The organism is Pseudomonas sp. NPDC077649 (assembly GCF_044542855.1).
GTDB lineage: Bacteria > Pseudomonadota > Gammaproteobacteria > Pseudomonadales > Pseudomonadaceae > Aquipseudomonas.
In genome coordinates this window covers 53,475-98,518 of the sequence record NZ_JBITVF010000011.1, presented here as the reverse complement: position 1 = coordinate 98,518, position 45,044 = coordinate 53,475, and the positions used below count along the sequence as shown (strand labels likewise).

At 68.0% G+C, this 45,044-nt stretch carries 42 protein-coding genes and 1 pseudogene (1 of these 43 only partly in view); 21 read left to right on the top strand and 22 right to left on the bottom strand.

The genetic code is table 11. The annotated features are described in order from the left end of the window. The first annotated feature begins 168 nt into the window (after positions 1 to 168). The gene (locus ACIGFL_RS23370) at positions 169 to 723 is read left to right on the top strand and encodes an AacA4 family aminoglycoside N(6')-acetyltransferase (RefSeq protein WP_082457930.1); all 555 of its coding nucleotides are present in this window, start codon (positions 169 to 171) and stop codon (positions 721 to 723) included. Between the two features lie 294 nt (positions 724 to 1,017). On the opposite strand, the gene ACIGFL_RS23365 is transcribed toward ACIGFL_RS23370, so the two are convergent. Beyond that, on the bottom strand, positions 1,018 to 2,337 hold the full coding sequence (locus ACIGFL_RS23365) for an OprD family porin (protein ID WP_397498729.1): 1,320 nt from the start codon (positions 2,335 to 2,337) through the stop codon (positions 1,018 to 1,020). Between the two features lie 529 nt (positions 2,338 to 2,866). Here ACIGFL_RS23365 and ACIGFL_RS23360 point away from each other — a divergent pair. From ACIGFL_RS23360 to ACIGFL_RS23345, 4 genes are all read left to right on the top strand, one after another. Further along, positions 2,867 to 3,826: an aliphatic sulfonate ABC transporter substrate-binding protein gene (locus ACIGFL_RS23360; RefSeq protein WP_397498728.1), complete on the top strand. Its 960-nt coding sequence runs from the start codon at positions 2,867 to 2,869 to the stop codon at positions 3,824 to 3,826. Continuing rightward, the gene (locus tag ACIGFL_RS23355; protein ID WP_397498727.1) at positions 3,823 to 5,052 is read left to right on the top strand and encodes an acyl-CoA dehydrogenase family protein; all 1,230 of its coding nucleotides are present in this window, start codon (positions 3,823 to 3,825) and stop codon (positions 5,050 to 5,052) included. Before ACIGFL_RS23360 ends, ACIGFL_RS23355 begins: the two co-directional genes overlap by 4 nt. Positions 5,053 to 5,155: 103 nt before the next feature. Continuing rightward, positions 5,156 to 6,082: a sulfurtransferase gene (locus ACIGFL_RS23350; protein ID WP_397498726.1), complete on the top strand. Its 927-nt coding sequence runs from the start codon at positions 5,156 to 5,158 to the stop codon at positions 6,080 to 6,082. Positions 6,083 to 6,445: 363 nt separating this feature from the next. Next, entirely contained in the window at positions 6,446 to 7,630 is a 1,185-nt protein-coding gene (locus ACIGFL_RS23345; RefSeq protein WP_397498725.1) for a YeeE/YedE thiosulfate transporter family protein, read from the top strand. A 10-nt stretch (positions 7,631 to 7,640) separates the two neighbouring features. Here the strand turns inward: ACIGFL_RS23345 and ACIGFL_RS23340 are convergent, their stop codons facing one another. Then, positions 7,641 to 8,879 carry an MFS transporter gene (locus ACIGFL_RS23340; RefSeq protein WP_397498724.1) on the bottom strand — a complete coding sequence of 413 codons (1,239 nt, stop codon included), beginning with the start codon at positions 8,877 to 8,879 and terminating at the stop codon, positions 7,641 to 7,643. Between the two features lie 273 nt (positions 8,880 to 9,152). Between ACIGFL_RS23340 and ACIGFL_RS23335 the strand changes: the two genes are divergently transcribed. From ACIGFL_RS23335 to modC, 4 genes are all read left to right on the top strand, one after another. After that, positions 9,153 to 9,779, top strand: a complete 627-nt coding sequence (locus ACIGFL_RS23335; RefSeq protein WP_397498723.1) for a class I SAM-dependent DNA methyltransferase — start codon at positions 9,153 to 9,155, stop codon at positions 9,777 to 9,779. Positions 9,780 to 9,915: 136 nt separating this feature from the next. Then, on the top strand, positions 9,916 to 10,665 hold the full coding sequence (gene modA / locus ACIGFL_RS23330) for a molybdate ABC transporter substrate-binding protein (protein WP_397498722.1): 750 nt from the start codon (positions 9,916 to 9,918) through the stop codon (positions 10,663 to 10,665). A 12-nt stretch (positions 10,666 to 10,677) separates the two neighbouring features. Further along, positions 10,678 to 11,358, top strand: a complete 681-nt coding sequence (modB, locus tag ACIGFL_RS23325) for a molybdate ABC transporter permease subunit (RefSeq protein ID WP_021443764.1) — start codon at positions 10,678 to 10,680, stop codon at positions 11,356 to 11,358. Further along, positions 11,358 to 12,482 (top strand): molybdenum ABC transporter ATP-binding protein, encoded by a 1,125-nt coding sequence (modC, locus tag ACIGFL_RS23320; protein ID WP_397498720.1) that lies wholly within the window; start codon positions 11,358 to 11,360, stop codon positions 12,480 to 12,482. Before modB ends, modC begins: the two co-directional genes overlap by 1 nt. A 240-nt stretch (positions 12,483 to 12,722) precedes the next feature. Here the strand turns inward: modC and ACIGFL_RS23315 are convergent, their stop codons facing one another. Further along, complete coding sequence (locus ACIGFL_RS23315; RefSeq protein ID WP_397498719.1) at positions 12,723 to 13,547, bottom strand: sigma 54-interacting transcriptional regulator; 825 nt, start codon at positions 13,545 to 13,547, stop codon at positions 12,723 to 12,725. A 299-nt stretch (positions 13,548 to 13,846) separates the two neighbouring features. Beyond that, positions 13,847 to 14,428, bottom strand: a complete 582-nt coding sequence (locus ACIGFL_RS23310; protein ID WP_397498718.1) for an RBBP9/YdeN family alpha/beta hydrolase — start codon at positions 14,426 to 14,428, stop codon at positions 13,847 to 13,849. A gap of 221 nt (positions 14,429 to 14,649) precedes the next feature. On the opposite strand from ACIGFL_RS23310, the gene oscA reads away from it, so the two are divergent. From oscA to ACIGFL_RS23285, 5 genes are all read left to right on the top strand, one after another. Then, on the top strand, positions 14,650 to 14,832 hold the full coding sequence (gene oscA, locus ACIGFL_RS23305; RefSeq protein WP_021444048.1) for a sulfur starvation response protein OscA: 183 nt from the start codon (positions 14,650 to 14,652) through the stop codon (positions 14,830 to 14,832). A 153-nt stretch (positions 14,833 to 14,985) separates the two neighbouring features. Then, positions 14,986 to 15,984, top strand: coding sequence for a sulfate ABC transporter substrate-binding protein (locus ACIGFL_RS23300; protein WP_397498717.1), 999 nt, complete (start codon positions 14,986 to 14,988; stop codon positions 15,982 to 15,984). An 82-nt stretch (positions 15,985 to 16,066) separates the two neighbouring features. Next, complete coding sequence (cysT, locus tag ACIGFL_RS23295; RefSeq protein WP_122109270.1) at positions 16,067 to 16,885, top strand: sulfate ABC transporter permease subunit CysT; 819 nt, start codon at positions 16,067 to 16,069, stop codon at positions 16,883 to 16,885. Positions 16,886 to 16,895: 10 nt separating this feature from the next. Continuing rightward, positions 16,896 to 17,768: a sulfate ABC transporter permease subunit CysW gene (gene cysW, locus ACIGFL_RS23290; protein ID WP_021444051.1), complete on the top strand. Its 873-nt coding sequence runs from the start codon at positions 16,896 to 16,898 to the stop codon at positions 17,766 to 17,768. A gap of 3 nt (positions 17,769 to 17,771) precedes the next feature. Further along, a complete protein-coding gene (locus ACIGFL_RS23285) occupies positions 17,772 to 18,758 on the top strand; it encodes a sulfate/molybdate ABC transporter ATP-binding protein (RefSeq protein ID WP_122109268.1) in 987 nt (328 codons plus the stop codon). A 49-nt stretch (positions 18,759 to 18,807) separates the two neighbouring features. Here ACIGFL_RS23285 and ACIGFL_RS23280 read toward each other — a convergent pair whose 3' ends face one another. Continuing rightward, positions 18,808 to 19,209 carry a hypothetical protein gene (locus ACIGFL_RS23280; RefSeq protein ID WP_397498716.1) on the bottom strand — a complete coding sequence of 134 codons (402 nt, stop codon included), beginning with the start codon at positions 19,207 to 19,209 and terminating at the stop codon, positions 18,808 to 18,810. 124 nt (positions 19,210 to 19,333) lie between these two features. On the opposite strand from ACIGFL_RS23280, the gene ACIGFL_RS23275 reads away from it, so the two are divergent. Next, positions 19,334 to 20,119: a helix-turn-helix domain-containing protein gene (locus ACIGFL_RS23275; protein WP_397498715.1), complete on the top strand. Its 786-nt coding sequence runs from the start codon at positions 19,334 to 19,336 to the stop codon at positions 20,117 to 20,119. Positions 20,120 to 20,283: 164 nt separating this feature from the next. Continuing rightward, positions 20,284 to 21,030, top strand: coding sequence for a hypothetical protein (locus tag ACIGFL_RS23270; RefSeq protein ID WP_031303142.1), 747 nt, complete (start codon positions 20,284 to 20,286; stop codon positions 21,028 to 21,030). 56 nt (positions 21,031 to 21,086) lie between these two features. Here ACIGFL_RS23270 and ACIGFL_RS23265 read toward each other — a convergent pair whose 3' ends face one another. Beyond that, on the bottom strand, positions 21,087 to 21,611 hold the full coding sequence (locus tag ACIGFL_RS23265) for a DUF962 domain-containing protein (RefSeq protein ID WP_397498714.1): 525 nt from the start codon (positions 21,609 to 21,611) through the stop codon (positions 21,087 to 21,089). Between the two features lie 95 nt (positions 21,612 to 21,706). Here ACIGFL_RS23265 and ACIGFL_RS23260 point away from each other — a divergent pair, with 95 nt between their 5' ends. Both ACIGFL_RS23260 and ACIGFL_RS23255 read left to right on the top strand, forming a co-directional pair. Beyond that, positions 21,707 to 22,390, top strand: coding sequence for a Crp/Fnr family transcriptional regulator (locus ACIGFL_RS23260; RefSeq protein WP_021444129.1), 684 nt, complete (start codon positions 21,707 to 21,709; stop codon positions 22,388 to 22,390). 57 nt (positions 22,391 to 22,447) lie between these two features. Beyond that, positions 22,448 to 24,397, top strand: coding sequence for an alkaline phosphatase family protein (locus ACIGFL_RS23255; protein WP_397498713.1), 1,950 nt, complete (start codon positions 22,448 to 22,450; stop codon positions 24,395 to 24,397). Positions 24,398 to 24,630: 233 nt separating this feature from the next. Here the strand turns inward: ACIGFL_RS23255 and ACIGFL_RS23250 are convergent, their stop codons facing one another. From ACIGFL_RS23250 to ACIGFL_RS23220, 7 genes are all read right to left on the bottom strand, one after another. Further along, positions 24,631 to 25,398 (bottom strand): 3-hydroxybutyrate dehydrogenase, encoded by a 768-nt coding sequence (locus ACIGFL_RS23250; RefSeq protein WP_397498712.1) that lies wholly within the window; start codon positions 25,396 to 25,398, stop codon positions 24,631 to 24,633. 133 nt (positions 25,399 to 25,531) lie between these two features. Continuing rightward, entirely contained in the window at positions 25,532 to 26,797 is a 1,266-nt protein-coding gene (locus tag ACIGFL_RS23245; RefSeq protein WP_397498711.1) for an OprD family porin, read from the bottom strand. Positions 26,798 to 27,029: 232 nt separating this feature from the next. After that, positions 27,030 to 28,502, bottom strand: coding sequence for a sigma-54 interaction domain-containing protein (locus ACIGFL_RS23240; RefSeq protein WP_397498710.1), 1,473 nt, complete (start codon positions 28,500 to 28,502; stop codon positions 27,030 to 27,032). Positions 28,503 to 28,586: 84 nt separating this feature from the next. After that, a complete protein-coding gene (locus ACIGFL_RS23235) occupies positions 28,587 to 29,957 on the bottom strand; it encodes a TRAP transporter large permease subunit (RefSeq protein ID WP_397498709.1) in 1,371 nt (456 codons plus the stop codon). A 16-nt stretch (positions 29,958 to 29,973) separates the two neighbouring features. Next, complete coding sequence (locus ACIGFL_RS23230) at positions 29,974 to 30,570, bottom strand: TRAP transporter small permease subunit (protein ID WP_031302637.1); 597 nt, start codon at positions 30,568 to 30,570, stop codon at positions 29,974 to 29,976. A gap of 72 nt (positions 30,571 to 30,642) precedes the next feature. After that, entirely contained in the window at positions 30,643 to 31,728 is a 1,086-nt protein-coding gene (locus ACIGFL_RS23225; RefSeq protein WP_021442119.1) for a TRAP transporter substrate-binding protein, read from the bottom strand. Between the two features lie 478 nt (positions 31,729 to 32,206). Next, the gene (locus ACIGFL_RS23220; protein WP_397498708.1) at positions 32,207 to 34,858 is read right to left on the bottom strand and encodes an excinuclease ABC subunit A; all 2,652 of its coding nucleotides are present in this window, start codon (positions 34,856 to 34,858) and stop codon (positions 32,207 to 32,209) included. A 320-nt stretch (positions 34,859 to 35,178) separates the two neighbouring features. On the opposite strand from ACIGFL_RS23220, the pseudogene ACIGFL_RS23215 reads away from it, so the two are divergent. Further along, a pseudogene (locus ACIGFL_RS23215) lies at positions 35,179 to 35,391 on the top strand (putative quinol monooxygenase); the annotation flags it as partial. A 295-nt stretch (positions 35,392 to 35,686) separates the two neighbouring features. Here ACIGFL_RS23215 and ACIGFL_RS23210 read toward each other — a convergent pair. The 7 genes from ACIGFL_RS23210 to ACIGFL_RS23180 form a co-directional block, all read right to left on the bottom strand. Beyond that, a complete protein-coding gene (locus tag ACIGFL_RS23210) occupies positions 35,687 to 37,000 on the bottom strand; it encodes an NAD(P)/FAD-dependent oxidoreductase (protein WP_397498707.1) in 1,314 nt (437 codons plus the stop codon). 70 nt (positions 37,001 to 37,070) lie between these two features. Further along, positions 37,071 to 38,438, bottom strand: coding sequence for a glutamine synthetase family protein (locus ACIGFL_RS23205; RefSeq protein ID WP_397498706.1), 1,368 nt, complete (start codon positions 38,436 to 38,438; stop codon positions 37,071 to 37,073). 121 nt (positions 38,439 to 38,559) lie between these two features. Beyond that, positions 38,560 to 38,742: a hypothetical protein gene (locus tag ACIGFL_RS23200; protein WP_397498705.1), complete on the bottom strand. Its 183-nt coding sequence runs from the start codon at positions 38,740 to 38,742 to the stop codon at positions 38,560 to 38,562. Between the two features lie 75 nt (positions 38,743 to 38,817). Further along, the gene (locus tag ACIGFL_RS23195) at positions 38,818 to 39,837 is read right to left on the bottom strand and encodes a hypothetical protein (protein ID WP_397498704.1); all 1,020 of its coding nucleotides are present in this window, start codon (positions 39,835 to 39,837) and stop codon (positions 38,818 to 38,820) included. A 135-nt stretch (positions 39,838 to 39,972) separates the two neighbouring features. Next, on the bottom strand, positions 39,973 to 40,653 hold the full coding sequence (locus ACIGFL_RS23190; RefSeq protein WP_397498703.1) for a cupin domain-containing protein: 681 nt from the start codon (positions 40,651 to 40,653) through the stop codon (positions 39,973 to 39,975). Continuing rightward, positions 40,637 to 41,056 carry a VOC family protein gene (locus ACIGFL_RS23185; protein ID WP_397498702.1) on the bottom strand — a complete coding sequence of 140 codons (420 nt, stop codon included), beginning with the start codon at positions 41,054 to 41,056 and terminating at the stop codon, positions 40,637 to 40,639. Before ACIGFL_RS23185 ends, ACIGFL_RS23190 begins: the two co-directional genes overlap by 17 nt. Positions 41,057 to 41,059: 3 nt before the next feature. Continuing rightward, on the bottom strand, positions 41,060 to 41,902 hold the full coding sequence (locus ACIGFL_RS23180; RefSeq protein ID WP_397498701.1) for a type 1 glutamine amidotransferase domain-containing protein: 843 nt from the start codon (positions 41,900 to 41,902) through the stop codon (positions 41,060 to 41,062). Between the two features lie 110 nt (positions 41,903 to 42,012). Between ACIGFL_RS23180 and ACIGFL_RS23175 the strand changes: the two genes are divergently transcribed. Beyond that, entirely contained in the window at positions 42,013 to 42,936 is a 924-nt protein-coding gene (locus ACIGFL_RS23175) for a LysR family transcriptional regulator (protein WP_397498700.1), read from the top strand. Here the strand turns inward: ACIGFL_RS23175 and ACIGFL_RS23170 are convergent. Further along, on the bottom strand, positions 42,926 to 43,840 hold the full coding sequence (locus ACIGFL_RS23170) for a LysR family transcriptional regulator (protein ID WP_397498699.1): 915 nt from the start codon (positions 43,838 to 43,840) through the stop codon (positions 42,926 to 42,928). The two genes, ACIGFL_RS23175 and ACIGFL_RS23170, sit on opposite strands and share 11 nt — an antisense overlap. A 113-nt stretch (positions 43,841 to 43,953) precedes the next feature. Between ACIGFL_RS23170 and ACIGFL_RS23165 the strand changes: the two genes are divergently transcribed. Continuing rightward, positions 43,954 to 44,553 (top strand): short chain dehydrogenase, encoded by a 600-nt coding sequence (locus tag ACIGFL_RS23165; protein ID WP_397498698.1) that lies wholly within the window; start codon positions 43,954 to 43,956, stop codon positions 44,551 to 44,553. 175 nt (positions 44,554 to 44,728) lie between these two features. Here the strand turns inward: ACIGFL_RS23165 and ACIGFL_RS23160 are convergent, their stop codons facing one another. Continuing rightward, positions 44,729 to 45,044: the final stretch of a methyl-accepting chemotaxis protein gene (locus ACIGFL_RS23160; protein ID WP_397498731.1), read on the bottom strand. It continues 1,187 nt past the right edge of the window; the window shows 316 of its 1,503 coding nt (coding positions 1,188-1,503); the start codon falls outside the window, past its right edge — the gene reads right to left on this strand; the stop codon is at positions 44,729 to 44,731.

Below are 45,044 nucleotides of genomic sequence, written 5' to 3'. Positions count from 1 at the left end.
GCGATTCGCCTCATAACGGCTCTCCCACTCTTCAATCACCGACGCCTTGGTATAGAACCGGGGTGTGGGGAGAGTCCATTACAGCATTCAAGTCGTTCGCTTCGCTCACTGCGGGACCGGCTAAAGCCGGCCCCTTAACCAAACGTTAGGCAGCACAGGACAATCACCGTGCACTCCACCAAGTCTGAAGTTACTCTCCGCCTCATGACCGAGGCGGACTTGGGCATGCTTCACGACTGGCTCAACCGTCCACACATCGTCGAGTGGTGGGGTGGAGAGGAAGCACGCCCCAGCTTGGAGGAGGTCCGGCTGCACTATCTGCCGCGCGTCCTTGCTGAAGAAGCCGTGACACCGTATATCGCAATGCTGGGGAACGAGCCTATCGGGTTTGCGCAGTCTTACATCGCCATGGGCAGTGGTGATGGCTGGTGGGAAGACGAGAGTGACCCAGGCGTTCGAGGAATCGACCAATCTCTTGCAAACCCGACGGACTTGAACAAGGGTCTCGGGACTGCGCTTGTGCGGGCGCTGGTGCGGCAGCTCTTCTCTGATCCTGCCGTGACCAAGATTCAAACGGACCCGGCACCGGAGAACCATCGAGCCATCCGCTGCTATGAGAAGGCTGGCTTTGTGCAGCAAGGCCGCATCACAACGCCGGATGGACCGGCCATCTATATGGTCCAAACCCGGCAAGCGTACGAGGCGGCGCGAGGTGCTGCCTAACCCCTCGCTCAAGCCGACGCGCTACGGCAGCCGCCGCCTGGCCGCTCCAGGCCACAGTGGTCATTTTCCTTCCGCGGCTAGCGCGTAGGTTGGGTTGAGAAGCGTAGCGACGAAGCCCAACGCCTCCCCCCATTCCGGCCCATTCCGGCCCTGTTGGGCTTCGCTGCGCTCAGCCCAACCTACGCGCCTGAAAGACGCCCAAAAAAATCGGGCCATCGGGCCCGAAAAGTACTCCACCTTGAAGAGTTCGTTGCCGGCCCGTTGGCGGGCCGGTCAGGAGATGTCGCAGCTGGGTTACAGCAGGGTCAGGGTGTAGCTCAGGATCAGGCGGTTCTCGTCGGCATCGGTGGTGACGTTGCCGCGCTGGGTTGCGTTGCGCCAGGACACACCGAGGCCTTTCAGCGGGCCGTCCTGCAGGGCGTAGTCGAGACGGAAATCGCGCTCCCATTCCTTCAGGTCGCCCGTGGCGGAATCGACGTTGTCGCCCTTGAGGTAGGCGACGCTGGCCTTGAGGCCCGGGACGCCGAGCTTGGCGAAGTCGTAGCCGTACTCGGCCAGCCAGGTACGCTCGCCGGCGTTCTGGAACTTGCCGATCTGGCGGTCGGTGATCAGGTAGGACGAAGAGCCGCCACCCTGGTTGAGGAAGGGGAAGGCGCTGTCGCCTTCGACCTGCTGGTAACCCAGGCTGGCGAAGTGGCTGCCCAGGCTGTAGGTGAACAGGGCGCTCCAGGTCTGGTTGTCGACCTCGCCGGTGCTGCTGTCGCCGGCACGCCAGAAGCCGGCGCTGCGGTAGCCGTCGGCACGGCCGGAGGCGCTGCCGTTCTTGCCGTCGGAGCCGCTGTCGAAGTAGCGCAGGTCGGTCTTCAGCGCGCCCGGGCCGATCGCCCAGCTGTGCACCAGGCCGAGGAAGTGCTGTTGGTAGAAGTCTTCCAGGTTGCCGTAGTAGTACTGCAGCGTCAGGTCCTTGCTCAGCTTGTAGTCGCCGCCGGCGAAGTAGAACTTGTTGGTGTCGGCGTCACCGGTGGCGCCGGCGATACGCAGGGCGATGTCGTCGGTGGAGCTGCGGGTCTTGGTGCTTTCCAGCTGGCCGGCGGTCAGGGTCAGGCCGTCGATCTCGTTGGAGGTGATCTGCCCGCCCTCGAAGGTCTGCGGCAGCAGGCGGCCGTCGTTGAAGGTCACCACCGGCAGCTTCGGCAGCAGGGTGCCGAGGCGCGCCTCGGTCTTGGACAGGCGCACCTTGGCGGTCACGCCGGCCTTGCTGTACTCGTCCACCGCGCTGCCGTCGCTATCGAGCGGGAACAGCTGGCCGGGAGTGCGGTCGCGCCCGGACTTGGTATTGCGGCCGCCGGAGTCCAGCTTGACGCCCAGCAGGCCTATGGCATCGAGGCCGAAGCCGAGGGTGCCCTCGGTGAAGCCGGAGCTGTAGTTGAAGATAAAGCCCTGGCCCCACTCGCTGGCCTCGCCGTTGTTGTTGGCGGTGTTCTTGGTGTTGAGGTCGTAATAGAAATTGCGCAGGCCGATGCTTGCCTTGCTGTCTTCGATGAAACCGGCGGCAGTCGCTTCGCTGGCCAGTGCGGCCAGGGCGACGGCCAGCGCCAGATTGGACTTGTTCATGCTCGATGCTCCAGGTGCTGTGTGTGCTGTTATGGGTTTGGCACTGCACAGGGGCTCGGCAGGACAGCGTACTTGGCGCAGGCCTCGGCGGATTGGCATTAGAGCCCCTGATTCGGGCCCGATGCGGTGGTCCGCTGTCGGCTGGTGGCTAATCTACGAGACGATTGTTAATCCCTAAAAAGAATTATTTTTTACTTTGTAATTCCAAAAATGCATATAAGTTCGCGAGATGCGGGTAGGGCGTACCGGGTGGCGATACGTTCGCTTAGCAGTACGCCGTGAACGCTTCGCGGCATCGGGGAGAAAGCTGCAGCAAGCAAAAGGCGGACTGCTGGCTGCACTACGAGCGGCCGGCGTCCCGGGCCGGCCTGCGCGCTGCTCCTAAGCTAATTCCTAAAAATTATTTATTGCTGGTTTTTTAGATCGTCTAGCTTCTCCTCACCGGATCACCGGACTTCTTTCCCTAAAACTGAAGTACGCGTGATCCGCCGCTGCACCTGGCCGGCACGTGTTCGTAGCGAGAGCCGCCATGTCCAACACCCATTCCAAACGCAGCACACTGATCGCCGCCTCCCTGGCCATCGGCCTGCTTGCCGCGCCACTGGCCGATGCCGCCGAGCAACTGCGCATCGGCTACCAGAAATCCTCCACGCTGATCAGCCTGCTGAAGAGCCAGGGCACCCTGGAAAAGGCGCTGGCCGATCAGGACATTGCCGTCAGCTGGCACGAGTTCCCCAACGGCCAGCCGCTGCTGGAGGCGCTCAACGTCGGCAATATCGACCTGTCCGCCGATGTCGCCGACACCGTGCCGGTGTTCGCCCAGGCCGCCGGCGCCGACCTCGCCTACTTCGCCCAGGAAGCGCCCTCGCCCCGCGCGCAGGCGATCATCGTGCGCGAGGACTCGCCGATCAAAACCCTGGCCGATCTCAAGGGCAAGAAGGTCGCCGTGACCAAGGCCGCCGGCGTGCATTACCTGCTGATCGCCGCGCTGGCCCAGGCCGGGCTGAAATTCGGCGATATCGAGCCGGCCTACCTGACCCCGGCCGACGGCCGCGCCGCCTTCGAGAACCGCAAGGTGGACGCCTGGGTCACCTGGGAGCCCTTCCTCAGCGGCGCGCAGCAGCAGCTGCCGACGCGCATCCTCGCCGACGGCCAGGGCCTGGCCGACTACCAGCGCTATTACCTGACCAGCGCCACCTTCGCCAAGCGCCACCCGCAGGTGCTGCAGACCGTGTTCGCCGAACTGGTGAAGAGCGGCGACTGGCTGCGCGCCAACCCGCGCCAGGCGGCTGAAATCCTCGGCCCGCTGTGGGGCAACCTCGACCCGGCCATCGTCGAGCAGGCCAACGCCAAGCGCAGCTACCGAGTGCGCCTGGTGCAGCCGGGCAGCCTCGCCGAGCAGCAGAAGATCGCCGATGCCTTCTTCAATGCCAGCCTGCTGCCCAAGTCGGTGGATGCCCGCGACGTGAGCATCTGGAGCCCCAAATGAGCGCCCAGGCCCGCCTGCATCCCAGCCTGCGTGACGAGCCACTGTTCGCCGCGCACCTGTTCCCCGTGGATTTCGGCAGCCGCACGGCCAAGGTCGAGCGCCTGGCCCGGCGTCTGGCCGCCAGCGCGGTGGAGCGGGACCGCGCCGGCGGCAGCGCGCAGGCCGAACGCGAGCTGCTGCGCGACAGCGGCCTGCTGAGCCTGGCCGTGCCGCAGCAATACGGTGGCCAGGGCCTGGTGTGGCCGGAGATCTACCGCATCGTGCGCTACCTGGCGGCGGTGGACAGTTCGCTGGCCCACCTGTTCGCCTTCCAGCACCTGCAGGTGGCGACCATCCTGCTGTTCGGCAACCCCGAGCAGCAGCGCCACTGGCTGACCCGCACGGTGCAGCAGCGCTGGTTCTGGGGCAACGCCACCAACGGCCGCGACAGCGGCCTGACGCTCAGCCGGCGCGAGGAGCATTACGAGCTCAACGGCAGCAAGTCGTTCTGCTCCGGCGCGCTCGGCGCCGATGCCCTGGTGGTCAGCGCGCCACGCGGCAAGAACCCGGAGGATCGGGTGTTCATCGTCCTGCCCAGCCAGCGCGACGGCCTGGCGATCAACGCCGACTGGGACGGCTTCGGCCAGCGCCAGACCGACAGCGGCACGGTGCAGTTCGAGCAGGTGTTCGTCGACGCCAGCGAGCTGCTCGGCCCGGTCGGCGCCAGCCCGCGCACCACCCTGCGCGCCTGCCTGTCGCAGCTGATCCTGACCCAGCTCTACCTGGGCAACGCCCAGGGTGCGCTGGACGCGGCGCTGCGCTACACCCGCGAACACAGCCGCGCCTGGCCGGCCTCGGGGGTGGCGCAGGCCAGCGACGATCCGTTCATCCAGCAGCGCTACGGCGAGCTATGGCTGCTTTACCGCAGCGCCCTGCCCTTGGCCGAGCAGGCCGCCCAACGCCTGCAGAGCGCCTGGGAAAAACCGGCGCTGACCGCCGCCGAGCGCGCCGAGGTGGCGCTGGCCATCAGCGAGGCCAAGGTGCTGGCGGTACGCGCCGCGCTGGAGATCACCAGTCAGATCTTCGAGGCCATGGGCGCCCGCGCCACCAGCTCGCGCTACGGCTTCGACCGCTTCTGGCGCAACGTGCGGGTGCACAGCCTGCACGACCCCGTCGACTACAAGGTGCGCGACCTCGGCCACTGGCTGCTCAGCGGCCAGGGCCCGCGGCCGTCGCTGTACGGCTGAGCAGGAGGTGCGAACCACAGGGAATATGCATAGGAAAAAGCGTTATCTCGCATCGAACAGGGCTAACTAGCCTGAAAACTGCCCCCTCAAGAGGTCATGCACCATGAAGATCAAGTCCCTCCTCGGCGCCGGCCTGCTCGCCGTCGCCGCCCTGCTGCAGGCGCTGCCGACGCAGGCCGCCAGCGAATACCTGGTCAGCACCGACTGGCTGGAGCAGAACCTGAACGATCCCAAGCTGCGCATCGTCGAGGTCAGCGTGGTGCCCGGCGTCTACGAGCGCGGGCATATTCCCGGCGCGGTCAATTTCGCCTGGCACAGCGACCTGGTCGACCCGGTGCGCCGCGACATCGCCAGCCAGGAGGCCTTCCAGGCCCTGCTGCGCAAGGCCGGGGTGAACGACGACAGCACCACCATCCTCTACGGCGACAACAACAACTGGTTCGCCGCCTGGGGCGCCTGGGTGTTCGACGTGTACGGCGTCGATAACGTCAAGCTGCTCGACGGCGGCCGCGCCAAGTGGGAGGCCGAGGGCCGCGCCCTGGACAGCCGCGCCAGCACGCCGAGCGCCGGCAACGTCACGGTGAAGGCCGCCAACAAGGAGCTGCGCGCCTTCCTCCCCGACGTGCTGGCCGCCGCCGAGAAACGCAGCGACGTGCAGCTGGTGGATATCCGCTCGCCGGACGAGTACAGCGGCAAGGTGTTCGCCCCGCAGGGCGTGCAGGAGCTGGCGGTGCGCGCCGGCCACGTGCCCGGCGCGGTGAACGTGCCCTGGGGCCAGGCGGTGGCCGCCGACGGCACCTTCAAGTCGGCCGAGGAGTTGAAGAAGGTCTACGCCGCGGTGGGCATCGACGGCAGCAAGCCGATCATCACCTACTGCCGCATCGGCGAGCGCTCCAGCCACAGCTGGTTCGCCCTGAAGAAGATCCTCGGCTACGAGGTGCGCAACTACGACGGCTCCTGGACCGAGTACGGCAACGCCGTGGGCGTGCCGGTGACCAACCTGGCCGGTACGGTTTGGGGCGGCCAGTAGGAGCGCTGCCGGCTAAGCTGGACCTAGGGTGGATCACGCCGCACCGATCCACCCTAGGGAAGCGCTGAGAAAGCCGTCATTACTCGCTGCGCTCGCCTGTTCGGGCCGCACTGAAGTACGTTCAGCGCAAGCGCTGTCCCGCGCAGGCGGGACAGCAGCTTTATCACTGAACAGCGCTTGCGCTGGGCCGAAGGGGGGGTAATCCAGAACCTGCGGATTTCCTGGGCTCCCGCCTTCGCGGGAGTGACGATAAACGGCTTTTTCAGATTATCCCTAAGGCTCGGGCGGCAACGACCTCGCAAACAGCGGCCCGGCGCTTCAAGCCAGGGCCGCTCCCGTCATTAGGGTCGACAAGGACAACCCATGACCGCCAGCCTTTCCTCCCCTCGCGCAACGCTACCCATCGCCCTGTCAGGCCTGCTCGCCGTCGCCCTGCTCGCCGCCGCCTGGCAACTGGCCGACGGCAGCAACCAGGGCCGCGCCTTCAGCTTCTCGCTGCTCGGCGGTGCGCTGTTCGGCCTGCTGCTGCAGCGTTCGCGCTTCTGCTTCTTCTGCATCAGCCGCGACTTCATCGAACGGCGCATACCGGACGGCCTGCTCGGCCTGCTCGCCGCCCTGGCCGTGGGCACCCTGGGCTATCACGCGGTGTTCGGCGCCTTCCTGCCCGATCCCTTCTCCGGTCGCCTGCCGCCGGACGCCCATATCGGCCCGCTGAGCTGGGTGCTGGCGCTGGCGGCGACGGTGTTCGGCCTCGGCATGGCGATTTCCGGTTCGTGCCTCAGCGCCCACCTGTATCGCCTCGGCGAGGGCAATTTCACCTCGCTGGCGGCGCTGGCCGGCGCGCTGCTCGGCTTCGCCCTGGGTTTTCTCAGCTGGAACCCGCTGTACCTGGCCGCGCTGCAGCAGGCGCCGGTGCTCTGGCTGCCCGGCAAGCTCGGCTACGGCGGCTCGCTGCTGCTGCAACTGGCGCTGCTCGGCGCCCTGGCCGCCTGGCTGCTGCGCTATCGCCAGGCGGGGGCGGCGGGCGAGGTGCGCGGGCTGTGGGCGCTGCTGTTCGGCGCGCGCTGGCCGACCTGGGTCGGCGGCGTGCTGATCGGCAGCCTGGCGGTGCTGGCCTATTTCCGCGTCGGCCCGCTGGGGGTGACGGCCGAGCTGGGCAGCCTGGCGCGCACCGGTGCCGACGGCCTGGGCTGGCTGCCGGCGCGTCTGGAGGGGCTGGACGGTTTCGCCGGCTGCGCCACGGCGGTCAAGGAGACGCTGCTGTCGAACAACGGCCTGTTCGTCGGCGGCCTGGTGCTCGCCGCCTGGGCCAGCGCCCTGGCCGCAGGCGACTTTCGCCCCAGCGGCGGCGCGCCCCGCGACTGGCTGCGCGGCCTGCTCGGCGGCGTGCTGCTGGGCTGGGGCAGCCTGCTGGCGCTGGGCTGCACCGTGGGCACGCTGCTCTCCGGGATCATGGCCGGGGCGGCGTCGGGCTGGCTGTTCGGCCTGTTCTGCCTGCTCGGTATCGTCCTCGGGCTGAAGCTACGACCGCTGTTGCGGTTGGGATAAGGCGCTCGCGCTACGCCGTCTTGCCCGGCGAGGCATCCTCGAAGCGGTCGACCTGGCGCAGGCTCTTGAAGCCGAGCAGCCAGCCGCCGGTGACGGTCAGGGTGCAGGCGCAGCCGATCAGCGCCGCCGGCACCACGCCGAACCAGGCGGCGCTGGTGCCGGCGCGGAACTCGCCGAGCTCGTTGGACGAGCCGATAAACAGCATGTTCACCGCGTTGACCCGGCCGCGCATGGCGTCCGGGGTGGAGAACTGCACCAACGAGGAGCGGATGTACATGCTCACCATGTCCGCACCGCCGGCCACCACCAGCGCGGCGAACGACAGCCAGAACAGGCTGGACAGGGCGAACACCAGGTTGGCCACACCGAACAGCGCCACCGCAGCGAACATGGTCAGGCCGACCCGGCGGTTGAACGGCTTCATGCTCAGGTACAGGCCCACCGTCACCTCGCCGATGGCCATGGCGCTGCGCAGCAGACCGAGGCCGGTGGGCCCGACTTCCAGCACCTCCTGGGCGTAGATCGGCAGCAGCGCCACCACGCCGCCGAGCAGCACGGCGAACAGGTCCAGGGAGATGGTGCCGAGGATGATCGGCCGCGAACGGATAAAGCCGATGCCGGCGGTGAAGCGCGCCCAGGCCGTGGATTCCAGCGTCTGCATCTTCTCCGCATAGCGCACCGGCACCAGCGGCAGCAGCGCGGCGCCGGCGAGGAAGCCGAGCAGGCACACCGAGTAGGTCAGCCCGCCGCCGCCGATGGCGTACAGGCCGCCGCCCAGCACCGGGCCGGAGATGGTCGCGCCGCGCATGATCATGCTGTTGGCGGCAATCGCCGCGGCCAGGCGCTCGCGCGGCACGATCTGCGGCAGCAGGCTGGACAGCGCCGGCCCGGTGAAGGCGCGGGCACTGCCGTAGAGCACCAGCACGGCGTAGTACCCGCTCACCGGCGCCTCGCTCAGCGACAGCCAGAGCAGCGCGGCGGCGCACAGGCCTTCCACCAGCCAGCTGAGCAGGAGGATCAGCTTGCGGTCGAAGCGGTCGATCAGGTCGCCCGCCGGCATCAACAGCAGCAGCATCGGCACGAACTGCGCCAGGCCGACGTAGGCCAGCGACAGCGGGTCGCGGGTGATGTCGTAGACCTGCCAGGCGACCACTATGGCCTGGATCTGCATGGCGAACACCGCCAGCAGGCGCGCGGCGAGAAAGGGCAGGAAACCGGGGAGGCGGTAAACGGAAACGGCAGCGGACACGGTGCGAGCCTCGGGGCATGACCGGCGGGTGCCGGTCGAGGTGAGCCGGGCAATCTAAGACAAAGCGCAGCAGCGGGGCAAACGGGCGAACAGGCTGTTGCGCGGGTTGCGCCATGCAGCGGCGGGGTGGCTTCACGCTGGTCGCGGCTAAAGCCCCTGCCACAAGCGCCTGCCGTGGGAGGGGCTTTCGACCGAGCCGCAGCGGCGAGGCAAGCACTGCTACCCCGGCCGGCCGGGAGCGGGTTTAATGCCTGTATTTGCCGGACCATCACCATGCCCCTGAGCCCCGCCGAACTCGCCCGGATCAGCGCCCTGACCCTGGCCCATTACCAGGACTGCGCCGAGGATTTTCGCGAGGGCACCCGCGATCACGACGTCAGCCAGAACGTCGCCGCGCTGCTCGCGCATATCCAGGCCGAGCCGCCCTACCGGATTCTCGACTTCGGCTGCGGCCCGGGGCGCGACCTGCGCACCTTCGCCGCCCTCGGCCACCAGCCGGTCGGCCTCGACGGCTGTCCGCGCTTCGTCGAGATGGCGCGGGCGGACAGCGGCTGCGAGGTCTGGCTGCAGGACTTTCTCGCCCTCGACCTGCCCAGCGCGCACTTCGACGGCATCTTCGCCAACGCCAGCCTGTTCCACGTGCCGGACCAGCAGTTGCCGCAGGTGCTCGGCCAGTTGCATGCCGCGCTGAAACCCGGCGGCGTGCTGTTCAGCTCCAACCCGCGCGGCGACAACCAGGAAGGCTGGAACGGCCCGCGCTACGGCGCCTACCACGACCTGGCGCACTGGCGCGCACGGCTCGAGGCCGCCGGCTTCGTCGAACTGGAGCACTACTACCGCCCCGCCGGCCTGCCGCGCGAGCAGCAGCCCTGGCTGGCCAGCGTCTGGCGGCGGCGCTGAGCACAGGCTTGACTTGCCGGTCAGCTATTGCCCAAGATGCCGCCTCCCCCTCAGCCAGCGCGCCAGGGCCGACAGCCCTTGGCGGCATCGCAGGCCACGCGCTATATAGAAAACTAAACAACGCCACGGAGGCGCCATGTTCAGCTCCCGCCATCTGCTGTTCGTCCTGCTGCTCGCCGGCGCCGGCCCGGCCCTCGCCGCCGAGGTGCAGGTGGCCGTGGCCGCCAACTTCACCGCGCCGCTGCAGGCCATCGCGCCCAGGTTCGAGCAGGCCACCGGGCACAAGCTGGTCGCCTCCTTCGGAGCCACCGGGCAGTTCTATGCGCAGATCAAGCATGGCGCGCCCTTCGATGTGCTGCTGGCCGCCGACGACAGCACCCCGGCCAGGCTGGAGAGCGAGGGCGATGCCGTGCCCGGCTCGCGTTTCACCTACGCCATCGGCAGCCTGGTGCTGTGGTCGGCCGACGCCGACACCCTCGACGGCAGCCCCGCCGCCCTGCACGCCGGCGCGTTCACCCACCTGGCCATCGCCAACCCGCAAGCCGCGCCCTACGGCCTGGCCGCCATCCAGGTGCTGGAAAAACTGGGCCTGCACGAGACGCTGCGGCCCAAGCTGGTGGAAGGCCAGAGCATCGCCAAAGCCCTGCACTTCGTCGCCACCGGCAACGCCGAGCTGGGCTTCGTCGCCCTGTCCCAGGTGTACCGGAACGGCCAGCTCAGCAGCGGCTCGGCCTGGATGGTGCCGCAGGCGCTGTACGATCCGATCAAGCAGGACGCGGTGCTCCTCAAGCAGGGCGCGAACAACCCGGCCGCCGCCGCACTGCTGGAATACCTCAAGGGCCCGGAAGCGGCCGCGATCATCGAATCCTTCGGCTATAAGCTGTAATCGGAACTCCGCATGCCGCTGTCCAAGCACGACCTCGACGCGATCTGGCTGACCCTGCAGCTGGCCTCGCTGACCACCCTGCTCCTGCTGCTGATCGGCACGCCCATCGCCTGGTGGCTGGCGCGCACCCACTCGCGGCTGAAGCAGCCGATCGGCGCCATAGTCGCCTTGCCGCTGGTGCTGCCGCCGACGGTGATCGGCTTCTACCTGCTGGTGAGCATGGGGCCCAACGGTTTCATCGGTCAGCTGACCCAAAGCCTCGGCCTGGGCACCTTCACCTTCAGCTTCACCGGCCTGGTGATCGCCTCGGTGTTCTACTCGCTGCCCTTCGTCGTGCAGCCGCTGCAGAACGCCTTCGAGGCCATCGGCCGCGCCCCGCTGGAGGCCGCCGCGACCCTGCGCGCGGGGCCCTGGGACGCCTTCTTCAGCGTGGTGCTGCCGCTGGCCCGCCCCGGCCTGATGACCGCCGCGGTGCTCGGCTTCGCCCATACCGTCGGCGAGTTCGGCGTGGTGCTGATGATCGGCGGCAATATCCCCGGCAAGACCCAGGTGGCCTCGGTGCAGATCTACAACCACGTGGAAACCATGAACTACGCCCAGGCCCACTGGCTGGCCGGCGGCATGGTGCTGTTCTCCTTTATCGTGCTGCTCGCGCTCTACTCCGGGCGTGCCGGCAAAGCGAGGCTGTGGTGATGTTCGGTTTCGCCAGACCCGCGGCCCCCGCCGTGACGGACGACGGGCGCATTCGCGCGCGCTTCGTGGTGCAGCACCCGGGCTTTCGCCTGGACGTCGACCTCGACCTGCCGGGCCGCGGCGTCAGCGCCCTGTTCGGCCACTCCGGCTCGGGCAAGACCAGTTGCCTGCGCTGCTTCGCCGGCCTGGATCGCCCGCAGCAGGGCTATCTGCAGGTGGCCGGCGAGCTGTGGCAGGACAGCGCCAGCGGCCATTTCCTGCCGGCGCACCGGCGCGCCATCGGCTACGTGTTCCAGGACGCCAACCTGTTCCCCCACCTCAGCGTGCGGCGCAACCTGGAGTACGGCCAACGCCGCATCCCCGCCGCGCAGCGCCAGGTGGCGCTGGAGCAGGCGCTGGAGCTGCTCGGCATCGGTCATCTGCTCGAGCGTTTGCCGGCCAGCCTGTCCGGCGGCGAACGCCAGCGCGTCGGCATCGCCCGCGCGCTGCTGACCAGCCCGCGCCTGCTGCTGATGGACGAGCCGCTGGCCTCGCTCGATCTCAGGCGCAAGCTGGAGGTGCTGCCGTATCTGGAGCGCCTGCACCAGGAGCTGGAGATTCCGGTGCTCTACGTCAGCCACGCGCCGGACGAGGTGGCGCGCCTGGCCGACCACCTGGTGCTGCTCGACGAAGGCCAGGTGCGCGCCAGCGGCCCGCTCAAGGAAACCCTGCTGCGCGCCGACCTGCCCTTCGCCCTGGAAGACGACGCCGAGGCGGTGATCGACGGCCGGGTCGCGGGCCACGACGCCGCCTACCAGTTGCTGGAGCTGCATCTGCCCGGCAGCGAGGCGCGCCTGCGCCTGCCGCATGCGGCGCTGCCGGTCGGCCATGGGGTGCGGGTGAAGATCAAGGCGCGCGACGTCAGCCTCGGCCTGCAACGCGCCGAGGGCAGCAGCCTGCTCAACCTGCTGCCGGTGACGGTGGACGACTGGCGCGCCCTCGACTCCCAGGTGCTGCTGACCCTGCGCCTGGGCGAGCAGCGCCTGCTGGCGCGGATCACCCGCTACTCCTTCGACCAGCTCGGCATCCAGGCCGGCCAGGCGCTGTGGGCGCAGGTGAAATCGGTGTCGCTGCTCGCGCCTTAGGTTGGGCTGAGGAGCCTGCTACTAAGTCCAACGGCTGCGCTGGAGCGCAAGGCGGAGGGATCGCCGGGCGGAGTGCTGCGGATCGCCGGGCAGGTGCCGCGGATCGCCGGGCGGAGTGCTGCGCACTCCCTGTTGGGCTTCGCTGCGCTCAGCGCCAACCTACGCCCCCGAACCGGCCAGTTCGCGCCGGTATACCTGCGGAAAGCCCGGTGCGCATGGCCTGGGCGGCCCCGCGACACCCTAGGAGATGCCCGGTAGCTGCAGGTGCTGCGGCCCGATCTCGGCGCTGCCGGCCAGCAGCAGGGCGAAGTGGATGACGTTCTCCAGCTCGCGGGTGTTGCCCGGCCAGCTGTGCGCCTCCAGCACGCTCTGCGCTGCGGGGCTGATCGGCGGGATGGCCAGGCCCAGGCGCTGGGCATGGCTGCCGAGGAAGTACTCGGCCAGCGGCAGGATGTCGCCGACCCGCTGGCGCAGCGCCGGCAGCTCGAGCAGGCCGTCGCCCAGGTAGGCGTACAGGCGCTCGTCGAAGGTGCCGGCGGCCACCGCGCGGGCCAGGTCGATGCTGCTGGCCGCCACCAGCCTGACGTCCACCGGCAACGCCTGACCGGCGCCGACGCGGTACAGCTCGCGGGTTTCCAGCGCGGCGAGCAGCTTGCCCTGCAGCGGCCGCGGCAGGTCGGCGATCTCGTCCAGGTAGAGCGTGCCGCCGTTGGCCGAGCCGAACCAGCCGGCGCGGCTGCTGGCGCCGCCGACGTGGGCGCCGGCGACGTGACCGAACAGCTCGGCCTCGCCCCATTGCGGGCTGATGGCGCCGCTGCTCACCGCCACGAACAGCCCGCCGCGCTCGCTGTGGCGGTGGATGTAGCGGGCCAGCAGCTCCTTGCCGGTGCCGGTCTCGCCGCGGATCAGCAGCGCCTGATTGCCCGGCGCCAGGGCCTCGGCGCGCTCGCGCAGCTGGCGCGAGCGCGGGTCGACGAATACCAGCGCCTTGGCACGGATGCTCAGCGGGCTCTTGTCGACCTCGGCGAAGGTCAGGGCTGGCGCAATGTTCGGCGAAAACGGCATGTCCTGGGGCTCCGAAACGGCGGGCGAATAAAACGGTTATGTCTGCGTTAAGGAAACTCTGAAATCACCGTCGTTCCCGCGCAGGCGGGACAGCAGCTTTATCGCTGAACAGCGCTTGCGCTGGCCCGCAGGGGAATAATCCAGAACCTACGTAGTCCTGGGCTCCCGCCTTCGCGGGAGTGACGATAAATGGCTTTTTCAGAACCTCCTTAAGTGTTGGGAGTAGGTACAGCCAATAAAAATGAGGCGGGCGGCTGCCTGACCCGATCCCGCCTCGAAGAGGGTCTAGGGCTGACGAATCAGGCGCGCAACCGCGCCTGCTGCTCGATCCGCCCCTGCAGGCGATACAGATAGCCGAAGCCCTGCTCCCAGTGGCGATGCCCGGACTTGACGTTGATATGCCCGGCACCGCGCAGGATCGCCGCTTCGCTGCCCCACTGCCGGGCCAGCTCGAGGGCCCGCGCGGCGCTGGCCGCGGCGTCGTTGTCGGAGCCGATCAGCAGACTGGGAAATGGCAGCAGATCGCGCGCAATGGGCGCGAAGTTCCGCAGCGGTTCGGGGCAATCGGGCCGCTCGACATCGGCCGGCGCCACCAGCAAGGCGCCACGCACCCGGCGCAGCAGCTCGAGCGGCGCCTGCGCCGCCCAATGCGCCACGGTGACGCAGCCCAGGCTGTGGGCGATGAGGATGGTCGGGCGCGGATCGGCCGCCACGGCCTGGTTCAGCGCCGCCACCCAATCGCCACGTCGGGGGTTGAGCCAGTCGGCCTGCTCCACCCGCGCGCTGTTCGGCAGGCTGCGCTGCCAATGGCTCTGCCAGTGCTCCTCGGGCGAGCCCTGCCAGCCCGGCAGGATCAGATAACGGATTGCTTCGCTGCCCATGACGGCACCTCCTGAAGTCGAATGGCGCCAGTCTAGGCAGCATGGATCAACTCTAAAAAGAATAAGAATTTATTTGCTTATTCCATTAATTCGGAAATCTAAATATTCCAAAAAGATCTATAAATGTTCTTAAACAATATTTTTAAGAATATTTCGGCCTCTCTACTATCCGCTCCACGCCAGCCAGACGCTGCGGCGCCCGACAACCTAGGAACCTGGAAATGACCGCGACGCTGAGAAACCTCGAAGGCCAGGACGAAGCCGTGATCCTCCGCGAGATCCAGACTGCCCTGCAGGGCCTGAAATTCGGCTCGGTGGAAATCACCGTGCACAACGGCCAGGTGGTGCAGATCGAACGCAAGGAAAAGTTTCGCCTGCAGCCGCCCGGCAGCAAGAACGCCTGAACCAAGCAAGCAGCCCGACTGGACCACCGGAGGGCGTGACCATGAAAAGAGCCCAGCCATGAACACGCACCGCCACCGTTGCTGTCGCCCGCGAATGTGCGACTGACCGCCACGAACCAGAACCAAGATAAAAATCCAGTTAGGAGCTGCACCATGTCCATTCGTCGTTTTGCCCTGGCCGCACTGGCCAGTGCCCTGATCGCCGGCCCGGCCGCCGCCGCCCAGACCCTGCTCAACGTGTCCTACGACCCGACGCGCGAGCTCTACAGCGAATTCAACGCCGCCTTCAACCAGCACTGGCAGGCCCAGGGCAACGAGGCGGTGAGCATCCAGCAGTCCCATGGCGGCTCGGGCAAGCAGGCCCGCGCGGTGATCGACGGCCTGCGCGCCGACGTGGTGACCCTGGCCCTGGCCGGCGACATCGACGAGCTGTACAAGCTCGGCAAGCTGATCCCGGAGAACTGGCAGGAGCGCCTGCCGGACGCCAGCACCCCCTACACCTCGACCATCGTGTTCCTGGTGCGCAAGGGCAACCCCGAAGGCATCAAGGACTGGGACGACCTGGTCAAGCCGGGCGTGGAAGTGATCACCCCCAACCCGAAGACCTCCGGCGGCGCGCGCTGGAACTTCCTCGCCGCCTGGGCCTACGCCCAGCAGAAGTACGGCAGCGAAGCCGAGGCCAAGGCCTTCACCGAGAAGCTCTACAAGAACGTGCCGGTGCTGGATACCGGGGCGCGCGGCTCGACCATCACCTTCGTCAACAACGGCATCGGCGACGTGCTGCTGGCCTGGGAGAACGAGGCCTTCCTGGCGCTCAAGGAAGAAGGCGGGGAGAACTTCGAGATCGTCGCGCCGTCGCTATCGATCCTCGCCGAACCGCCGGTGAGCGTGGTCGATGCGAACGTCGACAAGAAGGGCACGCGCCAGGTCGCCGAGGCTTACCTGAACTACCTGTACAGCGAGCAAGGCCAGCGCATCGCCGCCAAGCACTTCTACCGCCCGCGCAACCAGGCGATTGCCGCCGAGTTCGCCCAGCAGTTCCCGCAGCTCAAGCTGGTGACCATCGACGCTGACTTCGGCGGCTGGAAAACCGCGCAGCCGAAGTTCTTCAACGACGGCGGCGTGTTCGACCAGATCTACCAGGCCCAGTGATGCGCAAGGGTGGGTGGGGCTGAAGCCTGCCCACCCCTGGTTTGTTAGAGCGTTCCAACGCCAACCGATTTAAGGACAGGCCATGTCTCGCCGTACTTCCCCCGTCATACCCGGCTTCGGGCTGACGCTGGGTTACACCCTGGTGTACCTCAGCCTGTTGGTGCTGATTCCCCTGGGTGCCATGTTCGTCCACGCTGCCCAGCTCACCTGGGAACAGTTCTGGGCAATCATTTCCTCGCCACGCGTGCTGGCCGCCTTGAAGCTCAGCTTCGGCACCGCCTTGCTCGCCGCCGTGATCAACGGCGTGATCGGCACCCTGCTGGCCTGGGTGCTGGTGCGTTACACCTTCCCCGGCCGCAAGATCATCGAGGCGATGATCGACCTGCCGTTCGCCCTGCCCACCGCGGTGGCCGGTATCGCCCTGACCGCGCTCTATGCGCCCAACGGCTTGATCGGCCAGTTCGCCACGTCCCTGGGTTTCAAGATCGCCTACACCCCGCTGGGCATCACCCTAGCACTGACCTTCGTCACCCTGCCCTTCGTGGTGCGCACCATCCAGCCGGTGCTGGCCGACATCCCGCGCGAGGTCGAGGAAGCCGCCGCCTGCCTGGGCGCCAAGCCGCTGCAGGTGGCTCGCCACGTGCTGCTGCCGGCGCTGCTGCCGGCCTGGCTGACCGGCTTCGCCCTGGCCTTCGCCCGCGGCGTCGGCGAGTACGGATCCGTAATTTTTATAGCCGGCAATATGCCGATGAAGACCGAGATCCTGCCGCTGCTGATCATGGTGCAACTGGACCAGTACAACTACGCCGGCGCCACCGCCATTGGCGTGCTGATGCTGGTGGTGTCGTTCATCCTGCTGCTGCTGATCAACCTGCTGCAGCGCCGCATCAGCCGTTCCTGAGGAGCCGGGCATGACTTCCACGACCCTGACGGCCAGTGCCGTCAACAACGCCGCCCGTCGCGGCAACGCCCTGGGCCGGCGCCTGCTGATCCTGGCGGCCTGGCTGGTGTTCGCCTTCTTCCTGCTGCTGCCGCTGTTGGTGGTGGCGAGCGAGGCGCTCAAGCAGGGCGCAGGCACCTTCGTCGCCGCGATCCTCGAGCCCGATGCGATCAGCGCGCTGAAGCTGACCCTACTCGCCGTCGGCATCGCCGTGCCGCTCAACCTGGTGTTCGGCGTGGCTGCCGCCTGGTGCGTGAGCAAATACGAGTTCCGCGGCAAGAGCATCCTGGTGACCCTGATCGACCTGCCGTTCTCGGTGTCGCCGGTGATCGCCGGGCTGATCTACGTGCTGCTGTTCGGCGCCCAGGGCTTCTTCGGCCCCTGGCTGCGCGAGCACGACATCCAGATCATCTTCGCCCTGCCGGGCATCGTTCTCGCCACCATCTTCGTCACCGTGCCCTTCGTCGCCCGCGAGCTGATCCCGCTGATGCAGGAGCAGGGCACGCAGGAGGAAGAGGCCGCGCGCCTGCTCGGTGCCAACGGCTGGCAGATGTTCTGGCACGTGACCCTGCCCAACATCAAATGGGGCCTGATCTACGGCGTGGTGCTGTGCACCGCGCGGGCCATGGGCGAGTTCGGCGCGGTGTCGGTGGTGTCCGGGCATATCCGCGGCTACACCAACACCTTGCCGCTGCACGTCGAGATTCTCTACAACGAATACAACCACGTCGCCGCCTTCAGCGTGGCCAGCCTGCTGCTGCTGCTGGCGCTGCTGATCCTGCTGCTCAAGCAGTGGAGCGAGTCCCGTATCAACCGCCTGAAAGCCAGCGCCGGCGAGGAATAAGCCATGAGCATCGAAATCCGCAACGTCAGCAAGAACTTCAATGCGTTCAAGGCGCTGAGCGACATCAACCTGAACATCCAGAGCGGCGAGCTGGTCGCCCTGCTCGGCCCCTCCGGCTGCGGCAAGACCACCCTGCTGCGCATCATCGCCGGCCTGGAAACCCCGGACAGCGGCAGCATCCAGTTCCATGGCGAGGACGTGTCGAACCACGACGTGCGCGATCGCAACGTCGGCTTCGTATTCCAGCACTACGCGCTGTTCCGCCATATGACGGTGTTCGACAACGTCGCCTTCGGCCTGCGCATGAAGCCCAAGGGCCAGCGCCCGAGCGAAGAGGTGATCAAGCGCAAGGTGCACGAACTGCTCGACCTGGTGCAGCTCGACTGGCTCGGCGACCGCTACCCCGAGCAACTCTCCGGCGGCCAGCGCCAGCGCATCGCCCTGGCCCGCGCGCTGGCGGTGGAGCCGCGCGTGCTGCTGCTCGACGAGCCGTTCGGCGCCCTCGACGCCAAGGTGCGCAAGGAGCTGCGCCGCTGGCTGGCGCGCCTGCACGAGGACGTGCACCTGACTTCCGTGTTCGTCACCCACGACCAGGAAGAGGCCATGGAAGTGGCCGACCGCATCGTGGTGATGAACAAGGGCGTGATCGAACAGATCGGCTCGCCGGCCGAGGTCTACGAGCACCCGGCCAGCGACTTCGTCTACCACTTCCTCGGCGACGCCAACCGCCTCTATGTCGGCGAGGGCGACCACCATGTGCTGTTCCGCCCGCACGAGATCCACCTCTCGCGCCAGGCCGAGGAGGGCCACCAGGCCGGCGAGGTACGCGATATCCGTCCGCTCGGCGCGATCACCCGGGTGACCCTCAAGGTCGCCGGCCAAGCGGAGCCGATCGAAGCGGAAGTGGCCAAGGACCACCTCAGCCTGGCCGGCCTGAGCCGCGGCGAGACGCTGTACTTCAAGCCCAAGGCCGGGCAGCCGACGGCCTAAGGCCGGGCGGCTACCGCGCAGCCTGGGCTTCGCGGTGGCCGCCGGGCTCTCAGAGCGTCGCCGCCCGCGAATACTTCAGCCCATACCACTGCAGCTCGGCGAGCAGTGCCACCGCCACCGCCTGGGCGACGACGAAGGCGTAGCCGAACAGGTTCGGCGAGACCCAGCCGATCACCAGCAACAGCAAGCTGTCGATCACCCAGACGACATTGACCGCGAGCACTGCCCACACCGCCGGGCGGCTCAGTTCGGCGCGGTTGGCCAGCCATACCAGCATGGCGGCGAACGGCAGCAGCGCGCTGCCGGCGATCAGCAGGAGCATACGCGGCAGTTCGAGAAAGGCGCCCAGCCAGCCGGCGGCCAGGACCAGCAGCAGGCCGGTGACGCCGCTAAGCAGGCCGTCGACCAGCAGGGCATTGCGCAGCAGCGGAGAAGGTTGCAGTGCGTTCATGGCGAATCCTCCAGAAGGCGGCACCGGAGCGGTGCCTGGCGCACAGATTTCGCCGAATCGTGCCGGGCGTCGATTACCTGCCAGGTAATGGCCGGCATGACGCCGCTGGACTATCGTGCTGACCATGAACGATTCCCAGACCGCCGGCGCCCTGCTGCGCCAATGGCGCCAGCGGCGCCGCCTCAGCCAGCTCGACCTCGCCTGCGAGGCGGAGATTTCCACCCGCCACCTGAGCTTCGTCGAAACCGGCCGCGCCCAGCCCAGCCGCGACATGCTGCTGCACCTGGCCGAGCAGCTGGAGATTCCCCTGCGCGAACGCAACCGCCTGCTCGGCGCCGCCGGCTACGCGCCGCTGTACAGCCAGCACGACCTGGCCGACCCGGCGCTGGCACCGGCGCGCCGGGCCATCGAGCAGTTGCTCAAGGCCCACGAACCCTACCCAGCGCTGGCCATCGACCGGCAGTGGAATCTGCTGGCGGCCAATGCCGCCGTGGGCGCCTTCCTCGCCGGCATGCCGGCGTTCCTGCTCGGCCCGCCGCTCAACGTGATGCGCCTGTCGCTGCACCCCGAGGGCCTGGCGCCGCGCATCGCCAACCTGGCGCTGTGGCGCGCGCACCTGCTGATGCGCCTGCAGCGCGATGCCGAAATCAGCGGCGACGACAGCCTGTTTGCCCTGCTCGAAGAGCTGCGCGGCTACCCCGCGCCGGCGGAAGTCGCCGCGCCGCCGAGCGACGCCGTACTGGTGCCCCTGCAGCTGCACAGCGAGCGCGGCGTGCTGAGCCTGATCAGCACCATCACGGTGTTCGGCACGCCCAACGACGTGACCCTGGCCGAGCTGGCGCTGGAAACCTTCTTCCCCGCCGACGCCTTCACCGCGGCCTACCTGCGCGAACTGGCCGGGCGGCCGTAGCGGCCACCGGCGCACGGGCTTCTGCAACGGCCGTTCTGCCGCGCCGCCGGCCTTTTTCCGACGAAATCACACTTTCGGGTCATGCTTCGCGGCCTGCGACGCAGTAGTCTTGACGCTGCGCCTTTGACGCCGCCCGCTCACAACAATAACAAGGAGCACCCCGGATGCGCTGTAAAGCATTGTTGCGCCACGTTTTTCTCTGGACGCTCGGGCTCTTCGCCGGGCTCTCGCCACTGGCCTTCGCCGAAGCGGTCAGCCCCCAGGAACAGATTCAGGTGCATGCCAGCCGTGCTACCAGCAGCCTCATGCTGTTACGCGGCGAAGGCTTCCAGAAGGTTCATCAGCAACGCCTGGAAGCCGACCTGGCCGCTCTGGCCGGGGCCATGCAGAGCCTGCCGCAGGGCAGCGCCGAACTCTCCAACGCCCACCAGACCCTTGTTACCCAACTGCGCGCCGGTGTTTCCTATGGCCCCGGCGAGGAGAACGTGCCCTGGCGTTTCCCGGAAGACCTCAGCCGCGCCCTGCGCGATTTCCTCAGCGCCGCCCGCGCCCTGCCGGGCGGCGAGGGGCAGAGCGAGCTGGCGGCCAAGGTCGAGTACCTCGGCGTGCAGTACCTCAGCCGTGCCTACCTGGGCACCTTCGAGATCGCCCGCGAGCAACCCGATACCTACCTGGGCCAGGACGAACGCCTGCTGCTGCCGGCCATCGATGCCGAGCTGGGGGCCCTGGACAAGAAGGCCAACCCGCAGCTGAGCAAGCTGCAGACCCGCTGGAGTTACCTGCGCGCCGCCCTGGCCGACATGAACAGCCAGAGCAATGCCCTGGAAAGCGTCTCCGGCCGGCCCTTCGCGCCGATCACCGTGGATCGCCACGCACGCTCGCTGACCGCGCAGTGGATGGCGATGTTCTAGAGCCTTAGGCTGCGCCGTGCGCACCGCCTAGAGGGTACGCACGGCGCAGCCTGAGATCAGGCCAGCGACTTCTTCTCGCGGATGCAGGTCGGCCCGGCGATGTCCACCACCGCCCGCTCCACCTCCTTGCGCAGGCCGAGCAGGAAGGCCGCCTCGGCGGCGACGAACAGCGGGCCGATCACCAGCCCCGTGATATCGTCGACGAAGGCCGGCTTGCGCCCCTCGTAGTAATGACCGACGAACTGGATGACCCAGCCGACCACGAACAGGCCGATGCCCGCGCTCAGCCACAGCGCGGTGGAGGCCGCCGCCAGGGCCGCGCCGGCCCACAGGCAGAGCCCCAGCAGCAGGCTCATGAGCAGGCCGAAGCGGGTGTCCAGGCGCAGGTAGAACAGGGCCGAGGCCAGTGCCAGCAGCGTCGCCGGCGCCAGCCACAGGCCGAGCAGCTCGAAGCCGGGGCGCGACAGCAGCACCGCCACCGCCAGCACTATCATGGGAATACCGATGAAATGACTGGCGATATTGCGCCGGTCACGGTGGTAGGCCGCATATTGGGCCAGGTGATCGACTAGGGTTTTCATGTGGTTGCGGTCCTTTTTCACGACAGGCCCTGGCATCATCGCGCCCCGCTCGTCCGCCACTCTGTCAGCTAGGCGACAAAGCCCAAGGAGCCTCGATGCACGACCCCCACCCCTTCCTCGCCCGCCTGCAGCAGGGCCACTGGTTCGCCGGCCTGCCCGGCGAGCTGCAGGGCGCGCTGCTGGACATGGCCCAGGTGCTGCAGCTGCAACCCGGCCAGCGCCTGTTCCGCCGCGGCGACAAGCCCAGCGGGCTGTATGCGGTGGTCGAGGGGGCGATGCGTATCGGCGCGGTCAGCGAGAGCGGCAAGGAGGCGCTGCTGACCCTGGTCGAGCCGCCCTACTGGTTCGGCGAGATCTCCCTGTTCGACGGCCTGCCGCGCACCCACGACGCCTTCGCCGAAAGCGCCAGCAGCCTGCTGCTGCTGCCCCAGGCCGAGCTGCTCGCCCTGCTCGAGGCGCAGCCGCGCTACTGGCGCGACTTCGCCCTGCTGATGAGCCAGAAGCTGCGCCTGGCGTTTATCGCCCTGGAGGAGATGAGCCTGCTGCCGGCCGCGCCGCGCCTGGCCCGGCGCCTGCTGCTGATCGCCGAGAACTACGGCGAGGGCGAGCCGCGGCGGGTGCTGCACCTGGCCCAGGAACAGCTGGCGCTGATGCTGGCGGTGTCCCGGCAGACCACCAACCAGATTCTCAAGGAGCTGGAGGCCCAGGGCATCGTGCGCCTGAGCTACGGCGAGATCGAAGTGCTCGACCTCGAACGCCTGCGCCGGGTCGCCGGCTGAACCGCTGGCGCTGTGCCACTGTCGATAACCTGTCCACTTGACCGAGTCTGCCGTCCGATGCCGTCCACCGCCGCCTCCACCCTCCCCGAGATACTCGCCGGCCCGCTGCTGCGCCGCCTGGAACCCGGCCGCCTGGTGCTGTGGCTGGTGGCCAGCCGACCGCTGAGGCTGCAGCTGTGCCTGCAGCCCGAGGGCGAGGCCGAGCAGCGGCACGCCCTCGACGAGCATTGCCGGCAGCTGCCGCTGGGCCGCCACGCCGTGCTGCACCTGATCGACCTGGCGCTGACGCAGCCCCTGCCGCAGGACGTGCGCATCGCCTACGACCTGCAAATTCTCGGCGACCCGGCGCCGCGCGGCCTGGCCGACTGGGCGCCGCATCTGCTGTACGACGGCCGCAGCCGCGCCGACTTCGTGCTCAAGGCGCGCATCGACCAGCTGCTCCACGGCTCCTGCCGCAAGCCGCACCACAGCGCGGCCGACGGCCTGCTCTGCGCCGACCGCCTGCTGGCCGCGCAGCCCGAGGCGGCGCAGCGCCCGGCGCTGCTGCTGATGAGCGGCGACCAGGTCTACGTCGACGATGTCGCCGGGCCGATGCTGTGCGCCATCCACCAGCTGATCGCCCGCCTCGGCCTGTTCGACGAGCGCCTCGAGGGCGCGGTGGTCACAGGCAGCCAGGCGCTGTACGCCGACCCGGTCGGCTACTACCGGCGCGCCGAGCTGCTGCCGGCGCTGAAGAGCAACCAGACCCTGCGCGACAAGTTCTTCGGCGGCGTGGAGAAGCCGATCTTCACCAGCAGCAACGCCGACAACCACCTGGTGACCTTCGCCGAGATGATCGCCATGTACCTGCTGGTCTGGTCGCCCGTGCCCTGGAGCCTGATCGAGGAAGAGCAGCCGCCGCTGGACGCCGAGCAGCAGCGCCGCTACGCCGAGCAGCGGCCGTGCATCGCGGCCTTCCGCCAGTCGCTCGGCCAGGTGGCACGGGTGCTGGCGCACCTGCCGACGCTGATGATCTTCGACGACCACGACGTCACCGACGACTGGAACCTTTCCGCGCGCTGGGAGCAGACCGCCTACGGCCACCCCTTCTCCAAGCGCATCATCGGCAACGCCCTGCTCGCCTACCTGCTGTGCCAGGGCTGGGGCAACGACCCGGACGCCTTCGCGGAGCCGCTGCACGCCTGCGGCGAGCTGCTGCAGCAGCGCCAGGACGACCAGCTCGACGCCCGGGCGCAGGACGCGCTGATCGACGCCCTGCTGCAGTTCCAGCACTGGCACTACGTGCTGCCGACCACCCCGGCGCTGCTGGTGCTGGACACCCGCACCCGCCGCTGGCGCAGCGAGGGCCGCCTGTCGCGGCCGTCCGGACTGATGGACTGGGAGGCGCTGTGCGAATTCCAGCAGGCGCTGCTCGATCACCCGGCCTGCATCATCGTCTCGCCGGCGCCGATGTTCGGGGTCAAGCTGATCGAGGGCATCCAGAAGCTGTTCACCTACGCCGGCCACCCGCTGCTGGTCGACGCGGAGAACTGGATGGCCCACCGCGGCGCGGCCAGCGTGATGCTCAACATCTTCCGCCACTCGCGCACGCCGGGGGATTTCGTCGTGCTCTCCGGCGACGTGCACTACTCCTTCGTCTACCGCGTGAGCATCCGCCACAAGCGCGCCAGCCCGACCATCTGGCAGATCACCAGCAGCGGCATCAAGAACGAGTTCCCGCCGCGCCTGCTGGACTGGTTCGACCGCCTCAACCGCTGGCTCTACGCGCCCTGGTCGCCGCTGAACTGGCTGACCAAGCGCCGGCGCATGCGCGTCAGCCCGCTGATCCCCGAGCGCAGCCGCGCCGGCGAACGCCTGTGGAACGGCGCCGGCCTCGGCCAGGTGTTCTTCGACGAGCAGGGCCGGCCCGAGCGCATTCTCCAGCTCAATGCCGACGGATCAAAGCCGGTGGCCTTCGTCGCCGAACGCGACGAGCCTCAGCCGCGCGAGATTCCCGCCAACCCGTAAGAGCCTGTTCAAAGTCTCGCGAGCTAGAGCAATGCAATACCGATGGCGGCCCCGCAAAAACAGGCGAGGAACGGTCGGAGTCGCGGGCGACTGTACTTTTGTACATGAGCATTACTCGCTCCGCTCGCCCCTTCGGGGCCGCACTGAAGTGCGTTAGCCGCAAGCGGCTTGCCGAGCCTGTTTTTAACGCAGCAGTGCCGACGCGCAGCAGACTTTGAACAGGCTCTGAGGCCTCACTGCGCCAGCCAGCCGCCGTCGATGTTCCAGGCCGCCCCGCGCACCTGCTGCGCCGCCGGGCTGCAGAGGAACAGCGCCAGCTCGCCCAGCTGCTGCGGGGTGACGAAAGCCTGCGACGGCTGCTTCTCCGCCAGCAGCGCCGTGCGCGCCTGCTCGGGTGACTCGCCGGCGGCGATGCGCGCGTCGATCTGTCGCTGCACCAGCGGGGTGAGTACCCAGCCGGGGCAGATGGCATTGCAGGTGACGCCGCTCAGGGCGGTTTCCAGCGCCACCACCTTGGTCAGGCCGAGCACGCCGTGCTTGGCCGCGACGTAGGCCGCCTTGCCGAGGGAGCCGACGCTGCCGTGCACCGAGGCGATGTTGACGATGCGCCCCCAGTCCTGCGCACGCATGTCGGGCAGGGCCAGGCGCGTGCAATGGAATACCGCGCTGAGGTTGAGCGCGAGGATCGCGTCCCAGCGCTCGGCCGGGAAGTCCTGCAGCGGCGCGACGTGCTGGATGCCGGCGTTGTTGACCAGGATATCGACCCGGCCGAACTCGCGGCGGGCGTAGTCGAACAGCGCCTCGATCTGCGCCGGGTCGGCGAGGTCGGCGGCGTGGTAGCCGATGCGCCCGTCGTGGCGGGCCAGCTGCTCGGCGGCGGCCTGCCAGTCGCCGAAGCCGTTGAGAATGACATTGGCGCCGTTGCGCGCCAGCACCTCGGCGATGCCGAGGCCGATGCCGCTGGTCGAGCCGGTGATCAGGGCGGTCTTTCCACTGAGCATCTTGGGGTTCCTTGTCGTTTGAGATGAAGGTGCAGCGGTTGGGGCGCACCGCTCTCGCTTGCCGGAAAAAGGCCGGGCCACGCTGGCCCGGCAAGGCTTTCACGAGGAGTAAGCGCAATGCGTGGGCGCGGCCTTACCAGAGCGGCAGGCTGTAGCTGACGATGAAGCGGTTCTCGTCCAGATCCGCACCGATGTTGCTGCGGGTGGTGGCGTTGCGCAGGCGCAGGCCGAGGTTCTTCAGCGGGCCGCTCTGCACCACGTAGGCCAGGTCGGTGTTGCGTTCCCAGGTCTTGCCTTCGCTTTGCCCGGCGCCGCGGTCGACGTTGTCGCCGGACAGGTAGCGGGTCATGAAGGTCAGCCCCGGCACGCCGAGCGCGGCGAAGTCGAAGTCGTAGCGCAACTGCCAGGAGCGCTCGTCCTGATTGCCGAAGTCGTTGATCTGCACCAGGTTGATCAGCGCGTTGTCGGCGCCGGCGATGTAGGCGAAACCGGTGTCGCCGGACAGGTGCTGGTAGCCGGCGGTGAAGCTCTGGGCGCCTAGGCGATAGGTGAACAGCGCGCCGAAGGCGTCGTTGTCGACATTGCTGCCGCCGTCGTCGCTGGAGCGGGCGAAGCGGATGTCCGACTTGAAGCTCTGCCCCTCGCCCAGCGGCAGCTGGTGCACCAGGTTGACCAGGTGCTGTGTGTAGATGCCGTCGAGGCCGCCGTAGTAGTAGCTGGTGGCCAATTCCGGGGTCCACTGGTAGCGGCCACCGGCGAAGAGGAACTCGTCGCTGCTCTTGGCGCTGCCCAGCACGATATTGCGCTTGCCGCCGTTGAACACGGTCATCTCCTCGTTATCCGAGGAATCGCGCTGGTTGACCCGGTCGAGACGGCCGAGGTCCAGGCTCAGGCCCTCGATCTCGTTGCTGCTCAGCCAGGCGCCGCGAAAGGTCTGCGGCAGCAGGCGGCTGTCGTTGCGCATCAGCGCCGGCAGCACAGGTTGCAGGGTGCCGAGCCTGAGGGTGCTGTTGGAGGCGCGCAGCTTGGCGGTCAGGCCGGCCTCGCCGTATTCGTCCTGGGCACGCTTGGGCGCCTCGCGGTCGCTCTTGAGGATGCCGGTGCCGACCCGGTCCGGGCTGGAATCGAGCTTGAGGCCGAGCAGGCCGATGGCGTCGATGCCGAAACCGACGGGGCCCTCGGTGTAGCCGGACTCGAAGCGCAGCATGAAGCCCTGGGCCCACTCCTCGGCCTTGGCCTGGGTCGCGCCGCTCTGCCGGAAGTCGCGGTTGAAGTAGAAATTGCGGGCATCGAGCACCGCCTTGCTGTCGTCGACGAAGGCCGCGCTGGCGGGGCCGGCGGCGATCAGTACGGCACCGCCGCAGAGCAGCTGGCAGAGGGAGCTGTGGTGCAGTCGCATGGTATTTCCTCTTGTTGTTATGGGCCGCGTTGCGCGGCGCAGGAGGCAGAGCGAGAAGCGTGCCAGCCCCTGCCGGCACGCGGCCTGTCGGCGCAATACCGCGGGCCAGAGCCTTTCGCCGAGAATGCAGAGGGGTGAGCGCGGGGCTGCAAAGCGTCTGCTGCGCTGGACATGTCGGCTGGCGGCGGCACTCGCTGTCCAGCCGACTGGACGCCGGACGAACCGATGTCACTCAGCGCTGACTCAGGCCGTGCTGCTGCAGCTTGCTGTACAGGCTGGCGCGGGAGATGCCCAGCTGCAGGGCGGCGCGGCGGCGGTTGCCCTGGCAGGCGAGCAGCATGCTCTGCAGGGCGCGGCGTTCGGCCTGGGCGATGGTCTGCGCCAGCGGCTGCACCGGCTCGTCGGCGCCGGGCGAGGCGGGGCTGGCCGGCGGTTCCAGCGCTCCGGCGCTGCCGGGCGCGGCCAGCAGCGGCTGCAACTGGGCCACATCCAGCAGCGGGCCGTCGACATCCAGCTGGGCGCGTTCGAGCAGGTTGCGCAGTTCGCGCACGTTGCCCTTCCAGGGCTGGCGGGCGAGCAGGGCCAGCGCCTTGTGGCTCAGCTCCATGGGCGCCTGGGCGGAGCGGTTGGCGATATCGTCGAGCAGGTACTCCACCAGCGCCGGGATGTCCTCGCGTCGTTCGCGCAGCGGCGGCACCTGCAGGGCCAGGACGTTGAGGCGGTAGTACAGATCGCCGCGAAACTGCCCGGCCGCCACCTTGGCCTCCAGGTCGATATGGGTGGCGGCGATCACCCGCACGTTGAGCGGCTTGACCTGGTTGGAGCCGAGCGGCTCCACCTCCTGCTCCTGCAGCACCCGCAGCAGCTTGGCCTGCAAGGGCAGCGGCAGGTCGCCGATCTCGTCGAGAAACAGCGTGCCGCCGTTGGCCACCTCGAACTTGCCGATCCGCGCCTTGCGCTCGGCGCCGGTGAAGGCCCCCGGCGCGGTGCCGAACAGCTCGGCCTCGACCAGGGTCTCCGGAATCGCCGCGACGTTGACCGCGACGAAGGGGCCGTTGGCCCGCGGCGACAGGTTGTGAATGCCCTGGGCCAGCAGCTCCTTGCCGGTGCCGGTCTCGCCACGCAGCAGCACCGTGGCGTCCAGCTGCGCGGCGCGGCGCGCCTGGCGCTTGACCTCGCTGGCCGCCGCGCTGGCGCCGATGAAGCCGGCGATGGTGTAGCGCGCGCGACGGGCCTTGGCCAGCTCGTGCTGGGTGGCGAGCAGCTGGCTCTGCAGCTGGTTGTACTTGGCCATCAGCGGCTTGAGATGGCGGGCGCGGTCGAACAGCACGAAGCCGAGGGCGCCGACCAGGGTACCGTCCGCGTCGCGCAGGGGGATGCGGGTGACCACGAAGTGCTCGTCGCCGAAGGCCATCAGGTCGAGCATGCTCGGCTGGCCGCTTTCCACCACCTCGCGCAGGCGGCTGGCCGGCAGCACCTCTTCGACCTCCTTGCCCAGCGCGCTGCGCGGGTCGCGGATGCCGACCTTCTGCGCGTACTTGTCGTTGATCCAGACGATGCGCGCCTGGCGGTTGACCGCGATGGTGCCTTCGCACTGGGCATCGAGGTGGTCGAACAGCAGCGGCATGGCCACGGCGCGAAAGCGCTCGGGCGACACGCCGATGATCAGGCCGTGCTGGTCGAGGTCGTCACGGGAAATGGCCATGGCAGTTGCGCCTCCATCGGTTGGTCCGGGAAATGACGCAAGCCCTGCCACCCGGGCAGGGCATCGCGCATGCGGCGATGGCGGTCATGGCCCGCCATACACCTCGTTGGGCAACCAGGTGGCCAGCGCCTCGAAGTGGAACACCAGGGCCAGGCCGAGCAGTTGCAGGAGGATGAAGGGCAGCACGCCGAGGTAGATGTGCCGGGTGGTGATCCCCGGCGGGCACACGCCCTTGATGTAGAACAGGGCGAAGCCCACCGGCGGGGTGAGGAAGGAGGTCTGCAGGCACAGGGCGAAGAGGATGGCGAACCACAGCGGGTCCACGCCCATGGCGAACAGCACCGGCGCCACCAGCGGCAGGACGATCAGGGTGATCTCCACCCAGTCGAGGAAGAAGCCCAGCAGGAAGGTGATCAGCAGCACCGTGAGCAGCACGCCGGTCTGACCGAACGGCAGGCTGGTCAGCGCCGCGCGCACCACGTCGTCGCCACCGAGGCCGCGCAGCACCGCGGCGAACACCGTGGCGCCGATAAAGATGCCGAAGATGAACGCCGTGGTGCGGCTGGTCTGGTACAACGCCTCCTTGATCACACCCAGGTCCAGGCGCCGGCTGAACCAGGCCATCAGCACCGCGCCGGCGGCGCCCACCGCCGAGGCCTCGGTGGTGGTGGCGATGCCGAAGAAGATCGAGCCGAGCACCGCGAGAATCAGCCCCAGCGGCGGCACCACGGCCAGCAGCACGTCGAGCAGCGCGCGGGCGTCCAGTGGCTGGCGGTCCTTGGGCGCCGGGGCGAAGTCCTTGTTCAGCCAGGCGGCGATCAGGATGTACAGCACGTAGAGCACGCCGAGCATCAGCCCGGGAATCAGCGCGCCCATGAACAGCTTGCCGACCGAGGCCGCCGGCGTGCCGAGGCGGTCGGCCATCAGCACCAGCATGATGCTCGGCGGTACCAGGATGCCCAAGGTGCCCACCGAGCAGGCGGTGCCCACGGCCAGGCTCTTGTTGTAGTTGGCCTGCAGCATCGGCCCGAGCGAGAGCAGGCCGAGCAGCACCACCGAGGCGCCGACTATGCCGGTGGAGGCGGCCAGCAGCACGCCGACTATGACCACGGTGATGGCGTAGCCGCCGCGCAGCGGGCCGAGCACGCGCACCAGGCTGTGCATCAGGCGCTCGGCGATGCCGGAGCGGTCGAGCATGATGCCCATGAAGATGAACAGCGGCAGCGCCACCATCAGCTCGTTGGCGACTATGCCGTAGATGCGCGCGTCCAGCACGCCGATGGTGCCGCTCCAGGTGAACCAGAGTTCGGCGTCGAAATGGTTCACCAGCACATGGCCGACGACCGCGAAGATCAGGCCGACGCCGGCCAGCGACCAGGCCACGGGAAAGCCGAGCAGCAGCAAGCCCATGAAGGCGGCGAACATGGCGATAACCAGAATTTGTTCCAGACCCATCATTTCAGCCTCGTGATCAGGGGTGCGGGTGAGCGCCGTTGGATGGCTCGGCGGGCGCGTCGACGGCCCGGGGGAAATGCAGCAGCAGGGTGCTGCAGCGCGAGGCGCGGGCGATCAGGGCGATGGCCACCAGAATCAGCCCCAGCGGCAGCACGCTCTTGAACACGAAGCGATAGGGCAGCCCGCTCGGCGCCTGCGAATGCTCCAGGTAGACGAAGGCGGTGTGGGCGTAGGCGAGCAGGCTGTCGATCATCAGACCGATCACCGGCAGCGCCAGCAGGACGATGCCCAGCAGTTCGATCCAGGCCTGGGCGCGCAGCGGGAACTTCTCGCGCAGCACATCGACGCGCACATGGTCGTCGCGCACCACGGCGTAGCCCAGCGACAGCATCATGGCGGCGCCGAACAGGTGCCAGGACAGCTCCTCCAGGGCGATCGAGCCGCGCGCCAGGATGAAGCGGCTGAACACGTTGCACAGCACCACCAGCAGCACGGCCAGCCACAGCCAGGCGCTGGCCTTGCCGATGGCGGCGACGAGACGGTCCAGAAACCTGGACAGGCGGTTATGGGGTAGCTCGGCGCCAGGCGCCGCAGCGGAAGCAGGTTGCTGCATCGGGAAAACCTCGGACAGGAAGACGCGACGGGCCGCGGCGTGGCCGGGCCCGTGCAGGGTCACTGGGCGCGATCAGTCGTGCTGGTAGTAGTCCCGCGGCAGGTAGCCCATGCCGTGCCAGGTGGCGTGCTGCGCCATGAACGCGCGCTGGCTGCTCAGCACGCGCTTGAACATCGGGTCCTGGGCGGCCATCTCGTCGAGCACCTCGTTGCTCACGCGCTGCAGTTCGCGCAGCACCGGCTCGGGCAGCACCTGCGGCTTGACCCCTTCCTGCTGGTAGGCGGCCAGGGCGGTCGGCTGCGCCCACTCGCTTTCGGCGAAGCCCTTGAGGGTGGCCGACTCGCAGCCCATCTCGATCAGCGCGCGGCTCTGCGGCTCCAGCTTGTCCCACACCTCCTGGTTGACCAGCAGGTGCGAGGTGGTCAGGGTCTGGTGCCAGCCCGGCATGATGTAGTTCTTGATGATCTGGTCGAGGCCGAGCATCTTGTCGATCGCCGGCTGGGAGAACTCGGTGGCGTCGATGGTCTTGCGCTCCAGCGCCTGGTAGATCTCGCCGCCGGGGATCATGGTCACCGAGGCGCCGAGCTTCTCCAGCACCTTGCCGCCGATGCCGGCGAAGCGGATGCGCAGGCCGTCGAAGTCCTGCAGCTGCTCGATCGGCTTGGCGAACCAGCCGGCGCCTTCCGGGCCGATGATGCTGCACAGCATCGGGTGGATCTTGTGCGGCGCGTAGATCTCCTCCAGCAGCTGCTTGCCGTCGCCCTGGTAGTACCAGGCCAGGTAGGCCGGCGGCTCCATGTTGAAGGGCGCGCCGGAGTACAGCGGCAGCGCCGGGATGCTGCCCTGGTCGTAACCGATCCAGGTGTAGCCGGCCGGGTACTTGCCGCTGCTCACCGCGTTCATGATCTCGAACGGCGGCACCAGCTCGCCCGGCTCGTAGTAGCGCAGCTGGATGTCGCCGCCGGAGATGGCCTTGAGCGATTCGGAGAGGTGCTTGACCGGGGTGGTCAGGCCCACCAGGTGGGAGGGGAAGGCCAGGGGCACCTGCCAGCGGATCTTCTCGCTGGCCAGCGCCGGGCCGGCCAGCAGACTGCCGGCGAGCAGCGCGGCGGCAGAGATACCCAAGGTCAGGCGGGAAAACGAATGTGTGACGGACATGCTGGAGTTCCTTCTTGTTGTAATTGTTTTCGAACAACGGCCCGGTCGCTCGCACCAACGCGGAATACTCCGCGCCGCAGCGGCGCCAGCCGTTAGCCCATACGCCAATGCGATCTCTGTGCCATCTTTAAATGGCTATATAAAACAACGAGTTAGAATGCGCTCGCCCACCCAACACAGCGGCCAAGTCTTGAAATCTGGACAGTTGCGCGAGGAGCCCGCCAGACATGTCCAGAAATCCGGACATTGGCGGCTGGAGTGGGGGACATGGGAGGGCAGCGAAGGCCCGCCGGGAGTGTGATGGCTTGGAGAGGTGCAAGGAGCGACTGCATAAGCGCAGTCGCCCCCGGATGCTTCAGTGTGAAGGTGCTCTGTCGGCCATTAAAGCGTTTGGGGAGGCGGCCGGTAACGCCCCCCAAATGCCGGAGTGCACAGAAGGGGCTCGACCGGGGCGTGCAGAATTGACGCCATATAGGCTCTACTCAGCTCGTATGAGTGCTTCGGCAAGAAATGGAGCAGTCCGGCTGCCTGACGCCCGAGCCACCTGTTGAGGAGTACCGTCCGCCACGATGCGGCCGCCGGCATCACCCGCCCCCGGCCCCACGTCGAGCACCCAATCGGCTTGGGCCACAGCGCGCATGTCGTGCTCGATCATCACCACGGTATTGCCGGCATAGACCAGGCGCTGTAGCTGCACCAATAAACGGTCAGCGTCCGATGCATGCAGCCCAGTGGTCGGCTCATCAAGCACGTAAAGGCTGCGGCCCCTTTGGCTGCGCTGCAACTCCGTGGCGAGCTTGATGCGCTGCGCTTCGCCGCCCGACAGCTCGGTAGCAGGCTGCCCCAGGCGCAGGTAGCCCAACCCTATCTCGCGCAGTAATTGGAGTGGTCGCGCCACCGCATCTTCGCCTGCGAAGAAGTCGTGGGCCTCCTCCACCGTCATCTGCAGCACTTCAGCGATGTTTCGCCCGTTCCACTGCACTGTGAGCGTGGCGTCGTTGTAGCGGGCGCCATGGCATGTCGGACAGGGCGCGTAGACACTGGGCATAAACAGCAACTCAACGCTGACGAAGCCTTCACCCTCGCAGGTTTCGCAGCGCCCCTTGGGCACATTGAAAGAGAATCGCCCCGCGTCATAGCGGTGGCGGCGCGCATCGGGCGTGGCGGCGAACAACTTGCGCACGTGGTCGAACAGGCCCGTGTAGGTGGCCAGATTAGAGCGTGGCGTGCGACCAATCGGCTTCTGATCCACCTGAACCAGGCGCTGCACAACATCCACATCGCCCGCCAGATGACCACCGGTAACTTCGATCACCGCCGGCCCTTCGCTGCTAGCGCTGCCTGTCGCATCGTCCTCGGGTTCGTGCCCCAGGTGCAGGAGCAACAACTCCGGCAGGGCCTGGGCAACAAGGCTCGATTTACCCGAACCGGAGATACCGGTAACTGCCGTCAGCACGCCTAGCGGGATGCGTGCATCCACACCATGCAGGTTGTGACGACGGATGCCCCGTAGCTCCAGCCATCCGGCCGGTTCGCGGCCACGGCGCCCCGGAGCGGGGATCTCATCGAACAGGTAACGCGCGGTGCGTGACTCAGCAATCTCGCGCAGGCCTTCCGGCACACCACTGTAGAGCACGCGACCGCCGCGCTCGCCGGCATCCGGCCCCACGTCCACCAGCCATTGCGCGCGGCGCATCAAGTCCAGGTCGTGTTCCACCACGAACACCGAATTGCCAGCATCCCGCAGCTTGTCGAGGGAGTCGTAGAGTGCCTGACTGTCCGCGGGATGCAGGCCCGCCGAGGGTTCGTCGAGCACATAAACCACGCCGAACAGCATGGAACTCAGTTGCGTGGCTAGACGCAAGCGTTGCAGTTCGCCGGCTGATAGCGTGGGCGTAGCACGATCCAGCGTTAGATACCCCAGGCCCAGTCCGCGCAATTGGCGCAGGCGTGCCATCACTCCGCCGGCCAGTCGCTGGGCGGCGATGCGCTTCTCTTCCGAAAACGCGGAGGTGCGGCGCACATCAGGCGATATCGCATGAACCGCGCGGCCCGCTGCAGCACGTTCGGCCCGGTCGCGCCTCGTCGTGTCCCTGTCAGTCTCTGCACCTGCCGTATGGGCGCGGAAATCGCCCGCAGAGATCGGCTCAAGCAAGGCCGCCAACCGGTCGAGGGGCATTTGCATGAACTCACCGATATCCACCCCGGCAAAAGTCACCGACAGCGCTTCGGACTTGAGTCGCTTGCCATGGCAAGACGGGCACGACCGTCCTTCCATGTAGCGCGACACCCGCTTTCTCATCAGCGCACTTTGTGTGTTGGCGAAGGTGTGCAACACATAACGTCGGGCGCCTGTAAAGGTCCCCATGTAACTGGGTTCCATTTTCCGCTTGAGCGCCGCACGGGTTTCAGCAGGCGTGAAGCCAGCGTACACCGGCACCGTCGGCGTTTCGTCGGTGAACAGAATCCACTCTCGGTCCTTCTTCGGCAGATCCTTCCACGGTCGGTCAACGTCATAACCCAGGGTGACCAGGATGTCGCGCAGGTTCTGCCCATGCCAGGCAGGCGGCCAAGCGGCGATCGCGCGCTCACGGATGCTGAGCGACGGGTCCGGCACCATGGTGGCCTCCGTCACCTCGTACACATGGCCCAAGCCATGGCAGGCCGGGCATGCGCCCTGTGGCGTGTTGGGTGAAAAATCCTCGGCATACAGCATCGGCTGATTGGCTGGATAGGCACCGGCACGCGAATACATCATCCGCACAAGGCTGGAGAGCGTGGTCACGCTACCCACGGAAGAGCGCGCATTGCTGGCACCACGCTGCTGCTGCAATGCAACCGCCGGCGGCAGACCATCGATTGCATCGACGTCCGGTACGCCGGCCTGATCGATCAGACGCCGCGCATAGGGCGCAACCGACTCGAAGTAGCGCCGCTGCGCCTCGGCATAGATGGTGCCGAATGCTAGCGAGGATTTGCCGGAGCCAGAGACGCCTGAAAACACCACCAGTGCATTGCGCGGGATGGCGACGTCTACATCCTTGAGGTTGTTCTCGCGCGCCCCGCGCACTTCGACAAGGCCACTGGCTGCAGCGGTACACGAAGATTCACCGCAGGAGGGGTTTGGCATGTGTTCTTGTCCTACGGTTCGTGGATGGCAATGGGCTGCAATTCCGGTTAACGCCGGCACTCCAACGTACTGCGGCAAGCATTGAAGCGGCAATCAGCAGCAGCGATCCGCTCTCCTCAAGCACGCGCTTCCAGTATCGGTTCGTCAGGATGTTTGAATTCGCTGTAGTGAATTAATCCTGCGTTGCTGCCTTAAGGGTGTCGGATGAGCGTGGAACGGGGGCTGGATCACCGCGGAATCAGTGGCCGAATGTTCATGGAATAGCTGGCGGATGGCCGTGGAATCCGCAATCTATGGGGTGAGCAGCAGCCCACGCTTTAAAATCCTCGATGAAAGCCCGTACTGGTTGCCTTCAGTACACCCTGCACCGGTCTGTCGAAGCGCCGAAGGATTTCATGATCTACGAGATCTGGCGGGATCAAGCAGCACTGAATGACCATGTACTGCGGGCGCATTATCTGCAGTTCAGCGCGCTGGCAGGTGAACTACTGGTTGAGCCACCGATTGTCAGCCAGATGATCCAGATTGCCTAGCACGGCGGGAAATGCCGTTCACCGCCCCGGCGCCAACTACCCCCATTGCGGATACCTCGAAGCGGTAGACCTTTGGCGAAGCCGGCCGATCAGGAAGCCGGGTTAGCTTACCCCTTGCATGGACGACCTTAGACCGGACGACCTGGTATGAACGCGACGCGTGAAGCCAGGAGCAGCGTCCTAAAGCAAATTCACCGGCAGATGGATCCGCAACTGGCCGATAGCCGCCCTGCCCCTGGCGCCTATCGGCCCGACATCAGCACGCCGCACCGCATCTTCAGCGCGGTAAATACACTCAGCGCAGCTTCTCCAGCATCTGGTAGTACCACATGCCGGCGGCCAGCATCGGGTTGCCGAGCTGGTCGCCCAGCGGCACCTTGATGTGCCGGCAGGCGGCGAAGGTGTCGTACTGCTCCAGGTCGCCGGTGATGGCCTTGGCCATGATCTCGCCCATGATGTGGGTGGTGGCAATGCCGTGGCCGGAGTAGCCCTGGCAGTACCAGACGTTGCTCGACAGCTTGCCCAGTTGCGGAATGCGGTTCATCACGATGCCCATGGCGCAGCTCCACTGGTAGTCGATCTGCACGCCCTTGAGCTGCGGGAAGGTGCGCTCGATACACGGCCGCAGCTCGCCGGCGATATCCCGCGAATCGCGCCCGGAGTAGTTGCAGCCGCCGCCGAACAGCAGGCGGCCGTCGGCGGTGAGGCGGTAGTAGTCGAGCACGAAGCGGCAGTCGTACACCGCCAGGTCCTGCGGGTTGATCTCGCGGGCCAGCTCGCCCAGTGGCGCGGTGGTGACGATGCCGCCCATGGCCGGGAAGATCAGGCCCTTGAGCTTGCGCCGCTCCAGCTTGTGATAGACGTCGCCGGCCAGCAGCACCTGCTTGGCCTCGATCCGCCCGCCGCGGGTGACCACCGCCGGACGCGCGCCGTGGACGATCTCCAGCACCTCGGAATGTTCGAAGATCAGCGCGCCCAGGCTCTCGGCCGCCTTGGCCTCGCCGATGCACAGGTTGAGCGGATGCAGGTGCATGTTGCGGTTGTTCCTGATCGCCCCGCAGTACAGCTCGCTGCCGAGCTGGGCGCGCACGCCGGCGGCGTCGAGCAGGGTCACCTCCTCGCCCATGCCGCGGCGCACAGCTTCCTCATAGGAAGCCCTGAGCTCGTCCATGTGCACCGGCTTCATCGCCGCGTGCAGATGGCCGTGCTTGAGGTCGCAGTCGATACCGTACTTTTCCACCCGGCTCTTGATGATCTGGTGGCCGCGCCAGCGCAGGTGCCAGATGAAGTCATCCACCTCCTCGCCCAGGCTGTTGCGCATCTGCTTGCGCATGGCCTCGTCGCCGGACAGGCTGCCGGTGACCTGGCCGCCGTTGCGCCCGGTGGCGCCCCAGCCGATCTTGTGGGTCTCGATCACGGCCACCTTGAGGCCGCGTTCGGCCAGCTCCACGGCGGTGGCGACGCCGGTGAAGCCGCCGCCGATGATGGCCACGTCGACGCTCACGCTGCCCTGCAGCGTCGGGTAGTCGGTCTCGCAGTTGAGCGAGGCCGAGTAGTAGGACAGCGCGCGCTCGGCGGCGGGTTTGACGGGTTGGGTGATGGCGTTCATTGCATATCCTTCAGCCGGAGGGTGCGCCGTGCGCACCACGAATGGGTTCGGTGCGCACCGCGCACCCTACTCAGGCGTTGCTCAGGTACCAGCGCCAGTCCTGCTCGCCGACCTCGCCCATGAACTGGCGGTACTCGGCGCGCTTGACCGCGAGAAACACCTTGAGGAACTCGGCGCCGAAGGCGTCGCGCGCCCAGCCGGAGCGCTCCAGCGCCTGGATCGAAGTCAGCCAGTCGGTGGGCAACAATTCCTTGGCCTGGGCATAGCCGTTGCCCTGCACCGGCTCGCCCGGATCCAGCCCCTCGCGGATGCCGCGGTGGATGCCGGCGAGGATCGCCGCGGCGGCCAGATAGGGGTTGGCGTCGGCGCCGCAGATGCGGTGCTCGACATGCCGGGTCGGCGCCGGGCCGCCCGGCACGCGCAGGCTGACGGTGCGGTTGTCCACCCCCCAGGTTGGCGCCAGCGGCGCATAGCTGTTGGCCTGGAAGCGCCGGTAGGAGTTGGCGTTGGGGCAGAACAGCAGCAGCGAATCGAGCAGGCTGGCGAGCATGCCGCCGACCGCCTGGCGCAGCAGCGGCGTGCCGGCCGGGTCCTCGCTGGCGAACAGGTTGGCGCCGTCGCCATCGGCCAGGCTGACGTGCATATGCATGCCGGTGCCGGCGATCTCGGCGAACGGCTTGGCCATGAAGCAGGCCTGCATGCCGTGGGCATGGGCCACGCCCTTGACCAGGCGCTTGTAACGCACCGCCTGGTCCATCGCCACCAGCGCCGGGCCGTGTTCCAGGGTGATCTCCACCTGGCCGGGGGCGTATTCGGAAATCGCCGTGCGCACCGGGATGCCCTGGGCCTTGCAGGCGGCGTACAAATCCTTGAGGAACGGCTCGATCTGCTCCAGCTCGCGCAGGCCGTAGACCTGGGTCTGCCGCGGGCGGCCGCCGTCGGCGTCCAGCGCCGGCTGCGGGCGGCCCTGGGCGTCCGGTTTCTGGTCGAGCAGATAGAACTCCAGCTCGCAGGCCATCACCGGATGGTAGCCGTCGGCTTCGAGCTGCTCGATCACCCGCACCAGCAGTTGGCGCGGATCGGCGACGGTGGCCGGCAGGCCTTCGGTGGGGTGCATCGACACCTGTACCGCGGCGGTGGGGATCTGCCGCCAGGGCAGGCGCACCAGGCTGCCGGGCAGCGGGTAGGCGCGGCAGTCGATGTCGCCGACCTCCCAGACCAGGCCGGAGTCCTCGACGTCCTCGCCCTGCAGGGTCAGGCCGAGCATGGTGCTCGGCAGTGGCCGGCCGCTGCGGTACAGCGCCAGCAGCTCCTCGCGGTGCAGCAGCTTGCCGCGCGGCACGCCGTTGGCGTCGAGGACGAACAGCTCGATCAGTTCGATATCGGGGTTGTGCGCGAGGAAATCCTCGGCTTCCTGCACGGGGGCAAAACTCGTCATGTTGCACTCGCTTGCGCCAATTCGGCGCTCGGGGTCCGCACGGCCGGCTCGATGGTCGAGCGCCTGGCTACGGCAGACAAGGCTGGGTTGGACGGCTGCGGGCATGGCGCAGCCCTTGCTGTCAGCAGGCGGGCGCGGCGTCCGGTGGACGCGCGTGACGGCAGTGCCACAGCGCCCAGAAGGCGAGGATGATGGTCAGCAGGGGGTTGAGCCGGTCGGCGCCGAGGCGGGTCCGTAACGGACTGGCGCTGGGCGGGTGGCGATGACGCTGGGCGACGGGAGTCATGGCCAAGGAGACTCGCATGGCGGCGAATCCCGGTTAAATCGCATTTTTTACACATTCAGTTATTCCCTGGCTAAACAATGCGCGCCGGCGCGTTCAGGGCTCGCGCCATAGCGGCTGCCCATCGGCCAGCACCGGCCGGTAGCGCGGCAGCAGCGCACCGGGTCCGCCGAGGCTGGCCTCGATCTGCCGGGACAGGTGCTCGATGCCGGCCATCACGCCGCGCTCGGGATCGCGCACCAGCGCCAGCCATTGCTCGTCGAAGGCGTCGTTGAGGTGGCGGCGCAGCTGCATCTCGGTGACCGGGCGCTCGCGCTCGTGAACCATGGCGCGGAACACCGAGGCGCCGATGGACACCACCAGGCCGGCCGCGCGCCCGACCATGGAGGAAATCACGCTGGCGGCGCCGCTGGTGGTGAGGTCGTCGACCAGGCGTTCGCTGGTGCTGCGGGTCACCTGTGAGATGCCCGGATGCGCCGACCAGGCCAGCGCGTTGCCCGGCTGCGCACCGATCCGCTCGATCAGCGCGGCGTAGGCCGGCAGGCGCTCCAGCGGCTTGGCGCGGAGCACCTGGTAGAGCGAGGCGCCGGGCGGCACGGCGATGGCCGCAATGGCCTGCAGATGCTGGTCGAACTGCGCCGCGGGGATGCCGTGGCGCTGGGCGATGCCCGGCAGCTGCTGGTCGAGCTGGCGCAGGTAGAACTGGGTGGACTGCTGGAGAATCTGCGGCGGCGCGATATCCCTTGCCACCGGCTCCAGCACCAGGTCCTGGTACTGCTCCTGCAGGTACTGGGCGAGCCGGCTTACGGTCTCATCGCGCTCGCCTTCGCCGTCGAGCTTGTACCAGGCGACCTTGAAACCCAGCCAGCGCTGGGTCCAGTAGCTGGAGAACCAGGGGATATAGGCGGTGTCGGTCTGGCGGTAGACCAGGTCCAGCCAGCGATCCATGGCCGCCAGCGCCTGCTCGCGGGCCTGGCTGGCGGCGCTGCGCGAGGCGGCGGCGATATCGCGGTCGACCTGGCGCCAGGTATATGCCGACACCTGCACCGGGGGCGCCGAGGCGCAGGCCACCAGCGCCAGCAGCGGCACGGCGAGCAGCAGGCGCAAGCCGGGCATCGGGATGCCTCCCGCGCCATGCCGGGGCCAGGGACGGCCGCAGATGGCGCCGCTGCGTCCGCTCTCTCCCAGTATAGGTGCGCGCTGCTCGCCGAGCAGTTGAAGACCGCCCGCCGCACCCGCCAGTACAGGCGTCTAGGGCGCGAGGTGCCCGGTCTTGCACCAGAGCAGGCAGCCCTCGGCGCTGCCCGGGCTATGGCTGAACTGCGCCGGGTAGCGCAGCCAGCTGCCCGCCGGATACACCCCGCGCTCGTCCTGCAGGCTGCCTTCGAGCACGAGAAACTCGGCGCCGCCGGGATAGCCCTGCGGCGCTTGCACGGTGTCGGGCGCCCAGCGCTGCAGGCGCACCTGCTCGCCGGCGAACGCGTGCAGGGCCAGCTCGTGCTGGCCGGGCAACGCCCCCGGCGTCCAGTCGGCACGGCGGCTGTCGATCACTACCTCGGCGCGATCGGCCGCATCGAACTGCATCAGCTTGACGAAAATCGTGCAGCCTTCGCGGCTGAAGGGCGTGTGGCGGCTGCCGATGGGATTGCGCACGTAGGTGCCGGCCGGGTAGTCGCCACGTTCGTCGGAAAACACCCCGTCCAGCACCAGGAACTCCTCACCGCCCGGATGCCCGTGCGCGCTGAAGTGCGAGCCCGGCGCGTAGCGCACGATGGAGGTGGCCCGTGCCAGTTCTTCACCAACGCGGTCGAGCATCTGCCGTTCCACCCCGGCCAGCGGCGAGGCCACCCAGGGCGCATCGCCCGGGCGGATCACCACGGGCAGGGCGAAGTCGGCGTTCAGGCGCACCGCGCGCTCACCAGCTGCCGACATTGGGCATGGACACCCAGGGTTCGGCGGGCGCCAGCGGCTCGCCCTTCTGCAGCAGCTCGATGGAGATCTGGTCCGGCGAGCGCACGAAGGCCATGTGGCCGTCACGCGGCGGGCGGTTGATGGTCACGCCGTGTTCCTGCAGGCGCTGGCAGGCGGCGTAGATATCGTCCACCGCGTAGGCCAGGTGGCCGAAGTTGCGCGCGCTGCCATAGTCCTCGGTGTCCCAGTTGTAGGTCAGCTCGACCTGGGCATCCCGGTCGCCCGGGGCGGCCAGGTAGACCAGGGTGAAGCGGCCCTGGGGGTATTCGCGCTGCTTGAGCACTTCCAGGCCGAGGGCATCGCGGTAGAAGCGCAGCGAGGCATCCAGATCCCGGACGCGCACCATGGTATGCAGGTATTTCATCGTTCAGCTCCGCTCCAGAAGGGTCAGCAGGGCCTCGGCCAGGGCCTTGTCGGAGAAGGGATTCTGACCGGTGATCAGCTCGCGGTCGACCACCACGTGCGGCTGCCAGGCCTTGGCGTACTGCATGTCGCCACCGGCGGTGGCCATTGCCGGGGCCGGGTAGTAGCGGATGCGCGCACCCTCCAGGGAGCCCTCGAACACCGCCTCCTCCGGGTCGGAGAAGATGGTCATGCGGTAGCCCTGGTAGGTCCAGTCCTTGGCCGCCGGCTGGTCGCCGCGGACCAGCGCCGCCTCGTAGCCCTGCGGGTCGGCCTGCGCCGCCAGCAGCGCGATGGGGCCGTGGCAAATGGCGGCGGTGGGCTTGCCGGCCTGGTGGAAATGGCGCAGCAGCGCGCCGACCTGCGGGTTGTTGGCCAGGTCGATCAGCGGCGCGTGGCCACCGGGGATGAACAGCCCCTCGTACTGCCCCAGGTCGCCGGCCAGCACCTCGTCGAGCGACAGGCTGTCGTCGATGCCCGGCAGCCCGGCCACCACCTGCTGGATGCGCTGCATCTCGGCCGCATCGCCGCCGAAGTACTGCGGGTCGACGGACTTCTGATCCACGCTCGGCGCATTGCCCCTGGGCGTCACCAGCACCAGCTCGTAGCCGGCCTTGAGCAGGCGGTCGGCCGGCACGCCGAACTCGTTGAGGTAGTAGCCGGTGGCGTAGTGCCGGCCATCTTTGAGCGCCAGCTGGTTCTCGCTGGACAGCAGCACCAGCACCTGGCCCTTGGGCTCGGCGGCGAAGGCCGGGGTGGCGGCGAGGCCGGCGAGCACGGCCAGGGCCAGCGGGTGGAAGGTCTTCATGGGCGGTCTCCGTTGAATGAGGCGAACGTGGGTCCGTTCGGATGAGGCGAATCTTAGGCGGGCGGTTATGATTCGATAATTCGAAAGCTTTTATTTCTGGTATCCAAAAAGTGAATATCGCCAACAAGGACCTCAACCTGCTGCTGGTCTTCCACATGCTCTACCAGGAGCGCAACGCCTCGCAGGCCGCCGCGCGCATGGCGCTGAGCCAGCCGGCGCTGAGCCACAAGCTGAACAAGCTGCGCCACGAGCTGGGCGATGCGCTGTTCGTGCGCGCCCCGCGCGGCCTCACGCCAACGCCACGGGCCCATGAGCTGGCGCCGCTGGTGCAGCGCCTGGTGGCCGAGCTGGAGGCCTTCTACGACCAGTGCGAGGGCCGCGACTTCCTGCAGCGCGCCGAGCGCATCCACCTCTACACCACCGACTACATCGAGCAGACCCTGCTGCCCGCCCTGCTGCCGCGCCTGCGCGAGCAGGCGCCCAACCTGCTGCTGATCACCCACAACACCCGCGGCCTGCTGCCGCGCGAGGAGCTGGAGAAAGGCACCTGCGACCTGGCCATCGCCGGCTTCTACGCCAACCTGCCGGACACCTTCCGCCAGCAGCGCCTGCTCTCCGAGGACTTCGTGGTGCTCGCCGCGCGCGACCATCCGCGCCTGGCCGGGGGGCTCGACCTGCCGGCCTACCTGGCCTGCGAACACCTGCTGACCACCCTCACCGGAGACCTCAACGGCCTGGTCGACCGCGCCCTGCAGGCCCAGGGACAGACGCGCCGGGTGGCGGCCGGGCTGTCCAGCTTCATCGCGCCGAGCCGCCTGGTGCGCGGCAGCGAACTGTTGCTGACCTGCCTGCGCTCGGTGGCCGAGGAGGCAGTGGCGCGCGACGACTCGCTGGTGTTGCACCCCCTGCCGGCGGGCCTGGAGTTGCCACAGGTGGAAGTGATGCAGATCTGGCATGAGCGCACCGACGCCGACCGCCTGCGCCGCTGGCTGCGCCAGCAGATCCAGCAGGTGGCCGGCGAGCTCAGACGTTGAGGCCGTCCAGCGCCAGGCGGCTGCGCTCGAACCAGCCCAGCAGGTAGTCCACCAGCGCCTGGGTCCGGCGCGGCAGGCTGCCCTGCCAGGGGTGGACGAGGAACACCGGGGTGCTGCGCGTCTGGTAGTCGCGCAGCAGCCATTGCAGGCGGCCATCGGCCAGCTCGTCCTGGACCATGTAGGACGGCAGGCGGGCGATGCCGGCGCCGCTCAGCGCCGCCTTCTTCAGCAGGCTGTAGTGGTTGCTGGCCAGCTGCCCGGACACCGGCACCCGCTCCAGGCGGTGCTGGCGGTGGTACAGCCACTGCTCGAAACCGCTGTAGTGGGTATTGAGCAGGCACTGGTGGCGGCTCAACTCGGCCGGCGTCTGCGGCGCCGGGTGGTGCGCCAGGTAGGCCGGCGCGGCGCAGGTGATCTCCTGCAGGGCGAACAGCGGCCGCGCCACCAGGCGCTCGTCCTGCTCCACGCCGGAGCGGATGGCCAGGTCGAAGCCGTCGGCCAGCAGGTCGCGGTAGGCGTTGGCCAGGTCCAGCTCGACGCGCACCCGCGGGTAGCGGCTGGCGAAGTCCAGCAGCAGGGCATCGAAGAAGGTCTCGCCGAGCGACACCGGCACGGTCAGGCGCACCGTGCCGGCCACCTCGTCTTGCAGGCTGCGCACCGCCTGTCGCGCGCGCTGGGCCTGGGCCTGCAGCGCCTGGGCCTCGGGCAACAGCGCGGCGCCGGCGGCGGTCAGGTGCAGGCGCCGCGTGGTGCGGTGCAGCAGCTGGCTGCCGAAGCTGCGCTCCAGGCCGCTGATGCGCTTGGACAACTGGCCCTTGCTGCAACCCAGGCGCTCGGCGGCGGCGGTGAAGCTGCCGGCCTCGACCAGCAGGGCGAAGGCGACCAGGTCTTCCAGCTCGCTCATGGCGCGGCACTCATTGTTTCCATATGAGAACCAAAGGTTTCACATTGCCCGGATTATTGGCAACCCAATCCTGCCTAAGCTGGTTCCACACCCCCTCACTCAGGAGCCCCAGCATGAAAATCATCCTCGTCGGTGCCAGCGGCACCATCGGCCAGGCCATCGACCGCGAGCTGCGCGAGCGCCACGACATCGTCCGCGTCGGCCGCCACAGCGGCGAGCTGCAGGTGGACATCAGCGACCCGGCCTCGATCCGCCGCCTGTTCGAGCAGACCGGCCCGTTCGACGCGCTGATCAGCGCCGCCGGCAACGCCCACTTCGGCGCGCTGGAGGAACTCACCGCCAAGGAGTTCGCCGTAGGCCTGGACGACAAGCTGATGGGCCAGGTCAACCTGGTGCTGATCGGTCGCGAGTTCGCCAACGACGGCGCCTCCTTCACCCTCACCTCCGGCGTGCTCAGCGAAGACCCGATCCGCTACGGCGCGGCGGTCAGCACGGTGAACGCCGCGCTGGACGGCTTCGTCCGCGCCGCCGCCATCGAACTGCCGCGCGGCCTGCGCATCAACGGCGTGAGCCCGACCATCCTGGAGGAGTCGCTGCCGGCCTACGGCCCCTACTTCCGCGGCTTCAAGGCGGTACCGGCGGCCACGGTGGCGCTGGCCTACGCCAAGAGTGCCGAGGGCCGGCAGACCGGCCAGGTATACCGCGTGCTGTGAGCCGGGCGCTTGTCGCGCCGGCCCGACAACGGGAGCCAATCTGGCCGATTCGCCGTGGCGTCCGGGGCCTGCGCGTATCACACGCACCGCAGGTTCGATAGCGGCAAGGCGGTGCACCAACCCCGGCAACGCCGACGCTCACCGCTGCCTGGATAATGCCGCGGTCGGGGCGACCCTACGGCTCCGGCTTGTAGCCCAGGCGCAGGCCGCCCCAGTGGCGGCCCTGAACCTGGATCGGCACCGACAGGTCGTGCATCAGCTCGCCGGTGTCGCGCATATAGGTCTGCAGCAGCAGGCGCTGGCGGTGGCTGCCGCAACGGCTGCCGGTCCGGTCGTTGAACAGGCGCTTGCCGCGGCTGCGCGCGGCGTCCCTGGCCGGGTCGCCGCTGGGCGGGTGGTTGAACGCGGCGTTGTGGGTCGGCACGTAGCCTTCCGGGGTGGTGGCGATGGCGAACACCAGGCCTTCGTGGCGTGCGAGCAAGGGCTCCTGC

Coding starts and splice junctions, on each gene's coding strand:
- cysT (WP_122109270.1), top strand. CDS start 16,067: ATGTCTCGCCGTACTTCCCCCGTCATACCCGGCTTCGGGCTGACGCTG.
- ACIGFL_RS23355 (WP_397498727.1), top strand. CDS start 3,823: ATGAGCGCCCAGGCCCGCCTGCATCCCAGCCTGCGTGACGAGCCACTG.
- ACIGFL_RS23210 (WP_397498707.1), bottom strand. CDS start 37,000: ATGAACGCCATCACCCAACCCGTCAAACCCGCCGCCGAGCGCGCGCTG.
- ACIGFL_RS23245 (WP_397498711.1), bottom strand. CDS start 26,797: ATGCGACTGCACCACAGCTCCCTCTGCCAGCTGCTCTGCGGCGGTGCC.
- ACIGFL_RS23205 (WP_397498706.1), bottom strand. CDS start 38,438: ATGACGAGTTTTGCCCCCGTGCAGGAAGCCGAGGATTTCCTCGCGCAC.
- ACIGFL_RS23270 (WP_031303142.1), top strand. CDS start 20,284: ATGCGCTGTAAAGCATTGTTGCGCCACGTTTTTCTCTGGACGCTCGGG.
- ACIGFL_RS23200 (WP_397498705.1), bottom strand. CDS start 38,742: ATGCGAGTCTCCTTGGCCATGACTCCCGTCGCCCAGCGTCATCGCCAC.
- ACIGFL_RS23275 (WP_397498715.1), top strand. CDS start 19,334: ATGAACGATTCCCAGACCGCCGGCGCCCTGCTGCGCCAATGGCGCCAG.
- ACIGFL_RS23345 (WP_397498725.1), top strand. CDS start 6,446: ATGACCGCCAGCCTTTCCTCCCCTCGCGCAACGCTACCCATCGCCCTG.
- ACIGFL_RS23180 (WP_397498701.1), bottom strand. CDS start 41,902: ATGAAGACCTTCCACCCGCTGGCCCTGGCCGTGCTCGCCGGCCTCGCC.
- ACIGFL_RS23310 (WP_397498718.1), bottom strand. CDS start 14,428: ATGGGCAGCGAAGCAATCCGTTATCTGATCCTGCCGGGCTGGCAGGGC.
- oscA (WP_021444048.1), top strand. CDS start 14,650: ATGACCGCGACGCTGAGAAACCTCGAAGGCCAGGACGAAGCCGTGATC.
- ACIGFL_RS23360 (WP_397498728.1), top strand. CDS start 2,867: ATGTCCAACACCCATTCCAAACGCAGCACACTGATCGCCGCCTCCCTG.
- ACIGFL_RS23300 (WP_397498717.1), top strand. CDS start 14,986: ATGTCCATTCGTCGTTTTGCCCTGGCCGCACTGGCCAGTGCCCTGATC.
- ACIGFL_RS23185 (WP_397498702.1), bottom strand. CDS start 41,056: ATGAAATACCTGCATACCATGGTGCGCGTCCGGGATCTGGATGCCTCG.
- ACIGFL_RS23240 (WP_397498710.1), bottom strand. CDS start 28,502: ATGGCCATTTCCCGTGACGACCTCGACCAGCACGGCCTGATCATCGGC.
- ACIGFL_RS23250 (WP_397498712.1), bottom strand. CDS start 25,398: ATGCTCAGTGGAAAGACCGCCCTGATCACCGGCTCGACCAGCGGCATC.
- ACIGFL_RS23255 (WP_397498713.1), top strand. CDS start 22,448: ATGCCGTCCACCGCCGCCTCCACCCTCCCCGAGATACTCGCCGGCCCG.
- ACIGFL_RS23235 (WP_397498709.1), bottom strand. CDS start 29,957: ATGGGTCTGGAACAAATTCTGGTTATCGCCATGTTCGCCGCCTTCATG.
- ACIGFL_RS23225 (WP_021442119.1), bottom strand. CDS start 31,728: ATGTCCGTCACACATTCGTTTTCCCGCCTGACCTTGGGTATCTCTGCC.
- ACIGFL_RS23350 (WP_397498726.1), top strand. CDS start 5,156: ATGAAGATCAAGTCCCTCCTCGGCGCCGGCCTGCTCGCCGTCGCCGCC.
- ACIGFL_RS23335 (WP_397498723.1), top strand. CDS start 9,153: ATGCCCCTGAGCCCCGCCGAACTCGCCCGGATCAGCGCCCTGACCCTG.
- ACIGFL_RS23280 (WP_397498716.1), bottom strand. CDS start 19,209: ATGAACGCACTGCAACCTTCTCCGCTGCTGCGCAATGCCCTGCTGGTC.
- cysW (WP_021444051.1), top strand. CDS start 16,896: ATGACTTCCACGACCCTGACGGCCAGTGCCGTCAACAACGCCGCCCGT.
- ACIGFL_RS23190 (WP_397498703.1), bottom strand. CDS start 40,653: ATGTCGGCAGCTGGTGAGCGCGCGGTGCGCCTGAACGCCGACTTCGCC.
- ACIGFL_RS23165 (WP_397498698.1), top strand. CDS start 43,954: ATGAAAATCATCCTCGTCGGTGCCAGCGGCACCATCGGCCAGGCCATC.
- modC (WP_397498720.1), top strand. CDS start 11,358: ATGTTCGGTTTCGCCAGACCCGCGGCCCCCGCCGTGACGGACGACGGG.
- modB (WP_021443764.1), top strand. CDS start 10,678: ATGCCGCTGTCCAAGCACGACCTCGACGCGATCTGGCTGACCCTGCAG.
- ACIGFL_RS23315 (WP_397498719.1), bottom strand. CDS start 13,547: ATGCCGTTTTCGCCGAACATTGCGCCAGCCCTGACCTTCGCCGAGGTC.
- ACIGFL_RS23230 (WP_031302637.1), bottom strand. CDS start 30,570: ATGCAGCAACCTGCTTCCGCTGCGGCGCCTGGCGCCGAGCTACCCCAT.
- modA (WP_397498722.1), top strand. CDS start 9,916: ATGTTCAGCTCCCGCCATCTGCTGTTCGTCCTGCTGCTCGCCGGCGCC.
- ACIGFL_RS23195 (WP_397498704.1), bottom strand. CDS start 39,837: ATGCCCGGCTTGCGCCTGCTGCTCGCCGTGCCGCTGCTGGCGCTGGTG.
- ACIGFL_RS23170 (WP_397498699.1), bottom strand. CDS start 43,840: ATGAGCGAGCTGGAAGACCTGGTCGCCTTCGCCCTGCTGGTCGAGGCC.
- ACIGFL_RS23260 (WP_021444129.1), top strand. CDS start 21,707: ATGCACGACCCCCACCCCTTCCTCGCCCGCCTGCAGCAGGGCCACTGG.
- ACIGFL_RS23220 (WP_397498708.1), bottom strand. CDS start 34,858: ATGCCAAACCCCTCCTGCGGTGAATCTTCGTGTACCGCTGCAGCCAGT.
- ACIGFL_RS23265 (WP_397498714.1), bottom strand. CDS start 21,611: ATGAAAACCCTAGTCGATCACCTGGCCCAATATGCGGCCTACCACCGT.
- ACIGFL_RS23365 (WP_397498729.1), bottom strand. CDS start 2,337: ATGAACAAGTCCAATCTGGCGCTGGCCGTCGCCCTGGCCGCACTGGCC.
- ACIGFL_RS23285 (WP_122109268.1), top strand. CDS start 17,772: ATGAGCATCGAAATCCGCAACGTCAGCAAGAACTTCAATGCGTTCAAG.